Origin of the sequence: Amycolatopsis silviterrae, assembly GCF_042684085.1 — a bacterium.
Taxonomy (GTDB): Bacteria; Actinomycetota; Actinomycetes; order Mycobacteriales; family Pseudonocardiaceae; genus Amycolatopsis; species Amycolatopsis silviterrae.
Genome location: NZ_JBHUKS010000010.1, coordinates 68,366 through 126,036 on the forward strand (window position 1 = coordinate 68,366; position 57,671 = coordinate 126,036).

Sequence of the window (57,671 nt, forward strand, 5' to 3'; positions counted from 1 at the left end):
CGGCCGTGAAACCGGCGAGCGGCGGGCAGCTCGTCTACTGGTCCATGTGGACCGCGGACGAGCCGCAGGGCAAGGTGCTGCAACGAGCGCTGAAGTGCTTCCAGGACAAGACCGGCGTGAAGGTCGACGTGCAGTGGCTCGGCCGCAAGGCCTACACCCAGAACCTGGTACCGGCGCTCAACACCAGTACCGTGCCGGACCTGTTCGACCAGGACGTCAGCAAGGTCGGCGCGGCGATCATGACGCCGGGCGGCACGCAGAGCCTCGACGACGTGTTCGGCATGAAGATCGGCGAGGGCGACAAGACGGTCAAGGACGTCCTCTCCCCCACCTCGTACGACTTCCCGCAGAACAAAGACCGCGAGGGGCACAGCTTCCTCGTGCCGTACGAGATCCAGTCCAGCGCCTGGTGGTACGACAAAGCCGCCGGCGGCGCGCTCGGCCAGCCGAAGACCGTGGACGAGCTGGTCGGCCTATTCGACAAGGCGAAGGCGGACGGCAAGGCGGCGGTCAGCCAGGACGGCGACATCCCGTTCTACAACATGTACTACTTCACCCAGCTGGCCGAACGCTACGTCGGCGCGGGCGGGCTGGCGAAGGCGGCGCAGGACCCGACCGGACGCGCGTGGACCGACGTTCCCGGGTTCCGCGAGGCGGCCGCGCAGACCGCACGGATCTCGAAGTACTTCGTCGACGGCTGGGACGCGGCCAAGTTCCCGCAGATCCAGCAGCGCTGGGCGGACGGCGACGCCCGTTTCCTCTACGTCGGCACCTGGGCGCCGAGCGAAACCCGCGAATACCTGGACAAGCAGGGCGCGGGCACGAAGATCGACTACGGCTCCTTCCAGTTCCCGATGCCGCCCGGCGCCACGCACGACACCGTGGAGCAGATGTCGATCGGCTTCGCCGTGCCCAAGAAGGCCAAGAACGCCGACGCGGCCAAGGCGTTCATCGCCTACTTCCTCAACAAGGGCAACCTCGCCGGCATCCCCGCGGTGGCCGACAACCTGGTGCCCCGGACCGATCTCGCGGTGCCGGACGACCTCAAGCCGGTCAAGGCCGTCCTGGACGACCAGAAGAAGGAACACGTGCTGCAGTACGACGGCATCGACGCGATCGCCGGCGGCAAATGGCAGACCGACGTGTTCGACCCCGCCGACACCGCCCTGCTCAAGGGAGCACTGACCCCGGAGGCGTTCGTGGCGCAGCTCGCCGAGAAGTCCGCCGCCTTCTGGAAGAACCAGCACTGATGGCGACGGTCACGCAGGCGGCCCGGGCCGGGCGGCGGCCCGCGCTCGGGCCGCACCTGAGCCGCAAACGCAAGCTGTTCTGGCCCTTCGCCGCCCCCGCGCTGGCGCTCTATCTGGCGTTCCTGGTGCTGCCGACGGTCGCGACCGTGGTGCTCAGCTTCACCAGCTGGTCCGGCGCGGGCGACACGCCGCGGCCGCAGGGCGTCGGCAACTACGTGCGGATGTGGCAGAGCGACGCGTTCCGCTACGCCTTCGGCAACACGCTCGTCTACGTGTTCCTCGGCGGCGTCGGCACCTTCCTGCTCGCGTTCCTGTTCACCATGGTGCTGCGGGACATGCGCGGCGGGAAGGTCGTGCGGGCGATCCTGTTCTTCCCGAACATCGTCGCCCCGGTCGCGCTCGGCATGTTCCTCGGCTTCGTGTTCAAGTACCAGCCGGGCAAACAGGGGCTCGCCAACTACGTGCTGGAGCACCTCGGCGCGGACGCGGCGAAGTTCCTCGCGCCGGAGAACGTGACCGGGGTGGTGACCGCGTCGCTGATCTGGGCCAGTTCCGGCTTCTACATCACCATCCTGATGGCCGCGGTGGACCAGATCCCGCCGCACCTCTACGAGGACGCGGACCTCGGCGGCGCCTCGCCGTGGCAGAAGTTCCGCTCCATCACGCTGCCGCTCACCTGGGACGTGGTGGGCGTGGCCGGGGTGCTGTGGACGATCAACGCGCTCAAGATCTTCGAACTCGTCTTCGTGCTCGCCGGGCCCGGCACCTACGCCCCGCCGAACCGGGCGTGGACGCTCGGCATCTACGTGTTCGACCGGACCTTCGGCTCGAACGGCACGCCGGACTTCGGCGCGGCCTGCGCCTGCGCGGTCGCGATGATCGCGCTCGTGTCGATCCTCGTCGTGCTGCTGCGGCGGCTGATGCGCCGTGACGCCATCCAGTTCTGAAGGAGATCCCGTGACCGTCACGGAAGCGCCGCGCGCCGCCACACCGGGCAAACCCCGGCGCACCCCGCCGCGCCGGCCCCGCCCGGCTCCCGGCAGCCGCAGGCTCAGCCCGCTGCGGCTGCTCGGCTCAGCGATCGTGTGGTTGTTCACCGCGGGCAACCTGCTGGTGCTGTACTGGCTGATCACCGCGGCGTTCAAGACCCCGGTGGAGATCTTCACCAAGCCGTTCGCCCTGCCGTACCAGTGGTTCCACGTCGGCAAGCCGTTCCGGAACTTCGTCTACGCCTGGAACAACGCCGGATTCGGCGACGCCGTGCTGTCCACAGTGGTCCTGGTCGGGCTGGCGACGATCGCCACGGTCGCGGTCTCCGCGCCGTGCGCTTACGCGCTCACCCGGCTCGGCGTGCGCGGTTCGGGCGTGCTGACCAACGGCGTCGCGATCGGCATGGGCGTGCCGTTCCAGACCGTGATCATCCCGCTGTTCGTCGCGTTCAGCGAGATCCACCTCGACAACCAGTACGGGCTGTTCGTGCTCTACGTGGCGCTGTCCATCCCGTTCACGGTGTTCCTGTTGACCGGGTTCTTCCGCTCGCTGCCCGACGAGATCGAAGAGGCCGCGGCGCTCGACGGCGCCTCGCCGGTGCGGGTGTTCGTCTCGGTCGTCCTGCCGCTGGCCCGCGGCGGCGTGATCACCGCGCTGACGCTCAACGCGATCGGGCTGTGGAACGAAACCCTGCTGGCGATCGTGTTCCTCAAGGATCAGGCCCACTTCACGCTCTCGCGCGCGCTGTTCACCTTCTACGGCGCGGCCAGCTACCAGTCCGAGTACGGCGGGCTGATCGCCGGCGTGGCGATCGTCGTGCTCCCGATGCTGCTGCTCTACGTCGTGCTCGCCCGCCGGATCATCACCGGCCTGACCCTCGGCGCCGGAAAGTAGGACTCTGATGGCCACCGTGAGTTTCACCGACACCACCCGCTACTACGCCGGGGTCGAGCGCCCCGCGGTGGACGGGCTCGACCTGGAGGTCGCCGACGGCGAATTCCTGGTGCTGGTCGGCCCTTCCGGCTGCGGCAAATCGACCACCCTGCGGATGCTCGCCGGGCTGGAGGGCGTGGACGAGGGCTCGATCCGCATCGGCGAGAAGGACGTCACCGCGCTGCCGCCGAAGGAGCGGGACATCGCGATGGTGTTCCAGAACTACGCGCTCTACCCGCACATGACCGTCGCGGAGAACATCGGCTTCCACCTCAAGCTCGCGCGCATGCCGAAGGCCGAGCGGGAACGCCGGGTCCGCGAAGCCGCGGTCACGCTCGACCTGACCGAATACCTCGACCGGCGCCCGGCGAAGCTGTCGGGCGGGCAACGGCAGCGGGTGGCGATGGGCCGCGCGATCGTGCGCGAGCCGAGCGTGTTCCTGATGGACGAGCCGCTGTCCAATCTGGACGCCAAACTGCGGGTGCAGACCCGCACGCAGATCGCGTCGCTGCAGCGGCGGCTCGGCACCACCACGCTGTACGTCACGCACGACCAGATCGAAGCGATGACGATGGGCGACCGGGTGGCCGTGCTGCGCGACGGCGTGCTGCAGCAATGCGATTCCCCGGTCGGGCTCTTCGAGCGCCCGCGCAACGTGTTCGTCGCGGGCTTCATCGGCTCGCCCGCGATGAACCTCATCGAGACCACAGTGGACAGTTCCGGCGCGGCGGCGGGCGACGGCACGCTCCCGCTGACTCCGGCGCAGCGGTCCGCGCTGACCGGGCCGGGCATCGTCGTCGGCGTGCGGCCGGAAGGCTGGGACATCGGCGGCTCCGGATACCGCGCGGTCGTCGAAGTCGTCGAAGAACTCGGCAGCGATCAGTACCTCTACTGCCGGGCCGGGGACCGGGTGCTGACGGTTCGGACGCCGGGCATGGCGCCGTGGCGACGCGGCGAGGAGATCTCGCTGGCGCCGCGGACCGGCGCGGCGCACCTGTTCGACGCCGCGTCCGGCGAACGGCTGCCGGACGCATGACCACGATCACGAGCACCGGGCTCGTGCTTCCCGCGGCCGAACTGGGCCCGGAGAACCCGTTGCCGCCGCTGGTCCGGACCGAACAGGCCGCGTCGGTGGTCAATGCGGACGAGCTTCCCGCGGACCTCGCGGCGAACCTGTCCTACGGTCGGCTCGACACGGTGCTGCCGTACCGGATCCAGGACGGGTACGGCCGCGAGCGGACCGAGCAGCGGCTGCCCGCGCTGGTGCTGGAGAACGACCTGCTGCGCGCGACCGTCCTTCCCGGACTCGGCGGACGGCTGCATTCCTTGCTCGACAAGGAAACCGGCCGGGACCTGGTGTACCGCAACCCGGTGTTCCAGCCGGCGAACCTGGCGCTGCGCGACGCGTGGTTCGCCGGCGGCGTCGAGTGGAACCTCGGCAGCACCGGGCACACCACGCTCACCTGCGCGCCGATGTTCGCCGCCGAGGTGCCTGGGCCGGGCGGCGAACCGGTGCTGCGGCTGTGGGAATGGGAACGCACCCGCGATCTGCCGTACCAGCTGGATTTCTGGCTGCCCGAAGGATCGCGGCGGCTGTTCGTCGGAGTACGGATCCGCAATCCGCACGACAGCGACGTGCCGGTCTATTGGTGGTCCAACACCGCGGTGGCGCAAACAGCCGGGACTCGCGTGCTCGCCCCCGCCGACAAGGCCTGGCACTACGGCTATTCCGGGCGGCTGGACCTCGTCGACGTGACCGGCGACCTGACCTATCCCGCCCGAGCGACGGCGGCGGCCGACTATTTCTTCGAGGTCGGCGGTCCGCCGTGGATCGCCGCCGTGGACGCGGACGGGCACGGGCTCGGCCAGGCGTCCACGGCGCGGCTGCGCGGGCGGAAACTGTTCGTGTGGGGCGAATCCGCGGGCGGACGCCGGTGGCAAGACTGGCTCGCGCCCGGGATGGGCGGATACCTCGAAATCCAGGCCGGGCTTGCCCGGACGCAGCTCGAACACCTGCGGCTGCCCGCGGGTGCCTCGTGGGACTGGCTCGAAAGCTACGGTCCGGTCGCGGCCGACCCGGAGATCGCGCACGGGCCGGACTGGCCCGCCGCGCTCGCCTCGGTCGCCGCCGGGCTGCCCGCCGCCGGGGAGCTGGACCGGCGGTGGCGAGAATGGCGCGCGGCCGCCGACGCCGCGCCCGGGGAACTCCTCGCGGAGGGCTCCGGCTGGGGCGCGTTGGAAACCCGCCGGATGCTGGTGGAACTGCCCGGCACGCCGTTTCCCGGGAGCAGCCTCGGCGCCGCCCAGCAGCCGTGGCTGGACTTGCTCGACGGCGTGGCACCCCGGGCCGAACCCGCCGCAGAACCTCCGGACACGCTCGTCAACCGGCATTGGGCCGAGCTGCTGGAGGCCGTGCCCGACCAGGGCTGGCTCACCTGGTACCACCGGGGAATCGCCCGATGGGCGGCAGGCGACCGGGACGGCGCGGCGGCCGCGTGGCACCGGTCGGCCGAGTCGGAGCCGAACGGCTGGGCGTGGCGCAACCTAGCCGTCGCCCAAGACGATCCGGCGCGCGCCGCGGAGTACTACCGGCGGGCGCTGGACCTGCTGCCGAAACTGGCACCGCTGGCGCTGGAGGCCATCGCCGCGCAGCTCGCCGCCGGTGCTCCCGGGACCGCGCGGGAATTGCTCGAACCGTGGCCGGTCGAAGGCCGGTTCGCGTTGCTGCGGGCGCGGATCTCGCTCGCGCTCGGCGACCTCGACGGGGCGCGCGAGGTGTACGAACGAGGGTTCACCGTGCCCGGGATCCGCGAGGGCGAGACGTCGCTGAGCGATGTGTGGCACGCGATCTCCCCCGGCCCGCTGCCCGCCGAATACGACTTCCGGATGAAAACCGGCGGCGGGGCCGGATGAGCGCGATCGGCCGTCGGGGTGAACAATGACGCCGCGGCGGGAAAGCAGGCACGGGGACCGGCCCGAAGGGAGCACAAGCCGATGGCTCGGCACGAACGGTTGAGCACACTGTTGGACCTCTTGGCGAAGCGGGAGAAGCTCGACGTCGAAGAGGTGGCCGCGGAGCTGAACGTCTCCGCCGCCACGATCCGCCGCGACCTGGACCACCTCGCCGAACAGCAGCTGCTCACCCGCACCCACGGCGGCGCCGTCGCGAACGACCTTGCCTACGATCTGCCGCTGCGCTACAAAACCGCCCGCCACGCCCCGGAAAAACAGCGGATCAGCGCCGCGGCGGCGGCACTGGTGTCCAACGGGATGGTCATCGGCCTCAACGGCGGCACCACGACCGCGGGCGTCGCCAGGGCGCTGGCCATGCGCGCGGACCTGGCCGACGCCCCCGGCCTCACCATCGTGACCAACGCGCTCAACATCGCCCACGAGCTGGCCGTGCGGCCGAACATGAAGATCGTCGTCACCGGAGGGGTCGCCCGCCCGCAGTCGTTCGAGCTGAGCGGGCCGCTGGCCACCCTGGTGCTCAGCCAGCTCAGCCTTGACCTGCTGTTCCTCGGCGTGGACGCCTTGCACCCCACGGCGGGCGCGTTCGCCTGCCACGAGGGCGAGGCGGACATCAACCGGCTCATGGTGCACAACGCCGCCCGGGTAGTGGCCGTGACGGACAGTTCGAAACTCGGCCGCCGCGCCTTCGCCCGCATCTGCGACATCACCGACGTCCACGAGGTCGTGACGGACAGCGACGCCGACCCCGACGTCGCCGCCGCCCTCAAAGCCGCCGGAATCCCGGTGCAGATCGCCTGAACGCCCGGTCCCGCTCGCCGTCCGCCGCGTCTCCCGCGGACGGCGGCTGAAACACGTCTCCGTCCCTTCAGGACACCCCGCTTCGCGACGCATACCCGCCCTTGACAAGGCCGCCGCGTGACGTGCTTACTACTGCAGGTTCGAGCGTCACATTGAGCATATTCACGCAGAATGGGAGGCTCCAGTGCTTCCAGTGCCTCGACGACTCGCGTACGCGGCGGCCGGGCTCATCCTCACCGCTTCCGTCGCGGCTCCCGCCGCCGCGGAACCGCTCTCTTCGATCTCAGTGCCGCGCGGCCCCGATTCCCCCGGCTATCAACTGCGCATCGACACCGCCCGGCTGGGCATCAGCCTTTCGCGCGGCGGCGAACAACTGCTGCGCACCGCGTCAGACGCGTTCACCTTCGACGGCGGCGTCGCAACGCGCGTGCGATCGATCTCGCGAGAGGGCACGACCGTCGTCGCCCGCGCCGACAGCACCGCTGGGCGAACGGTGGCCCTGCGGATCACCCCGCGCCCGGACCGGTTCGAGCTGAAGTGGACGGTCGACGGGCTCGCCGCCGGACAGCGCGCGACCCACTTCGACCTGACGTCGTCCGGCCACTGGTACGGCGGCGGCGAAACCAGCGAAGGGAAAACCCAGCCATACCCGCTTTCCGCGGGCACGGTGGACGAACCGGAGTTCTCCCCCGCCAGCTACATGATGCAAGAACCCTACTTCTTCACCTCGAAGTCGGTCGGGCTCTTCGTCCGCACCGCACAGCCGATGAAGGTCACGCTCGCCGGCGGGCGCGGAGATCTGACCGTGACGAACTCCGCGGAATACTCAAGCACGGTGTTCGTGGAGTCGAGCCGCCGCGCGGTCTACGACGACTACGTCGGCGAAGTCGGCAAGCCCGCCAAGAGCGACGCGTCCGCGGCCGAGTACGCGAGTCCACTGTGGAATTCCTGGGCGCAGTACTACCGCGACATCGACCAGGACAAGGTGCTTTCGTGGGCGCGTGACCTGAAAGCGGCGGGCGTCGCCGGGCACACCGTGCAACTCGACGACAAATGGGAATCCAACTACGGCAACCTGACCTTCGACCAGAAGACGTTCCCGGACCCGAAGAAACTGGCCGCCGACATCCACGCGATGGGCCAGAAGTTCGGCCTGTGGACCACGTTCTGGATCAACCTGGACTCGGCGAACTACGCCTACGCCCGCGACCACGGCTATCTGGTGCGCGCCAAGGGAAACCCGGCCCAGCCGTGCACGGTGACCTGGTGGAACGGCACCGCGGGCATCATCGACCTCGGCAACCCGCAGGCCCGGGACTGGTACACCGGCAACCTGCGGAAACTGATGGCGGACTACGGCGTCGACGGCTTCAAGTTCGACACCCGCTTCTTCGACGACCGCTGCGCCGCCACCGGGAACCTGACCCCGCAGGACTACCAGAAGCTGGGCGCGGACATGACCGACGCGTTCGACCAGCAGGGCGCGGGCATCCGCACGCACTGGGGCAACCAGCGCTACGGGTTCGTCATCCGGGCAGTCGACGCGGACACGACGTGGGACGGCCTGCGCACGTCGCTGCGCCGCGCGTCGGCGATCTCGGCCAACGGCTACCCGTTCGTCGAGACGGACATGATCGGCGGTTCGAACAGCATGCCCCCGCCGTCGCGCGAGGTGCTGGTGCGCTGGGCGCAGGCCGCATCGCTGATGCCCCTGATGTACGCCTCGACCTCCCCGGTGACGACGGTCGACACCACGACCGGCAAGCCGGTCGCCTACCCTGCCGACACCGCGAAGCTGTACGCCGACGCGGTCCGCACCCACGCGAAGCTGGCGGGCTACCTGAAAACCCAGGTACAGCAAGCAGTCAAGGACGGCACGCCGATCATGCGGCCGGTGTACTTCGACTTCCCCGCCGACCACCGCTTCGACACCGTCGATGACGAGTGGCTGCTCGGCCCCGCCCTGCTGGCGGCCCCGATGATCACGGCGGGCAGTACGCGAGACATCGCGCTGCCGTCCGGGCTGTGGTTCGACCCGCACACCAAGCGGGTCGAACTGGGCGGCCGGACGCTGCACGACTACGCCGCTCCGTTGGACACGACGCCCATGTTCGTCCGGATCGGCGCTCCGGGATGGGCTGGTCTCGCCAGCACGCTGAGCCGCTGACCGCCGGGCCCGGTCCGGCCGACAGTCCGGACCGGGCCTGTGGTAAATCACTGAGGTGGCTGGTTTGGGCGACCTGGAAAGCCGGGTCATGGCGGCGCTGTGGGACTCCGACGTCCCGCAGACGGTCCGCGCTGTCCAATCGACGCTGCGGGTCGAGCGCGATCTCGCCTACACCACCGTGATGACCGTGCTCGACAACCTGCACACCAAAGGCTGGGTCGTCCGGGAACGCGACGGGCGCGCATGGTCCTACCGTCCCGCCCGCGCCCGAGAGGAGGCCGGCGCGCAGATGCTCCGCGATCTGCTCGCCTCGCTGGGAGATCCCCGCGGGGTCCTGATGAGCTTCGCCCGCGACATGAACACCGAGGAGTCGGAGTTCCTGCGCCAGGCCCTCGACCAGTCCCGCCCTGGCGACGAGCCCCGGAAACCGGGCCGCTCGTGACGCTCGCGGTCGCCTTGCTGCTCGCCTCGGTCGTCATCGCCGCCGGGGCGCCCCGCTACCTGCGGCCCGGCAGCACGCCGCGGGTCCATCCCTCTCTGTCGCTCTGCGCCTGGCTGGTCGCCGCGCTCTCGATGGTCGCGACCGCCTTCTCGGCAGCCGTGATCCTGCTGAGCCCGGACCCAGCCGTCCCGGACGGGGCGTTCGGGCTCGCGACCGCGTGCTGGCGGGCGATCGGCCGCTCCGCGTTCCCGTGGCTTCTGCTCACCCGCCTCGTCATCGGCCTCACGGTGCTGGTTCTCCTCCTCCGGATCGGCAGCGTGCTGACCGCGGATCTGATCGACGGCAGCCGGCGCCGCCGCGACCACGCGAGAACCCTGCGCGCGGTCGCCCGCGAAGCCGACGGTGTCTGGTGGGTGCCCGGCGAAACGCCGTTGGCCTTCTCCATCGGCCGATTCCGCCGCGGGGTCGTCGTCGCCTCGACCGCAGTGGAACACCTAGACGACGACGTCGCCGAAGCTGTCCTCGCGCATGAACGAGCGCATCTGCGCGGCCGGCACCACCTCGCGGTCACGCTCGCGCACTCGATGGCGCGCGCACTGCCGCGGGTGCCGCTGTGCCGAGCCGCCCCGGCCGCGATCTCCGTGCTCTGCGAACTGTCCGCAGACGCCGCAGCGGTCAACGCCTGCGGTCTTCCCGCCGTCACCGGCGCCCTGCACTCGATGGCGCCCAGCGCCGCCCCGCCCAGCGTCGTCGGTTTCGGCGCGCACCTGCAAGCCAGGGTTTCGTGGCTGAGCAGGCCCCGTTCGCCGATGCTGCAACGCTCCGGCGCGATCTCCCGAGGCCTCGCCGGAACCACGGCGCTCCTGCCGCCGCTGGCGTCCGCCGCGATGGCGGCCGCGTCGCTCACGATGCTCTGCCTGAGCCGTACCAGCTGACCTGTCCCGGCACCCGGCCGACCGTTGCCCGCCGCTGTCTACTACGTTCTTAGTAGTTAACTACTATCGACTTAGTAGAGGAGTCGGCGGCATGTCCCGGCGAACCGGCAGAGTTCCCACCCTCGTCCTCGCGCTGGCGCTGGCGGTCGCCGTGCTGGGACTCGTCGTCTTCGCGGTCGTCTCCTCGAAAACGGACACGAACGCCTCTCCCGCCTCCGTGGCCCCGTCGGCCAAGCCGTCCCTCGGCCCGCTCGGCGAACTCGCCCATCGCAAGCCCGGCGACCCGCTCGCCCTCGGCAGGCCGGACGCACCCGTGACCATGGTGATCTTCTCCGACTACCGGTGCCCCTTCTGCGCGAAGTTCAGCAAGGACACCGAACGCGCGCTGGCCAAGCAGTACGTCGACGCCGGCAAACTGCGGATCGAATGGCGCGACTTCCCCATTTTCGGCGACCAGTCGATGCAGGCGGCCATAGCCGGACGCGCGGCCGCGCTCCAGGGGAAATTCTGGGAGTTCAACCACGCGGTCTACGACGCGGCGCCCGACAAGGGACACCCCGACCTTCCGCCGGATCGGCTCCTGCAGTTCGCGCGCAGCGCAGGCGTTCCCGACCTGGCCCGGTTCCAGCAAGACACCAAGTCCCCGCAGCTGGCCCAGGAGGTGCGCACGGACCTCGCGGAGGCGTCCGCACTCGGGGTGTCCAGCACGCCGGCCTTCTCCGTGAACGGCTATCCGGTCCTCGGCGCCCAGCCGACGGAACTGTTCAAGCAGCAGATCGAGCGGGCACTGGCCGGTGCGTCGTGACCGGCGTCAGCCTGCTCACCGCGTTTCTCGGCGGCCTCCTTTCTCTGGTCAGCCCATGCGCGGCGCTGCTGCTGCCGTCGTTCTTCGCCTACGCGTTCGGGACAGTCGGTGCGCTGCTTTCCCGCACTGCGGCGTTTCTCGCCGGTCTTATGGTCGTGCTCGTGCCGCTGGGCGCCGGGGTGGCGGCGATCGGCGAACTGCTCACCCGCTACCGCGGCATCGCCACCACCGTCGGCGGAGCGCTGCTGATCCTGCTCGGCTTGATGACCATCGCGGGCCTGGGATTCGGCAGCACGGCGGCCGGACGATTCGCCGGACGACGGCGAATCTCCAGCCTGGCCTCGGTTTTCGCGCTCGGCGCCGTGTACGGCCTCGCCGGATTCTGCTCCGGCCCGCTGCTGGGCGGGATCCTCACCGTCGCCGCGCTCGGCGCACACCCCGTCTACGGCGCGCTGCTGATGGCCGTCTACGCGGCCGGAATGGCGGTGCCGCTGTTCGCGCTGGCCCTGCTCTGGGACCGCCTGCACCTGTCGTCGCGACGCTGGCTGCGCGGCCGCGAACTGCGCATCGGCCCGCTGCGAACCCAGTCGACGTCGCTGATCTCCGGCCTGCTGTTCATCGCCATCGGAGTCCTGTTCCTCGCGACCGACGGCACCGCGGCCGTCGGCGCCGCGGTCGGGGTGGACCAGCAATTCGAGGCACAGGAGACGGTTCAGCGAGTTTTCGGCGCCGTCCCGGATGTCGTCGTGGCGCTGGCCCTGGTCATCATCGTGCTCACGACGATGCTGCTGCGCCGATCCCTGCGGCAGAAGCGCAACGAACCCGACACGGCCGACGAAGCCTGACCGTCCCGCCGCCCGCCGAAGCTCTTCCTTACGCTCGCCTGAACTCAGAGTCCGCAGTGCGACCCAGCCGGATCGCCGAGACCAGGAAGAAGATGCCGCCCAGCACGGCGTAACCGGCCACGTTCGCCAGCGACGGCTCCGGCGCGGCGGCCCCGACGATGAAGCTCGCACCGGCCAGCACGGAGATCCCGCCGCTGAGGATCATCGGCCACTGGCCGCCCATCCGGCGACGGCCGACCGCCACGACCAGCTGGACCAGCCCCGCGACGACGGCCCACGCGCCCCACACCCGCAGCACCGCCGGGATGCCGGACGCGCTGGCGATCGCCAGGCCGACTCCGGCCAGCAGGCTGATCGCGATGTTCACGTACAGCCCGGCGGCGCGGGTCGAGCGCGCGTCCACGACCGCGGCGGCGACGTCGAACAGCGGGTACGCGACGACCAGCACCGCCCCGATCGGGCCGAGGTGCGATTTGGCGGTGAGGAACAGCAGCGCCGCCCAGACGACGGCGAAGGCGAACCGCACGAAATACAACCGGCGCAACGCCACGGCACTTCCGGCGGGCGAGTCAACGATGGTCACGAGAATCCTTCCAGGACTACTAGGGAGATAGAACGTTCGTTCTCCCTAGTAGCCTGTCGGCCCGCCCGGGCAGCGTCAAGATGCCCCGTTCTTTCGGAAGTGTTACGGGGCCGCGGAGTCGAGGCGGAACCGCAGGATGCCCTCGATGCCCTGGAGGAACGTCTCGCCGACCTCGGCCGCGTTCGTGAGGCAGCCAGAGGCCATCGCACCGTCGCGCAGCATGACGAAATGCCGCGCCGCGGGCTCCGGCGCGGTCTCGCCGACCTGCGCGAGCAAGTCTGTGACCATGCGCAGGAACCATTCGCGGTGCGTCAGGACCGCTTGGTGCACGGGGTGTTTGGGGTCCGGGTATTCCGCGGCCGCGTTGAGGAACGCGCAGCCGCGGAAGTGCGCGGACTGGATGCTCTCCGCGATGAATCCGGCGACGGCACGCAGGGCATCAGCCGCCGGCGGATTGCCGGCGAGGATCTTGCCGACCCCGTCGCGCTCCATCTCGGACACGCCCTGCAGATACGCGACGACGAGGTCTTCCTTGCCCGGGAAATGCCGGTACAGCGTGGCCCGGGTGACCTTCGCCTCCGCCACGATCCGGTCGATCCCCACTGAATGGAGACCCTCGGCGTAGAAGATCCGGGTGGCCGTCGCGAGCAGCCTAGACCGCGCTTCGGACACCTGGGCTTTCTGCACCACGAAGGCAACGCTAGCAGGTCACGGCTTCATCCCGCGTCGTCGATCGTCGTCCACCGCTGGGAAAGCCGACGGCAGGCGTCGACGAGTTCGCGCGGCCGGACGTCGGTCATCTCGGTATCGAAAGTGGCCAGGATGCCCGCGATCCCGGCCCACGACCAAGCGCCGAGGGTGAGCCGCGCATGCTCGGCGTCGAGGTGTTCCACCACCGATCCGCCCGGCGCCCAGCGGGCCACGACGTGCGCGGGCAGACCGAGGCGGGCGGAGCCGGTGCACGGCCACTCCGCCGGGGTGTCGCCGCGGTCGTGCGTGCTCATCACGAACTGGGCCAGGTCGTCGGCGGGAAGCTCGCGAGCGCGGAAGTTCTGGGTGGTCGGCCGGGGACGCAGCCGGTCGACCCGGTGCACCCGCCATTGGCTGTCGGTGCGGTCGTAGGCGACCAGGTACCACCTCGCCGCCCAGACGACCAGGTGGTGCGGCTCGATCCGGTGCGCGGGCCGGAAATCTGCGTCGGCGGGGTCCGGGCGGGTGCCGTCCGGGCGCAGGAACTCGGCGACCAGCAGCCGGCGGCGCCGCACCGCAGTCCCCACCGCGGTGAGCGCCGCCGAGTCGATCGGCGGTCCGGGGAATTCCCAGTAGTTCCGCAATCGGGTCAGGCGCAGGGATTCCATCGACGCCCGCAGCTCGGGAGGCATGACCTGGTGCAGGGTCGCCAGTGCGCGCGAAGCGTCGTCGCCGAGGCCGAACATCGTGCTGGGCGCGGTTTGCAGCGCGACCGCGACCGCGAGGGCCTGGTCGTGGTCGAACAGCAACGGCGGCAACGTGTTTCCGGCGCCGAGGCGGTAGCCGCCGTCGGGACCGTGGACGGTCTCGATCGAGTACTCGAGCCCGCGCAGGGTTTCGATGTCGCGGCGGACGGTGCGTTCGCTGGTCTCCAGCCGGGCGGCGAGTTCGCGCAGCGGCCACACCCGTCCGGAGCCGAGGAGGGACAGCAGCCGGAGAGCCCGGTGCGAGGTGTTCGCCATCTCCCTATTTTGTACTGGCCACTCGGTGTCCACTACTCGGGGCAAGGTGGGTTCCGTTCCGGAAAGAGCGGAAGGACAGGCAAGCATGCGGGTGGTTGTAGTCGGCGGCGGAATTGGCGGGCTCGCGCTAGGCGCGGGATTGCGCGGCCGGGGGTTCGACGTGGCGGTGTACGACCGCGACACCGATGTGGCGGCGACGGGCGGCTACCACATCACTTTGGACGACCGGGCGCAGTCGGCGCTGGCGGAATTGGTGGAACCGAAGATCATGCAACGGCTGCTGGCCTCGGGTTCGGCGCTGCGGCTCCGCGAGCGCGACGCGTTCTGGGACCGCCGCGGCCGGCTTCTCGGACAGGGCCCGGACTTGAGCGGCAGCGGCAGCGTGGACGTCGACCGAATCACCCTGCGCACCCTGCTGGCCGAGGCGGTCGGCGACGACCTGTACCTGGAACGCGCCGTCTCCGGTGTCAGCAATGACGGCCCCCAGGTCCTCTTCTCCGACGGCGCGCCGGTCTCGGCGGACCTCGTGGTCGGCGCGGACGGGGCCCACTCGGTGGTCGCCCGGCACCTGGCGGGCGGTCCGACCAACCGGCCGGCGGGCATCATCGGGTTCTCCGGCCGCACCCGCCGGCCCGACCTGAGCACGGCCGAGCAGCAGCGGCTGCGATCCCGTTCCGGCACCGCGATCGCCCCGCACGGTGCGGCGCTGTACGTCGGTTTCCTCGACCCGGTCGGCAATGCCGCGCTCGACGCTCCCGAACTGCGGATGTCGGTCACCACCGGACCCACCTACATCTGGGGCGCCATGTTCCCCGAATCCGCCGCGACCGACGCCCTCCGCACCCTGCACGGCCGCGAACTGCAAGCCGCGCTGCTCGACCGGTTCCGCAAGCAGCGCTGGGCCGAGCGCACCCTCGAAGTCATCGCCAAGGCCGACCCGGACAGCGTCGCCGCGTTCCGGTTCAACGCCGCCTCCACCCGCGCGGCCGACCTCGCCCCGTGGCCCGCGGGCCGGATCACCGCACTCGGCGACGCCGTCCACGCCACACCGCCGACCGCGGGAATGGGTGCGGGCGCAGCGATTCGTGACGCCGCGAGCTTGGTGCGGCACCTGTCCGAAGACGACAGCACTGCTGCCGTCGGACGATTCGAGGCCGAGATGCGCCAGCGTGGCAGCGAGGTTCTGAGGTTGGCGATGAAGACCGTTCGGTGGATCCTCGCCACCGACACCGCTCTGGGAGCCGCCGCCACCGCCGCAGCCACGCCGGTCCTGGCAGCGGCGGCCCGGCTGCGTCGCTGACTTGACGGGCAGAGCCGGTCGCGTGCTCTGCCCGATCAAGACCGCCGGAACGGCGCACCGCGATAACTCCTCCGCCGGCTCAAGTTCCGCGGCGGGTCAGCCCTGAGCCTCGCGAAGCATCCGCACCGCCTTCGGACCGACGCCGTGCAGCGCGAGGAGTTCCGCGTCGGTCCGCCCGGCGGTGTGCGCGAGGGTCGTGATCCCCGCCGCGTGGAGGGCGCGCGTGGCCGGGCTCCCGATCGCCCTGGGCAGGTCGCCGACTTCACCCGCTACCGCCGTGCCCGCCGCGGCTACCGGGGCCGCCAGCCGTTTCGGCGCGCGGGCCAGCCACGCCCGTCGGACCCAGTGGTTCAACTGCTGCCCGTCGAGGTCCCCGATCGGCAGCCGCACCCCGGCGCGGGCGACCCGGCGCGCGGTCGGGTGTTCCGCGCGCAGTTCGTCCGCGTCGGGCCCGGTCATCCGGAGCACGACCTGCCGATCCGGGCGCAGGGCGGCGAATTCCTTGCCCCGCACAGCGAACGCGACCGTGCCGTCGACGGTCAGTTCGGCCGTTTCGGGGTAGGACAGGGCGGTTCTGCGGAGCTGGGCCAAGGTCGTCACCAGCACAGGCTGGCACGGACGCGGCCGTTTCGCCGGTCAGGCCACGTCCGGCACGCCGAGGAAGTCGAGCACTGCCTCGCGCAGTTCCACTCCGACGAGCGCGCCGCGGTGATCGCCCGCGACGTGGCGCATCCGCGCGCCCGGCACCCGCGCGGCCAGCTCCTCGATGCCGTGCGCGATCAGGTCTTCCCGCCCGGCGAGAAACAGCGTCGGGACGGCCGGGACGCCCGCGCTCGGATCGAACGGCTCAGCCGCCAGGCCCTCGACGACGTTCAGCAGCGACTCCGCGTCCCCCGCGCTCGCCATGGCGGTGATCGCGCCGGTGAGCGGATCAGCGGGCGACGGTCCTCCTTGGACAGCCGTCCGCGCGGCGGCGAGATCGACCGCGGCGAACGGTTCCCGCGGGCTCAGCCCGCCGAGAACGAGGCGGCGCACCGGCGTGCGCGGATGCCTGGCGAGATCCCAGGCGAGCCGCGCGCCGAGCGAGTAGCCGACGACATCGACCTCCTCCGTGCCCGCGCATTCGGCCAGCGCGTCGACGACCCGGGCGGCGGTGACCTCCCCGGCCTCGGCGACTTTCGGACCGCCGGGGTGACCGGGCAGGTGCACCGCGATCGTCTCCCGTCCGGCGGACGCCAGCGGATCGGCCCAGCACTCGGCGGGCCAGTCCGCCGCGGCCGAGGACGCGAAACCGTGGATCAGCACGACCGGGGGCCCGGCCGCGGGACGGGCGGACAGCGTGCGGGTGACCGGGAACGCGGTTGTCATTCTCCAAGCGTAGACAAAACCTGCCGTCCGGTCCAGGCCGGTGCCGAACGGCCGGGAAACGATCGCGCACCGGCTGGGCCGTCGAGATGCGTCCTGCTGATCCCGGCCGGAATGCGCCTCCGAGGTCCGGCGTATTCCGGCCGGGATCACCGCTCCGGCGAACCCGCGAGGACGACGTCCTGTCTTCTCGCCCGCCTAATCAAGCCGCGGGCGCTTGGCGGGCCGCCCGTCGGGAGCGGGCGGGTCCGGCAGCTTCGGCGCGGTGGGCGTGGTCGGCGCGTCGGGCGTCCACTCGCCTTCCTTGTAGGAAGGCCACGGCCCGCCCTGCTCCTTGAACCTCGGGTGGTCCCGGTTCCAGTACTCGGGCAGCGCGTGGTTGTTCGGTCCGGGGGCTTCGTACCGGTCCTCTTTCGACCCGCTGCCGGACGAACGGCCCGCGGACTCGATGCCGTGGTAGGTGTCGGTCTGGTTGTTGTGGTCGAGGTTGTCCTGACGCGGCCGCTTCATCCCGTTCTTGTTCCAGTCGGTGCCCGCCGCGGTGTCGTGCCCGAGCACGCCGCCCTGCCGTTCGGGGTCGTTCTTGAACGCGGGGTTCTTGCTCTTGCTGTGCCCCTTGATCTCGTTGCCCGGCTGGCCGGTGTAGGACTCGCCGGGCTGTTTCGTGTCGAACCGCCGGTCCGGATGGCTCAGCCAGTTCTTCAGCTTCGTCTGTTCGGGCCGGCTCAGTTGGCCGAGATTGTCCTTGTCCAGGTGCTTCAGTTCGGGAGGCAGCGGCGATTTCGCCGCCTTCGCCCAGAGCGGGATCATGTTGCCGTGCATGTGGTCGGGGTTGACGTAGCCCGCCGCGGTGCGGTTGCTGTACTTGGGCACCATCTTGCCCGTTTTCTTGTCCAGCTTCTTGGCCCCGTACTTGCCCGCGGGCGACATCTTGTCGTACCAGGCGGGCCCGTGATTGGGCACGTCGGTGTTGATCCGGAGATCCGGCCGGCCTCGCGTGGTGGTGCCCGAGGGCCCGGCACCCGAGGGCGTGGTCCCGGTGCACGACTGCGGGGCGAGCCCGTGCGGGTCGGTGTACGCGTGCGGGTTGCCCGCGAAGGTGTACTGGTGGGAGCCGCCCTCGAGGCCGATCGGGTCCGGGCTGAGGTAGCGGGCCAGCGCCGGGTCGTAGTAACGCGCGAGGTTGTAGTGCAGCCCGGTTTCGGCGTCGTGGTACTGGCCTTGGAACCGCAGCGGCGTGCTGGCGCCGGCCGCGTTCTCCCGCACGGCCGTGCCCCACAGACCGGTGCGCGCGTACCAGGTCACGCGGCCGTCCGGGGCCACCAGTTCCGCCGGGGCTCCCGAGAGGTCCGCCACGATCAGGCTGAACTGCTCGTCGACCTGCTCCTGCGGGCCGCGCGGCGCCAGTTCCCGTTGCAGCAGCGGGCGGAAGCTGTCCGGCTCGTAGTCCCACGCGGTGACCCGGCCGCGCGCGGCCTGTTCCACCAGGACGCGGTCGTCCCAGGTGAAATCGATCCGCTCGAGCAGCGAGACGCCGTCCGCGGCGAAGTGCTCTTTCGCGATCCGGCGGCCGAACGGGTCGTAGGTGTAGTGCCAGCGGGTGCCGTCCGGGGTCAGCACGTCGGCGAGCTGATCGCCGGGGTTCCACGAGAACTGCCAGACCGCGCCGGGAGCCTCCCGCCTGACCATGCGCCCGCGTTCGTCGTGGACGTAACGGACCGCGCCCGCGCCGTCGACGACGTTGCCGCGGAACATCCGTCCGCCGACCGCGTGCCGCTCGGTTTCGGTCGGCCAGTACGCGTTGACGAGGTTGCCCGCGGGGTCGTAGCCGTAGCGCTCGGTCCACTGCGGCGAACGCACCGCCGTGACGCGGCCGGCGGCGTCGAGGGTGAACTCGCGCGGTCCGGTGAGCCGGTCGCGGAGCGCGCCGAGGTGTCCGTCCGGGCGGTACTGGTACGCGCGTTCCTGCACCGGTTGCCCGGCGCCGGTGCTGATCGTCTGCGCGAGCAGTTGCGCCGCGGGCGACCAGGCGGACTCGACCGTGACGCCGCCGTCCAGCGTCCGCCGGACCTCCCGGCCAACCGGGTCCCGGTCGAAGCGCAGCGTGCGCCCGCCCGCGTGCAGCGCGGCCAGTTCGCCGCCTTCGTACTCCCACGTGCTTTCCGCGCCGGACGGCGTCCGCCGCCAGATCCGGCGTCCGGCCGCGTCGTAGGCCGACCGGGTCGTGCGGCCGTTCACCGTCTCGGCGACGACGCGTCCGGCGGCGTCGCGTTCCAGCGTGACCTTGGTGCGCCCGTCGTCCGCGCCGGTGATCCGGCCGTCGGGGTCGTAGCTGAAGCGCGTAGTCACGTCGCCGACGGTCTGCTCGACGACGTTCCCGGCCAGGTCGTAGCGGTACGTCGAGGTGCCGGCCGGGTCGGTCCGCTCCGCCAGCTGTCCGGCCGCGTCGTAGCGGTACCGCACGGTCACGCCGCCGAAATCGGTCTCCCGCACCAGATATCCGGCGGCGTCGTACTCGTGGCTCCAGACGAGGCCCTGCTCGTTGGTGACCGAGATGAGCCTGCGCTCGGTGTCGTAGCCGAACGAGACCCGGCTGCCGTCCGCGCGGTTCTCCGCGGCTAGCAGGTCGAAGTGGGTGTACTCGCCAGTGCTGACCCCCGCCCCGGCGTCGGTGTGGGTGCGGGCGTTCCCCTCGCCGTCGTAGGTCCACCTCTCGAGCGCGCCGTCGGCGTCCCGGTGCCAGACGAGCCGACCGTCCACTGTGTAGCCGAACCGGTCCTGCGCCCCGGCCGGGGTGGTGATCGAGACGATCCGGCCGAAGCGGTCCCGGTCGTAGCGGGTCGTGCCCCCGCGCGCGTCGGTGACCGCGACCGGGAGCCCGCTCTCGTCGGACTCGATCCGAGTGGTCGCCCCGAGCGCGTCGGTCACCGACGTCAGGACCCCGCGGTCGTCGTACGTGCTGGTGACGGTCGCGCCGTCCGGTTCGGTCTCCCGCAGCAGGTTGCCGGACTCGTCGTACTCCCACCGCTTGATCTGGCCGGACGGTCCGGTCATCGACACCGGCAAGCCGGATTCGTTGCGCTCGTAGGCGGTGCGGGTGCCGTCCGGGGCGGTGACCGACAGCAGCTCGCCGAGGCCGTCGTAGGTGTAGGAGGTGGTGCGGCCCAGCGGATCGGTCTCGCTGAGGAGCCGGTCGCGGACGTCCCATTCGTAGCGGGTCGTCCGGCCGAGCGGGTCGGTCTCGGCGATCACCTGACCGGCCTCGTTGAACCGGAACTCCGTGGTGTGGCCCAGTGAATCGACCGACCGGGTGATCCGGTCGCCCGGGTCGTACTCCATGGTGCCGGTGAGGAATCCGCCCGAGCCCTCGGTGCGCACGACGCGGCCGTCGGCGTCGTAGTGGTAGCGGTACCACTCGCCGTTGCGGTCGGTCCACGACACGATCCGGCCCGCGTCGTCGTACTCGTAGCGCATGGCCGCGCCGGACGGGTTGACCACCTCGGTGAGCTGGCCGTCGCTGTAGCCGAACCGGGCGAGTTCGACGTCCGGACCGGCGCCGACCGAATGGTAGGCGGTGACGCGGCCGCCGGACGTGGTCACGCGCACGCGGTACCCGGCGCTGTGCCGCAGCTCCACCGGGATTCCGTCGGCATCGCGCAGGAAGTCGACGCGGCGGCCGTGGCGGTCGCTGAGCGAGAGCAGCGCGCCGGTGTCCCCGTCGAACCGCATCGCGCGGGCCGTCACCTGGTCTTCCACCAGGTACCCGCCGTCGTCCAGCCGGGTCAGCGGGCGCAGCGGGCCCTGTTCGGCGACGATCCACTCGCCGACCCGCGGATGCGGGTAGTGGGCCACGGTGCCGTCCGCGACGGCGAGGCTGACGCCCGCGTCGTGCACCTCCAGCCGCTGGTCCACAGTGGACATCCAGCTCGCGCCGAACAGCCCGCCGGTGCGGAAACCGGAGAAATGCGTGCGTTCCAGCCGCAGCGGCAGCGTGCCGAGGAACTCGGCGTCGACCTCGGCGAGGATCATCTGCCCGGTCGAGACGTCGATCGGGTCCTTCTCGCAGCGCACGTTCTCCGGCGAGCGCGGGTTGGGGCCCTGGTCCTTCAGCGGCGGCGGCGATTTCGGTTCCGCGGCCGGGGGTTTCTTCGGCGCCGGCGGCGGGGACTGCATCCCGCGGGAAGCGGGCGGCGGGACCGGGCCGCCGCCGTGGCCGCCGCCCGGCGAGGAGTCGCCCTTGGGCGGAGGAGGCGGCGGGTCGCTCCGGTGCGGCGGGGGCGGAGCCGCCGACGACGCGGTGGTGGACTCGTCGGCCTTGCCGCCGCCCTTCCCTCCCGGGGAGCCCTTCGGCGTCGAGATGTCCTTGGGCTTCGGCGCGGCGGGCGGTTTGGCGCCCTTGATGCCCTTCAAGGACTTGGCGGCGTCGCCGAACAGCGTCCCGGCCTTCTTCAGCAGCGGCATCAACGCCTTGAGCGCCTGCACCAGGCGGGTCGTGAGTTTCGCGATCTGCGCCGCGGTCTTGGCGACCGCGGCGGCCACCTGCGGCACGACCCACGCCAGGCCGATGCCGGCCGTCAGCAGGACCTGCAGCGCCCAGCTGATCATGTGCCCGACCAGTTGCGCGATGATGTCGCGGACCAGCATCCGCACCGCGGCGACCACCTCGCCCGCGGTCTTCACGCCGGACGCCGCGCCCTCGGTGCCCTTCTGCGCCGCGCCCAGCAGGTTCGCGACGTCCTTCGTCCGCTCCCGGTAGGCGTCGGCCGCCTCGCCGGTCCAGGACTGCAGGTCCCGTTCGACCTGCTCCGTGAGGTCGGCGCCGATCGACTCGAGTTCCTTCGCGACGTTCGTCCAGGTCTCGGCTTGGGCCTTGATCTGGTCCGCGTCGCCGGTGAGCGCGTTGAGCGCTTCCTTCAGCGGACCCACGTGCTCCATCAGCCAGGCGACCCCGGCCGCGAGGATCGCGCCAAACGGGTCGAGCGCCATCGAGAGCGCGTCCAGCGCGACCCCGACCGCCCCCATCGCGACCGAAGCCCACGACCCGCCTTCGATCGCCTCTTTCAGGCCCGCGGCGCCCTCGAGAAGGCTGATCCCGGAATACGCCGTCGTCGAATCCTTCGTCGGCGCAATCAGCGGATTGCTCAAGAAGCCCCCTCGGCTCGTCCCTCGCCCGGGCGAGCATCGCCCGCTGGCATCCGACGTTAGCAGTGCCTTCCCGGGCGCGGGTTCAGAGAGCGACCCTGGCCATCAGCCCGTCGATGTAGGCGCGATACCGCCCGGCGATCTTCCCCACCGGATGCATCAGGCTGGTCACGTTGGCCCCGATGGACACCGCGACGATTTCGTCCGCCAGTACCGTGATCGCGGGCCCGCCGGGCTCCTCCCCTTTCCCCCGGGCAGCCGCGATCCGCGTGGTCAGCTCGGCCCGCCAGCTGGTCAGCAGATCCCGGTACTGCCGGGCGAGATCCGGGTTCGCGACCGAATGCTCCCACAGCACGAGCAGCACCCGCGCCGACGCGATCTGGTGCTCGTCGAACGGAATCGCCGCCTCGACGAACCCGCGCAGCGACTCCATCGGCCCGAGCGAAGGGTCCAGTTCGGACATCCGCTGCGACGTCTCCTGCAGCACGCTCTCGAACGTCGCCGCGATGATGCTGTCCTTGCTGGGGAAGTAGTGCTTGAGGGCACCGTTCGCGAACCCGGCCGCGGTGACGATGCTGCGCATCGTGGCGGCTTCGAACCCGCCTTCGATGATCAGCTTCTTGGCGACCTCGACGATCTCCCGTCGTCGCTGATCGTGATCGATGACCTTAGGCATGGTTACAGACTCTAACTCGTATTCTCGCGCTGCGGAGGTGACCCTGCGGGTGCCGATTCGGGGCGGCGGGCCCCGGAATCGTCACCCGAGCCCGAGCCGGGCCGCCCGTCTCTCCGCCTGCCGGGCCGGATCCGCCACCGGCGCGGCGAGCAGCAGCCGCTGCGTGTAGGGATGTTCCGGCGCGCGCGTGACCGTCGCCGTGGGACCGGATTCGACGATCTCTCCCTGGTACAGCACCGAAACCCGGTGGCAGATCCGATGCACGACGCCCAGGTCGTGCGACACGAACAGGTACGAAACCCCGGTCTCCCGCTGCAGTTCCAGGAACAGGTCGAGGATCGTCGCCTGCGTGGTCAGGTCGAGCGCGCTCACCGGCTCGTCGCACACGATCAGCCGCGGCCGCCGGACGAGCGCCCGCGCGATCGCGATCCGCTGCCGCTGCCCGCCGGAGAACTCGCCCGGGTACCGGTGCACCGCGTCGGCGGGCAGCCGCACCCGGTCCAGCATGTCCGCCACCACCGACCGGGCCTCCGCACGCGAGGTTCCGGCCACCACCAACGGTTCCGCCAGGACTTCCCCGACGGTCATGGTCGGGTCCAGCGAGCCGTACGGATCCTGGAACACCACCTGGATGTCACTGGCCAGCCGCCGCCGGACCGCACCCCGGGCGTGCGTGATGTCCTCGCCGTCGAAGGTGATCCGGCCGGACACCGGCGCGGCGAGGCCGAGCACGGCTTTGCCCAAAGTGGACTTCCCCGACCCGCTCTCGCCGACCAGCCCGACGCATTCGCCGGGCCCGACGTCGAGCGAAATCCCTTTCAGCGCCCGGAACCGGACCCGCCGGCTGAGCCGGTAGTCGACCACGAGGTCCTCGATCGTGAGAAGCGGAGCCGTCATCGTCCGGTCTCCTCTCCGGCCGCGTGGGCGAGGCCGCGCCGTTCCCAGGCCTGGTCCAATGCGTCCCGTCCTTCGGTGTCGTCGAGCGACGCGCTGATCAGCTCGGCGGTGTAGGGGTCCTCCGGCGCGCGGAAGATCTGGTCCACCGGGCCGGTTTCCACGATCCGGCCGTCCTTCATCACCACGACGCGGTCGCAGATGTCCGCGACGACGCCGAAGTTGTGCGTCACGATCACCAGCGCCATCCCGTACTCGGCCTGCAGTTCGCGCAGCAGCTCCAGCACCTCGGCCTGCACCGTCACGTCGAGCGCGGTCGTCGGCTCGTCGGCGACCAGCAGCGACGGCCGCCCGGCCACCGCGCCGGCGATCAGCACGCGCTGCGCCATGCCGCCGGAGATCTGGTGCGGGTAGCTGGCCATGACGCGGTCCGGGTCGGTGAGGCCGACGCGCACCAGCACCTCGCGCGCCCGCTTCTTCGCCGCCGCCTTGTCCAGCCCGTGCACCCGGCGCAGCGGTTCGACGAGCTGATGCCCGATCGGGTAGCACGGGTCGAGGTTGGTCATCGGTTCCTGCGGCACGTACCCGATCTCGCGGCCGAGCAGTTTCGCCCGCTCCGCCGCCTTCCCGACCTCGCGCCCGCCGACCCAGATCCCGTCCGCGACCGCGGTCCCGCCCGACGGCAGGAGGTCGAGCACCGAGAACACCGTCTGCGTCTTGCCGGACCCGGATTCGCCGACGATCCCGAGCACCTCGCCGGGCGCCGCGTCCAGCGACACCCCGCGCACGACCTCCTTGACGCCCTTGTCGGTGGCGTACCCGACGCGCAGGTTCTCGATCCGCAGCGCGCAATCCGCCGCCGCGTGCTCGTGCGCACCCGACGCGCCGCCGTTGCCCAGTGCATCCGGTGCGGGAGCCGCGAGCGCTTCCCGCACCCGAGCCCGTCCGCGCCGCGTCGGCTGTTCGGCGCGGACGCTGACCAGGTCGGCGAGCGTCGAGCCGATGAACGCCAGCGCCGCGATGGTCACGCCCAGCGCGATCGACGGCCACAGCAGGATCAGCGGGTAGGTCAGCATGTTCAGGAAGCCGTCGTTCATCGTCTGGCCCCAGCTGGGCGTCGACGCCGAGCCGATGCCGAGGAACTGCAGACCGGCCTGCATGCCGATGGCGAGCCCGGCGGTGAGCGCGGTCTGCACGATGATCGGCGCGTACACCGCGCGCAGCAGGTGCGTGCGCAGGATCCGCACGGTGCCGACGCCGGCCACGCGCGCGGCGTCGATGTAGGGCTCCCGGCGCACGGTCAGCGCGCGGGCGCGGGTGATCCGGTAGTAGCCGGGCGAGAGGAACACGCCGAGCGCGATCATCAGCACGGTGAAGTCCTGGCCGGTGCCCGCCGCGACGACCAGCAGCACGATCATCCCGGGGACCGACTGCAGCGCGTCGCTGATCCACGAGCAGACCCGGTCGGTCGCGCCGCCGAAGTACCCGGCGACCACGCCGGTCGGGACGCCGAGCACGACGCCGGTGACGCAGGTGATCACGCCGCCGTACAGCGTGGTGCGGGCACCGTAGAGCAGCCGGCTGAAGATGTCGCGCCCGGCGGAGTCGCCGCCGAGCAGGTGCCCGTTGCCGGGTTCGGCGTGGGTGAGCGCGAAGTCGACGTGGTTCGGGTCGTACGGGGCCAGCCACGGCGCGAACACCGCGGCCAGCACGACGACCGCGAACACGACCAGCGCGACGACGCCGACCGGACGGCGGAAGTACCGGCGCAGCAGGGAAATCCGCTTCACCGGGGCGAGCGTGGCGGGGAACGGGGCAGCGGTCATCGGTCGCGCACCTTCGGGTTGACCCACCCGAGCACGAGGTCGAGCAGGAAGTTGACGATCACGACGAACACGACGGTCACCGCGGTCAGCCCGAGCAGCACCGGGATGTCACCGATCTGCGACGCCGACTGCGTCAGGCTGCCGATCCCCGGCAGGTTGAAGACGATCTCCACGACCACCGCGCCGCCGAGCAGGCCGACGAACATCAGCGCCAGCACGGTCAGCGCGGACGGCGAAGCGTTGCGCAGCACGTGCGTCGTGACCCGGCGCGAGGACAGGCCGCGCGCCCGCAGCGTGCGGACGAAGTCCTGGTTCGCGACTTGAAGGAAGCCGTTGCGAAGCTGTTCGGCGATCATCACGATCGCGCCGAGCGACAGCGAGATCGACGGCAGCGCGATCGAGCGCAGCCAGCCGGAGAACGACTGGTCCGGCGACACGTAGCCGACCGCGGGGAACCACTGCAGCTGGATCGCGAACCAGGTGACCAGCACGAGGCTGACCCAGAACCCGGGCAGCGCGAACAGCACCACCGACGCGAGCTTCAGCACGCGGTCGACGACGCCGCCGGGACGCAGGCCGCAGATGACCCCGACGAGCACGCCGAGGATCGCGGCGAGCAGTGTCGCGGCGATGACGACCGACAGCGTCACCGGCACGCGCAGCGCGATCTGTTCGCCGACCGGCTGGAAATTCCGCCACGAGGTCCCGAAATCGCCCGTCGCCGCGTGCGACAGCCAGTCCCAGAACTGGACGAGCAGCGGCCGGTCGTACCCGATCTGGGCGCGCAACGCCGCCTGCTGCGCGGGGGTCGCGCTGTTGCCGAGCAGCCCGGCGGTCGGGTCCCCCACCGCCGTGTGCGCCAGGAAGAACGTGCCGCTGGTGACGAGCACGAGCAGCAGGATCCCGGACACCAGGCGTTTGACGATGAATGTGAGCATGTTCCGGCTCCTTCCCGGGGCCCGTCCCTCCACTGTGGAGTCTTCGGACGGACCCCGGGACGACGGGCGCGTCAGCCGCGCTGGATGAACCGCAGCGTCGGGAACATCATGCCGGTGATCGGCGTGACGGTGATGCCCTTGACGCTGAAGTAGAGGTTGTCGGCCTGGTACCAGACGTTCCACCAGGCGAGGTCCACGAGCTTCGTGTTCAGCTCCTTGAGCGCGGCGGTCTGGGCCGGGCCGGGCTGCGCCTGTTCCGCCTTCTGCACGAGCGCCTTCACCTCCGGGAAGGCGTCCACCGACGGCTTCGGGTTGTACCACTGCGACGAGGTGACCTGGTCGGTCAGCGTGGCCATGTCGTTGCCGTCCATCGCGATCACCGCGAGGAACATCGGGAACGTCGGCGCGTTCTTCTGGTAGTCCGGCATCGACATGTTCTGCCAGTCGACCTTGATGCCCAGCTGCCCGAACGTCTGCTCGGCGGCGGGCTGCCACGCCTGGAAGATCGTGGACATCGGCATCTTCAGGCTGAAGCCGTTCGGATAGCCGGCCTCGGCGAGCAGCTGCTTGGCCTTGGCGAGGTCCGTCTTGTACTTGCCGTTGCCCGCCGGGTCGTACACCTGGCTGCCGCTCGGCCACAGCTGGTCGGTGACCGTGCCGGCGTCATTGCCGACCGCCTTGAGGATCCCGGCCGCGTCGAAGGCGTACGAAATCGCCTGCCGCACGCGCTGGTCGCCGAGCGCCTTCACCTGGCTGCCGGTGCGGTCGGCGAACTGCACGCCGACCCACGACGCCGGCTTCTTCGCGACGTTCCAGCCGTTCTGCTGTGCCTTCGGCAGGTTCGCCGCGTTGGCGAACTGGACGTTCAGCTGACCGGACAGCATCGCGTTGAAGCTGGCCGCCTGGTCGGTGATCGGGAACAGCCGGACGGTCGGGAACGGATACGTCGCGCTGTCCCAGTGCTTCGCCCGCTTCTTGAACACGTACTGCGACTGCGGCTGCGAGGACGCCTTGTCGAAGGTGTACGGACCGGAGCCGTCCGGGCCGTTGGCGAGCGACTTGGCCTTGATCGCCTTGGGCGAGGCCATCCAGCTGCGGCCGAGACCCATGAAGTACAGCAGCGCGTCGTCGCGTTCGGACAGATGGAGCACGACCGTCGAGGGGTCCTTCGCCTCGACGCTCTTCACGTCGATGTAGGCCTGCCCGGACCGGGTGCCCGCCTTGAGGTGATTGAGGTTCTCGACCGCTGCGGCGGAGTCGAACTTCTGGCCGTCGTCGAACGTGACGTCGTCGCGCAGGTGCATCGTGAGACTCAGCCGGTCGGCCGACCAGTCCCACGACTTCGCGAGCGCGGGGACCGGTTTCGCGTCCTTGTCCAAGGCGACCAGCGGGTCGTAGACCGCCGACAGGTACGGGCCGTCGAAGCCGATGTCGGCGTTGGCCGGATCCCACGACGTCACGTCGAGGAACACGCCCGCCTTCAGCTCGTCGGTGCCCGCGCCCGCCCCGGCGGCGCCCGAGCCGGTGCATCCGGCGATCGCGAGCAGCGCCGCGGCGGCCGCCGCGAACAACGCCGCTGTCCTTGTCCTCGTCATTGAGTCCCTCTCTCAGGGTGGTGGACCGCCGGCGGGGTCGCTCGGCGCCCCGCCGGGAACGGCGTGCCTTCGAGTGCGGCCCGGCTCGCCGTGGTGCGGGATAGTCTACGATTGTCGGCTAAAAAATCAACGGGCCGACCGCGTTTGTTACCTGTCGACCCGCGGGCCGTTTTCAGACGGCGTCGGCGACCAGAACACGCGGGCTTCCGGGCAGCGAGAGCACATCGCATACGCGCCATCCTGCACCGTCGAGCCATTCGCGGACTTCCGCCTCCGGATAAACGACGGTTCCGTCGATCACGAAGTACTCCCCCGCGTGCAGCGCGTCGATCGGGCGCTGCCGTTCGCCGTCGTCGAGGAAGAAGTCCAGCAGCAGCAACGTCGCTCCGTCCGAAGCCGCCGCACGGGCGCTGGCCAGGATTTTCCGGTTCTGCTCGGCGGTGAACCGGTGCACGACGTGGTTCACCATCACCAGATCGTGCGCCCCGCCGGGTTCCGCGGATTCGGTCGGCGCGGGGTCGACGGTCGTGCGATCCGCGCAGCCGGCCGCATTCACCGCGTCGGTGATCCCTTGCGTGGACTCGGGTCCGAAAACGAAACGAGCGGTCAGTGCGGGATTCGCCCGCAGCGCGCCGATCGCGAATTCCGGCGACAATCCGCCCAGATCGAGCATCGACCGGTAGGGCGAGAAATCGAATGCGCGCGCGAGCATCGACGCGTGCAGCGCGTTGTAGCGCATCACTCCGGCCATGAACGTCGCCCAGCGGCCCTCGTCCATCTGGAGGTCGCCCGGCTTGCCACTGTCCACAGTGGTGTCGAACTGGAGCCAGTGGCCGTAGCTGATTTCGTTGAGGAAGGTCAGGAACGGCGCCAGATCCGTGGCGCCGTTCCCGCCCAGGTACTCCTGCGCGTCCTCGGCCAGCGAGTAGCGGCCGCCGGTGCGCTCCAGCAGGCCGCGCGCGTTCATCGCGTCGGCCAGGATCCGGGTCAGCTGCTCGCCCTTGCCGGTGGCGGCGGCGAGTTCCGGCGCCGTGCGCGGACCGTCGGCGAGCGCGCGGAACAAGCCGATCCGCGAGGCGGCGAACAACTGCTTCGCGCCCATGTACCCGATGGCGATGTCGACGATGCGGTCCGGCGCTGGTTTCGTCATGTGGCGGCTCCTCACGGCGTCGGGGGTGCCTCTCCGGGCACCCCGGGGAGCTTTAGTCTACGCACGTCGACAAAAAACACCAGCCCCTTCACCAGGTTCCGTCGGCGGCCACTTCGCGGTCGGTCCACAGCCCGTTCGTCAGCTCGCGGATCCGGTTCGCGCCGACGCGTTCCAGCAAGGCCAGCGCGCCCGCATTGTCCTCCAGCTGCGCCTGCCGCGATACGCCCACCAGGACGTTCGCGGTCGCGGGATTGGCCAGGCAGAAGGCAATTCCCAGCTGCGCGGGCGACGCGTCCAGCTCAGCGGCGATCTTCTGCACGACCGGCCAGGCCCCGGCGATTTTCTCCCGGATGCCGCCGACGTCCGCGCCGATCTTCCGGTTCGGCTTCAGATTCCCGACGAGCAGCCCGCCTTCGAAAATGTCCGACGCCTGCAGCGTGAGCTGCCCGGAAGCGAACAGCGGCGCGTAAAACTCGCCCTCGGCCATCGACCGGCGCGCCAGTCCGTACTTCAGCTGAGCGAACACCGGCGGCGGCAGATCACGTTTGCGCGCAATGGCGAAAGCCGTGCACAGATCGTCAATCCGCCAATTGTTCACGCCCCACGCGCGGAACCGGCCAGCTTCGATCTGTTCGGCGACGTCCGCGACGACTCGTTCGAGATCGACTTCGCCGAAGTAGTCGCCGACCACGACCAAGTCGGCCGACTCGACGCCGACGCGTTCCAGCGAGGTGTTCATCTGCTGCGCGAAGCCGACGTTCGGGTAGTCCCAGAGCCAGAGTTTCCCGCAGTAGAGCCAATCTTCGCGGGCCAGCCCGGCTTCGCGCACCGCGCGGCCGAAGATCCGGTCGGTCTCCGAACCCTCGGCGTGCGGGCCCATGTCGTAGTGCGCGACGTCGAAGAAGGCGTGCCCGAGTTCGGCCGCGCGGGCGATCAGCGCCACCGCGTCGCCGAACTCCATCCGGTCCCAGATGTTCCACGAGCCGAGCGACAACGCCGGCACGCGCGGGAACGCCGGGCCCAGTCCAGGTCGATCCGTCGCCACGATTCCTCCTGCGGTTCAAGGGATTTATTTTCTACGCTTGTATACTATAAGCCCGCGTACCCCGCTCCCGGCGAAAGGAAACGACGATGCCCGCTGCCCGTACCGTGCTGATCACCGGAGGTGCCGGCGGCATCGGCCGCGCGATCGGCGCCGCCTTCGCCCAGGCCGGCGATTCCGTGGTGCTCGCCGACCTCGACGGCGCCGAAGAAACCGCCAAACCGCTTGGCGGGCACGGAATCCGCCTCGACATCACCGACGAGGCCGCGATTTCGGCGGCGCTCGACGAGGTCGGCCCGGTCGACGTCCTGGTCAACAACGCCGGCCTGCTGAGCATCCACGGCCGGCTGCTGGAGCTGCCCGGCGCGGACCTGCTGCGCATTCTCTCGACCAACGTGCACGGCACGTTCCTGATGACGCAGCTGGTCGCCCGCCGGATGGTCGAACGCCGGACGGCTGGACACAGTGCGCCGGGGGTCGTGGTGAACCTGTCGTCGATCGGCGGACGGCAGCCGACGCCGGGCATGGGCGGCTACGAAAGCAGCAAGGCGGCGGTGGACGCGCTGACCCGCTGGGCCGCGATCGAACTGGCCGAGCACCAGATCCGGGTCAACGCCGTCGCCCCCGGCCCGGTCGCGACGCCGATGCTCGCCGCCGCCATGCCGCCCGGCTCGCCCGCGCACGACGCGTGGGTGGCGCGCATCCCGGACGGCCGGATGGCCGCGGTCGAGGACGTCGCCGCCGCGGTGGTGTTCCTGGCGAGCCCGGCCGCCGCCCACATCACCGGAACGAGCCTCCCGGTGGACGGCGGCCAGCTGCTCACCTGACCAGGTCCGTGAGGGGAACCCTGAGGGAATCAGAGTCCGTGAGGGTTCCCCTCACGGACAACCGACCCCGCGCCAGCGCCGCCTTAAGTGCCTGCCGAGCGCTCGAACACGATCTGTCCACCCAGGACAGTCAGGTCGACCTCGACCTCGGGCAACTCGGCGGGGGTCACCGCGAACGGATCCGCGGACAGCACGCACAGATCAGCCGCCATCCCCGGCGCGAGCGTGCCCTTCCACGACGCGGCACCGTCCTGCTGCGCCGGGTGCACGGTGTAGCAACGGAGCAGGGTCTCCATCCGCTGCCGTACGTCCTCCGCCGGGCCCATCCACTGGTCCGCGGCGGCGATTTCCTTGCGCCAGTCCGGCGGAAGCACCGGGGCGTCGGACGTCAAGCACAGCGGGATCCCGGCGTCCAGGGCCTCCTGAAGCGGCCACGCGGCGTCCGAACTGCCCGGGCCCATCGCCGCGTCGACCACTCCGGCAGTCCGCACCGCGATCCCGGCCTGTGCGGACAGTCCGACCCCCAGCCGGGCCATCCGCTTCAGCTGCGCCGCATTGACCAGGTCGCCGTGGATGACGTAGTGGCCGAGGTCGACGTCGCGTTCACCCCTGGCCCGCTCGACGGCGTCCAGCATCAGCTCGATCGCCCGGTCTCCGGTCGCGTGCACGCCGACCTGCAGCCCGGCTTCGTGTGCGGTCAGGACCATCCGGGTGAAGTTTGCCTCGCGCTCCGGGTCGTCCGTGCCGTCGACGAGCAGGTGGGCGTGGCTGCCGTCGGCGTAGCAATGGTGCGTGTAGGCCGAGCGCATCGGCGGAATGCCGTCGGCGAAGATCTTCACCCCGCGGAAGTTGAGCCGCCGGGGGTCGGGGCCCGGTCCGTCCACTGTGGCCAGTCCGGTGCGGAAGCTGTCGAACGTGCTCGGGCCGTCGAGTTCGCCGTACAACCAGAGTGCGGTCACCCGCGCGCGCAGCAGCCCTTCGGCGGCCAGCTGCCGGTACTGCTCCACCACGGACATGCCGAACGCACCGATGCGCCCGTCGTCCTCCCCCGGCCCGAGACCCGGTTCGGTGTAGCTCGTAATGCCCAGCGCGGCAAGGATTTCGCCCGCGCGGAGAATGGCCGCCCGGCGTTCGGCCGCGGTGCGCAACGGCTTTTCCGGACCGGGGCCGGGCGCGCCGTCGTCGGCGAAGAGGGTGTCCGGCCACAGCGCGCCGAGCCAGGCGCCGTGCAGGTGCGCGTCGTTGATGCCGGGCACGATCGCGCGGTCGCCGAGGTCGAGCACCTTCGTGGCCGGGCCGGTCAGCTCCCGCATCTCGGCGTCGGTTCCGGCGCGCAGCACGCGTCCGTCCCGCACGGCCAGCGCGGTCGCGGGCGCGGCGCCGGCCATGGTGTGCACCGCCGCTGCCCGCAAGACGAGATCCGCAACTGAGGTCGGCACAGGCGCTCCTGGAGGGATTCGGGGACTCGACATTTTTGTCGACGTCCGTAGACTAACCCATCACGCGGCCCGCCCGGGCCCGCCAGTCCCCGGAAAGGTTTCCCATGACCGTCCCGACTTCCACCCGCGCCGCGGTGCTGACCGAGCACGGCGCGCCGCTGGAGCTGACCGAACTCCCGCTGCCCGCCGAGCTGGAAGCCGGTGCGGCGCTGGTCCGCGTCTCGTGCGCGACGCTGTGCGGCACGGACGTGGAGATCTGGTCCGGGAAGATGAGTTTCCCCGGCATGCTGCCGATGGTGCTCGGCCACGAGATGGTCGGCGAAGTGGTGGCGGCCGGGCCGGACACGCGCGACGCGCTCGGCCGGGCGGTCCCGGTCGGATCCCGGATCGGCTGGTCGGAATCCACCTGCGGCGAGTGCTACGGCTGCACCGTGCTGCGCGAACCGGTCGCGTGTTCCCGGCGCGGATACGGATTCCTCCAGCGCTCGAACGTCGCGCCGTTCGCGACCGCCGGGCTGTGCGAGTACGCCTACGTCGTCCCCGGCGCGGCGAAGCTCCTGCTGCCCGCCGAGGTGCCCGACACCTGGGCCGCGATGGCCGGATGCGCGGCGAAGACCGTGCTGCGCGCGTTCGACCGAGTCGGCGGCGTCCGGCCCGGCTCTCGCGTGGTGGTACAGGGTTCCGGCGCGCTGGGCCTGTTCGCGACCGCCGTCGCGCACCTCAGCGGGGCGGGCCAGGTCATCACCGTGGGCGCGCCCGCGTCGCGGCTGGAGCTGGCGAAGGAGTTCGGCGCGGACGAGGTCGTCGAGGTCGCCGGTGGTTCGGACGCGATCATCGAACGTGTCACGGAACTGACCAGCGGACACGGCGGCGACCTCGTGCTGGACTTCGCGGGCGCCCCGTCGATCGGCCGCGAGGCGGTGGCGATGGCGGCGCAGCGCGGCCGGGTCGTGATCGTCGGCAGCACCGGCCCGGAGCCGACGCCGGTCCCGCTCGGCACGGTGATGGGCAAGGAACTGACTGTCGTCGGCTCGCTCAACGGCGACATCGCCGATTACCACCACGCGATCGAATTCTTCGGTTCGTTCGCCTCCCGGATGCCGTGGGACCGGCTGTTCGGCAGCCCGGTCGGACTGTCCGGCGCGAGCGAACGGATCGAGGCCATGCACCGGCTGGACGAGACGAAAGCCGTCGTCGACCCCCGTCTCCCCTGATCCCTGATCCCCGATTCCCTTACGAGCCAAGGAGGTCTCGTGTCCGCATCCTCGCCCCTGCCCCGCCGCAAGGTCGGCACGTCCGGTTTGGACGTTTCGCTGCTGTCGCTCGGTTCGTGGCACACCTACGACCGGATGGATTTCGCCGACGCGGTCGCGATGGTCCGCGCCGCGGTCGAGGCCGGCGTGAACCTGTTCGACGTCGGCGTCTACGGCATGCCCGGCCACCCGCCGGTGTTCACCGACGTCCTGTGGAGCGCGATCGTCCGCGCCGCCCGCATCCCGCGCGAGGACTACCTGGTCTCGGCGAAGCTGTGGATCGAAGGCTTCGGCGACCAGGGTTTCCGGCCACAGCTGGAAAACGCGTTCCTGCGCGGCGGTTTCGACGTCGCGGACCTGGTGATCCTCGGCGACCTGCGCCGTGACGACGTCGCGCTGGAGGACCTGGTCGAAGACCTAGCCGGGCTCACCCGGTCCGGACTGATCCGGGCGTGGGGCGTGAACAACTGGTCGGCCGGGAACATCGCGCGGCTGCGCGAAATCGCCGAGGCCCTGCAGGTGCCCGGGCCGCAGATCGCGCAGCTGAAATACAGCATCGGCCGACGGTCCATTCCGGACGGCGACCCGTTCGCCCGCCTCTTCGCCGACGGTTTCGTCATGCAGGCCTCCGACGTCCTCGAAGGCGGCATCCTCGCCGGCCGCACCAACCTGACCCGCGAGATCGGCCGCGACCCCGGCGACGTCCGCAAGCGCATCGTCCGCGACGCGCCCAAGGTGGTCAAGGCGGCGGAAGAACTCGGCACCACCGCTGCCCGGCTCGCGGTGGCGTTCACGCTGACGCACCCGGCGAACGTCACGACGCTTTTCGGCGCGACCCGGATGGAACAGCTGGAGGACAACCTCGCCGCGGTCGAACTGGTGGAGAAGGCCGGCGCGGAGGAGATCCGCGCGCTGGTCGAGCCGTTCTGGGCCGACCGCGACGCCGTCGACCCCGAAGGCCCCTGACCGCCGCCCCAGCTTCACGTCCGTGAAGGGAACCCTGAGGGAATCAGAGTCCCTCAGGGTTCCCCTCACGGACCGCATCCCCACCCCTGCCCGCCCCAGGAGGCTGCCTTGACCCATCCCCCCGTCCCGTTCGATCCGGAGATCGAGCCCGCGCTCGCCGAGATCCTCCCCGCCGATGCCCCGCCGTTCACCCCGGAGACGATCCCCGGCCTGCGCCGCGCGATGGCCGAGATGTTCCCGCCCGCCGCCGAAGTCGTCGGCGACGCGCCGGTCACCGTCGTCGAGCAGACTATCCCCGGCCCGGCCGGCGCCCCGGACCTCGAAATCACCATCCTGTCCCCGCACGCCAGCAACGGTGCGCTGCCGGTGCTCTACAACATCCACGGCGGCGGCATGATGGTCGGCCACCGCAACATGGATGTTGGTCGCCTGCTCGCGCTGGTGCTGGAGCTGAACGTCGTGGCGGTGAACGTCGAATACCGGCTCGCCCCTGAACATCCACATCCCGCACCGGTCGAGGACTGCTACGCCGGTCTGGTGTGGACAGTCGAGCACGCCGACGAACTCGGCATCGACCCGTCGCGAGTGGTCGTCATGGGCGGCAGCGCGGGCGGCGGGCTCGCGGCGGCGGTCTCCCTGCTGGCCCGCGACCGCAACGGCCCCGCCATCGCGGGCCAGCTGCTGCTGTGCCCGATGATCGACGACCGCAACACGACCATCGCCAGCCAGCAGTACCCCGGCCTGGGCACCTGGACCCGGGAGTCGAACCTGGCGGGCTGGCAGTCCCTGCTCGGCGACGCAGTCGGCACCGACGACGTCTCCCCCTATGCCGCCCCGGCGCGCGCGACCGACCTGTCCGGACTGCCGCCCGCGTTCATCGAGGTAGGCAGCGCCGAACCGTTCCGCGACGAGGACACCGAGTACGCGCTGCGGATCTGGGCGACCGGCGGACAAGCCGAACTGCACGTGTGGGCCGGCGCCTTCCACGGCTTCGACATGTACGTGCCGGACTGGCCGATCAGCAAGGCCGCGCTGGAAACCCGGAACTCGTGGCTGCGCCGGATCTTCGGGAAGGCAGGGAAATGAGCGTCCCGCCGGTGCCGTACGACCCGGAACTGGAACCGGGGCTCGCCGCGTTCCTCGACCTGGTCGAGCGGATCCCGCTGCGCGCGGACACCATCCTGGCCAACCGCGCGCATTTCGCGACGATCATCCCGCCGGTCGAGCAGATGGTCGGCGACCGCCCGGTCGACCTGACCGAACACACCGTCCCCGGCCCCGACGGAGCCCCGGACATCATCCTCACCGTCGTCCGGCCCCGGTCAGGAGCCGCCGGCGCCCCCGCGCTCTACAGCATCCACGGCGGCGGCATGGTGCTGGGCAACCGGTTCTTCGGACTGGACGGCCTGATCGACGACGTGCTGCGGTTCGACGCCGTCGGCATCTCCGTGGAATACCGGCTGGCCCCCGAAAACCCGGCCCCGGCCGCCGTCGAGGACTGCTACGCCGGTCTCTTGTGGACCGTCGAACACGCTGACGAACTCGGCATAGACCCGTCGCGGATCGTCGTCACCGGTGCCAGCGCGGGCGGCGGCCTGGCGGCAGGCGTAGCGCTGCTGGCCCGGGACCGCAACGGCCCGGCCATCGCCGGACAGCTGCTGGCTTGCCCGATGCTCGATGACCGCAACGAGTCAGTGTCGACCCGCCAGTACGACGGGATCGGCGCCTGGGACCGCAACAACAACGACACCGGCTGGAACGCCCTGCTCGGCCCGGCGCGGGGCACCGACGCGGCCTCGCCGTACGCGGTCCCGGCGCGGATGGCCGACCTGTCCGGCCTGCCGCCCGCGTACCTGGACGTCGGTGCCGCGGAGATCTTCCGCGACGAGACGACCGAGTACGCATTGCGGATCTGGGCGACCGGCGGACAAGCGGAACTGCACGTCTGGGCAGGCGGTTACCACGGTTTCGCCGGTTTCTCCCCCGACGCGGAAGTGTCCCGCTCCGCCGTCGCGGCCCGGCTTTCGTGGCTGCGCCGGATCCTGCGCACCGGATGAAGCCACTGCAAGCTGAAGCACCGCCGAAGAAGCGCCCCAGCGCGTTCCGCATGGCGGTGGTGCTGGGCCTGCTGGAGGTCTTCGGCCCGATCTCGATGGACCTCTACCTGCCCGCCCTCCCCCAGCTAGCCGACGACCTTCGCGCCGGCGAGAGCCTTGCCCAGGCGACCATGTCGGTGTGCATGCTCGGCCTTGCCTTCGGGCAACTGGTCGTCGGCCCGCTGAGCGACCGGCTCGGCAGGCGGCGTCCGTTGCTGGCCGGGATCGGGCTGTTCACCGTCCTGTCGGTGGTGTGCGCGTTCGCGCCGTCGATCGAGGTGCTGCTCGCGGCGAGGTTCCTCCAGGGACTGTGCGGTTCGGCTGGAATCGTGCTCTCGCTGGCCGTCGCGCGCGATCTCGCCGAGGGCGTCGAACTGGTACGGCTGCTGGCCTTGCTGACCACCGTCGGAGCGCTGGCACCGATCGTCGCTCCGGTGGTAGGCGGACAGCTGGCGGCCGTCATCGGGTGGCGCGGGATCTTCGGCGTCCTGGCCGGCATCGGCGCGGCGCTGCTGGTCGTCGCCGCGACCGCGCTGCCGGAGAGCCTGCCGCCTGAAGAACGACATCCGCGGCGCGGCCGTGGCGAGTTCCGGGTGCTGCTGAAAGACCGGCTGTTCCTGGGCTTCCTGCTCGTGAGCACGTGCGGCGGAGCGGCGTTCTTCACCTACCTGGCGTCGATCAGTTTCGTGCTGCAGGACGGATTTTCGCTGTCGCCGCAACTGTTCAGCGCGTGTTTCGCGGCGAACGCGGTGATGTCGGTGCTCGGAGCCCAGGCAAACCGCGCAGCGGTGCGACGAGCCGGTCCGGTCCGGATGTACGTGCTAGGCACGACCTTCACCGCCGCAGCGGCACTGACAATGCTGGGCGCGGTGTTGTTCGGTGCCGGCCTGGCCGCGCTGCTGATTCCGTTGGCACTGCTGATGTTCGCGGGCGGGACCACACAGGCGAACGGCAACGCGCTGGCCCTGGCCAACCACGGCCGCCGAGCCGGAACCGCGGCGGCGCTGCTCGGCACGTCGTCGTTCGCGATCGGGCCGATCGTGGCACCGCTGGTGTCTCTGGGCGGGACGACGCCGCTGTCGATGAGCCTGACCATGACCGTGGCGTACGGAATCGCGACCGTGTTGCTGTGGGTGGCGGTGCTGCCCCGGCTCCGCCGGTCACGGACGGACTGACTCGAACACGAGCTGGCCGTCTTCCTCCCCGACCTCCTGGAAGCCCGCTTTCGAGAGCACCCGGCGACTGGCCGCGTTGCCGGGCAGCACATACGCCCGCAGTTCGGGCGCGAGAGCGGGCTCCGGATGGTTCTCGTGCCACCGCCGGAGCGCCTGCGTCAGCTCCGTAGCCAGCCCCGCTCCCCACGCCGCGCGCGCCAACAGATAGCCGACTTCCCGGTGCCCGCTCCGATGGGTAAGCCCGAACCCGGCACGCCCGAGAAACCCCGACGCACCTTCGACCCGCCACTTCGACCAGCCCCACCGCTGCTGCTCGGCCATGAACGTCTCCAGCCGCTCCCGGGTAGCCGCGCGAGTCTGCGGCCCGCTCGTCATGTGTTGCATGACCTCCGGGTCCGCGTGCAGGGCAGCGAGATCGTCCAGGTCCGAAGGCAGCCAGGTGGTCAGCCGCAGCCGTGGAGTGCGGAGGACTTCTTCACGGCCGCCGGTCACCAGCCGGGGTGGTACGGCATCGGCGGGGTCTTGGGCAGCAGCCACGCACCGGTCCTCCGGTGCGCCGCCAGCACGATCGCCGCCACCGGGACGATAAGCCACAGGAAGCCGCTCGGGAACGTCATCTGCAGCGTCGGCGGCGCGCTCTTGCGGACGAAGCTGGAGTCGAGGCTGACGATCATCAGCACGACGATGTCCAGCACCGCCAGCCCGCTGCCGGCCAGCACGCAGATCCGCCCGGCCGGGGACCGTTTGAACAGCCCGATCGCCCCGGCGATCGCCAGCGCCGCGATCGCCAGGTCCACCGCGCCGACGACGCTGCTGGACAGCATCCTCGCCGAGGTCGGGTGCGTGGTGATCCGGAAGAAGGCAACGACGAAGCCGATCGTGGCCACCAGGCCGATGACCGACGCCAGGGTCGCCGCGACGATGGCGGTCGCGCCGAAGTACGCCGATGCCGGGGGCGGCTGCGCGGCGAACTGCCCGCTGTAGGGGGGAGCCTGCCCACCGTAAGCGGGCGGCAGCGGAGGGTACGGCTCCGCGCCGGGATAGGGCGGTTGCGTCACGACGGCGGTTCCTCCGAGGTCAAGAAGTCATTCGCGGCTCATCCTGCCAGGTCAGCCGCGTTGTCCCGGGCGGATTGCCCGAACGGACGACACGCGGTTCGCCGGCGCCTCTCGCGATACGGCCAGATAGGTGTTACCTTAGGTAACAGTGAATCGCGGTAATACCTAATCAATGTCGCTCAGGGAGGACCGAATGACCAGCGCAGACGTGCGGCGAGCACCGGAAGCAGCCCCGTCCGGCCGGCACGAGACCGCGCAGCGGCTGCTCGACTCCTCCGCGACCCTGTCCTACGACCCGGCCACCGAGGTCGACTGGGAAACCCCGCTGGACAAGGACTTCCACGGGGCCAGCCCGGAGTGGAGCACGCTCTACGGCACGAGCTACTGGGCCGAGATGACCCCGGAGCAGCAGAAGGAGCTGACCCGCCAGGAGGCGGCGTCGGTCGCGAGCACCGGGATCTGGTTCGAGATGATCCTGCAGCAGATGGTGCTGCGCGATTTCTACGCCAAGGACCCGACCGACCCGGCGTTCCAGTGGGCGCTCACCGAGATCGCCGACGAATGCCGCCACTCGATCATGTTCGCGCGCGGTGCGCAGAAGCTCGGCGCTCCCCCGTACCGGCCGCGCAAGCTCGCCGTCGAACTGGGCCGCGTCTTCAAGGCGGTCGCGGGCGGCGAAGCGGCGTACGCGGCGATCCTGGTCGCCGAAGAGGTCCTCGACGTGATGCAGCGCGACTGGATGCGCGACGAGCGCGTGGTCCCGTTCGTGCGCACCATCAACAACATCCACGTCGTCGAAGAGTCGCGGCACATGAAGTTCGCCCGCGAGGAGACGCGCGAGCAGCTGGAGGGCGCGGGAGCCGTGCGCCGCCAGTTCAACGCGCTGGTCATCGCGATCGCGTCGTACTTCATCGTCAGCAGCATGGTCAACCGCGACGTGTACAAGAACGCCGGGCTGGACGCCGAGCGCGCGCTGCGCGAGGCGAAGAACAACGAGCACCACAAGTCGATGATGCGGTCGAGCTGTGCCGGGCTGATGGAGTTCCTCGGCTCGTGCGGCCTGCTCACGAAGCCGGCGATGGTGTTCTACAAGCGGGCGAATCTGATCTGACATGGCTTTCGCGATCACCCAGACCTGCTGCAACGACGCGACGTGCGTGTCGGTCTGCCCGGTCAACTGCATCCACCCGACGCCGGACGAGCCGGACTTCGGCACCACCGAGATGCTCTACGTCGACCCGGCCTCGTGCATCGACTGCGGGGCCTGCGCCGACGCGTGCCCGGTCGACGCGATCTTCCCGGTGGACCTGCTCACCGACTCGATGAAGGTGTACGAGGGGATCAACGCGGACTTCTTCGCCGACCGCCCGCCGGCCGCCGCGAACCCGGCGCCGAACTTCCACCGCTGGGGCCCGCCGACGTTCGACCGGGAGATCCCGAGCGACCTCGAGCCCGCGGACGTCGCCGTCGTCGGCACCGGCCCGGCCGGGATGTACGCCGTGGAAGACCTGTTGCTGCACACCAACGCGCGCGTCACGCTGATCGACCGGCTGCCGGTCGCGGGCGGGCTGGTGCGCTACGGCGTCGCGCCGGATCACCCGGACACGAAGCGGATCGGAGAGACGTTCTCCCGGTTCCACCATCACCCGCGGCTGAAGCTGAAGCTCGGCGTCGAGGTCGGGCGGCACGTCACGGTGGACGAACTGGCCGAGCGGCACGACGCGGTGATCTACGCGGTCGGCGCTTCTTCCGCACGAAGCCTCGGCCTCGCCGGCGAGGACCTGACCGGCAGCCTCGCCGCGACGACGGTGGTCGCCTGGTACAACGGCCACCCGGACGTCCCCGCGCACGCGGTCGACCTCTCCGCGGAGCGGGTCGTGCTGATCGGCACCGGCAACGTCGCCCTCGACGTCGCCCGCATCCTCACCGCCGACCCGGACGACCTGGCCGGCACGACGATCGCCCCGCACGCACTGGAACGGTTGCGCTCCAGCAAGGTCCGCGAGGTGGTCCTGCTCGCCCGGCGCGGCCCGGAAGACGCCGCCTACACCTCCCCCGAACTGATCGCGCTGGCCCAGCGCGCGAACGTGCCGCTCGTGGTCGACACCGAAGACCCGCGCACCGCCGAGGCGATCGACGCGGGCACCGGAAAAGCCGCGCTGCTGCGGGGTTTGGCCCGGGAGACGGTCGACTGGACCGCCCCGCCGTCCGACGGCCCGCGCCGGATCGTGCTGCGCTTCCACTCGGCCCCCGCCGAGATCACCGGCGACCGCCAGGTGCGCGGACTGCGCGCCGAAGGCCCGTCCGGACCGGTCGAGATCGCGGCCGGGCAGGTCGTGCGGGCGGTCGGCTACCGCGGCCGTCCGGTGCCGGGCCTGCCGTTCGACGAAGCCGCCGGAACCATCCCGAACACGGCGGGCCGGGTCGACGGGCGGACCGGCGCGTACGTGGTGGGCTGGATCAAGCGCGGCCCGTCCGGCGGGATCGGCGCGAACCGGACCTGCGCGAGCGAAACGGTGGCGACGCTGCTGGACGACATCACGTCGGGCCAGGTCCCGCTGCGCGGACGCCGTTCGCCGATCGCGGCGCTGGCCGCGCGCTTCCGGGGTCGCTGAACCCATTCTGTCGTCGACCCCCGGCTGCGATTCCCTTCGCGGCCGGGGGTCGACTTCATTCTTGGTTGCCAGATTGTCGGACAATCTGGCAATCTTAGGCCCTGATGACCCCGACGAACCCGATCCCCGGCCTCGGCGCGAACATCCAGCGGCAGAGCACCGCCGAGCAGGCCGCCGAAGCCGTGCGGCAGGCCATCTTGTCCGGACGGCTGCCGCCCGGCACTCCGCTGCGCGAAGCCGCCGTCGCCGCCGAACTCGGCGTCTCCCGCGGCACCGTCCGCGAGGCCGCGCGGACCCTCGAAAGCGAAGGCCTGGTCCGCTACCAGATGAACCGCGGCATCGTCGTCGCGGACGTCACCGGACCGGACGTCGCCGACCTCTACGCCGCCCGCGCTTCCGTCGAACTGACCGCCGCCGACGCTCTCACCGAGCACCGCGATCCGGCGATCTACCATCAGCTCGCCGACCTGGTGGACCAGATCGAGCACGCCTTCGACCACGGCGACACCGCCGCGGCACTCGACGGCGACCGGCTCTTCCACGCCACCCTGGTCGCCGCCACCCGCAGCCCCCGCCTGCGCCGCTTCCACGCGCAGCTCCAGCAAGAACAACGCCTCGCCCTCGCACTGGCCGAGCGTTCCCGCCGCGAACTCGGCCGCACCGCCGACGACCACCGCCAACTGCTGGACGCGTTGCACGGCACCCCGGAACAGGCCAGGGCGGAACTCACCGCCCACCTGCGAGCCGGTGCCGCCGAACTCCGCGGACTGCTCGACCTCCTCGCCCACCGAAACGAAAGCGAGACACCTCGTGGCTGACGACGCCTGGGATCTGATCACCACGCCCTGGCACCTCGACGAGCACCTCCCGAACTTCCCGATCCCCGCCACCGCGACTCAAGTCGTCCCGCCGGCCCTCCCCTCCGGTCCGGTCCCCGCCCGGATGAGCCTGCTGCACCGAGCCACCACCGACGCGGTCTCGCAGGTCGCGAAACCCCTGGTCCTCTCCGGCGACTGCCCCACCAGCCGCGCCGTAGTCGCCGCGCTGCAACGCCGTCATGAAGACCTGGCCGTGCTGTGGCTGGACGCCCACGGCGACTTCAACACCCCCGCAATCTCGACCAGCGGCTATCTCGGCGGCATGGCGCTGGCCATGCTGACCGGCCGCACACCCGGCTTGTTCGACGACACGCTCGGCCTCCGCCCGATCCCCGACACCCGGGTCGTGCTCGCCGACAGCCGCGACGTCGACCCGGCCGAGCACGACGCCCTCGCCGCCAGCCACGTCCGCCGCGTACCCGCCGACCCCGCCGCGATCACCGCCGCCCTCGACCAGCTCGGCTCCGTCCCGGTCTACCTTCACCTCGACATCGACGTCATCGACAGCGCCCAACTGCCCGGCGCGCGCTTTCCTTCCGGCCCCGGCCCTTCCCTCGCCCAGATCGAGGAATGCCTGGCCGCCGCCCGCGCCACCGCCGATCTCGCCGGGGCTTACCTCGCCTGCGCCTGGCTCCCCGAGCACGCCGGCGACGAGACCAGCCGCCAGACCGTCAGCCGCCTCACCGCAGCGCTCGGCGCCGACTTCGCCTGGCGCGAACCCGTCCGCAGCTGATCCGGCGCTGGTCTACCGGATCACTCGGGTTTCCGGACCGCCGCCAGCGTCTCCTCCACGTCCGGCACCCAGAAGCTGAGCTCCAGCGTCTTCACGCTCGCCCAATGCGACAGCAGCCGGCTCTGCGCGATCAACGCGGGACACGCGGCGGCGAACAGCACCACGCCGCACGCCGCGAACACCAGGTGGCCCCCAACGATCAGCTCCACCACCGACGCCACGAACCCGAACGCCATGACCGGGCTGGAATTGCGCAGCATCAGCCCGGCCGTGCGCAGCCGGGTCGCCTCCATCGCCGCGTCGGCGTCGTGCAGCTGCAGCGCCGACAGCAGCAGAAACGGGTCCGCCTCAACAAACGCGCGCCCGCGTGCGGCGGGGTTGCGGCGCAGGAACTCCTCCCGCGCGTTCCGCTTCCGCCGCCTCGGCAGCCAGCGCGACAGCCGCGCGCCCATCGGATATGCCAGATAGCCAAGCAGGTAGCTCGCGACCGCGATCCCGATCACCAGCACCACTCCCGGCCCGCGCGAGACGGCGGCGAGGTCGAGCCAGTGCAGCCGTCCGGCGACGTAGGTCAGGAACGCCAGGTGCAGGGCGCCCGGGATGGCGTAGGTGAAGAGGTCGAAGAGCCCGATCGCGAAAGTCACCCGGTGATCCAACTACGCCGGGGCCCGTCCGGTAAGGCTTTTCCGGCGATCACGCCGAAGAAGCGGCTCCCCTGGCGAGCGCCTGCACGCGGTTCATCGGCCCGTTGTAGTAGTTCTGGTCGCCGGGCAGGCTGCCGGTGCGCGCGAACTGCCAGATGCTCTGTTTGTCCCAGCCCGCCGGGAGTTCGCCGATCTGCGGGGCGTACCGGGCGAGCCACAGCGGGTTGGTGTCGCCGAAGCCGCCCGCGTTGCCGGTGCAGAGCTTCCACCACGACGTCGAGGTGTAGATGATCGCGCTGCGGCGCTGTTTCGCCAGGTACCGGTGGGTGAAGTCGGCGATCCAGGCGGTCATGTCGGCCTGGCTTTTGCCGTAGCAGGCGTCGCCGTACGGGTTGTACTCGATGTCCAGCGCGCCCGGCAGCGTCTTGCCGTCGCCGCGCCACGCGCCGCCGTTGGCGATGAAGTAGTCGGCTTGCTGCGCGCCGGTGGAGATGTCCGGCCGGGCGAAGTGGTACGCGCCGCGGATCAGGCCCGCGTCGTGCGCGCCGTTGTACTGCTGGCCGAACTGCGGGCTCACGAACCCGGTGCCCTCGGTCGCCTTGACGTAGGCGAACCGGGCGCCCGCGCCGGCCGCCCGGCCCCAGTCGACCGGGCCCTGGTGCCCGCTCACGTCGTGGCCGAGGGTCTGCCCGGCCGCCCGGTCGAGCCGCGGGCTCCCGCTTTGCACACCCTCGTGCCGCAGAATTTGTGAACCGGCAACATTCTCGCCGGCCTTCGAGTAGTCGGCGGCGGAAGCCGGTCCGGCGGTCGCGACGCCGCACGCCATCGCCAGGGCCGACACGGCGGCGGCGAAGCCGATCCGCCAGGGTTTGTCCGTAGCTGTCCGGGGCACCGGGACTCCGATCTTCACGGCGGCAGGTCCAGGGGCCATCGTGCGGCACAACGCGGCGCGAGGCTGGCTGCGTCACCCGGACGTGAACAAGTTTCCGATAGCCGGAATCGCGCCAGTGGTCCAGACAACCGTGACCGAGTTGTGACCGGCGGCGCCGAGCTGGGCGTTTAATTTGTTGTGGCCGACCACAAACTGGTGGGTAAATCCCCTACCGCCGGAGGTGTCCTCAAGTGAACCGGACCTATCGCCCGCCCGGGCGGCCGTCCCGATCCCGCGGACCGGCGCTGTTCGCGCTGGCCCTGCTCGCCGCGGCCGGGCTGGCCGTCCCCGCCGCCGCGGCCCCAGCGTCCGCGCGGGCGGGCTGCACCGGCCAGTCCGATCAGCCGGATTTCGGGCCGAACGTGCACATTTTCGACCCGGGAATGCCCTCCGCCACGATCCAGGCCCAGCTGGACAAGGACTTCGAGGCGCAGAAGGACACCCAGACCGCGCAGTTCGGCTCGGGCCGCGTCGCGCACCTGTTCAAGCCCGGCGCCTACTCGGTGCACGACAACGTCGGCTTCTACACCTCCGTCGCCGGCCTCGGCCAGAATCCGGGCGACGTCCAGATCAACGGCGACATCACCGTGGACGCCTTCAACGAGTCCGACCAGGGCTCCGCGCTGCAGAACTTCTGGCGGTCGGCGGAGAACATGGCCGTCACGCCGTCAAGCGGCAGCGACCGCTGGGCGGTGTCGCAGGCCGCGCCGTTCCGCCGGATGGACATCAAGGGCGGGCTGCAGCTGTTCCCGGCCAGCTACGGGTACGCGAGCGGCGGCTACGTCGCCGACACCCGGGTGTCCGGTCAGGCCGCTTCGGTTTCGCAGCAGCAGTGGTACACGCGGGATTCGGCGCTGGGCAGCTGGGACGGCGGCGTGTGGAACATGGTCTTCTCCGGGACCACGGGCGCGCCGGCCAACTCGTTCCCGAACCCGCCGGAAACGACACTCGACACCACCCCCGTGTCGCGCGACGTGCCCTACCTGTACGTGGACGGCGGCGGCAACTACCGCGTCTTCCTGCCCTCGCTGCGCACGAACGCGTCCGGACCGAGCTGGGCGAACGGCGGCACGCCCGGTGATTCCGTTCCGATGAGCCAATTCCGCGTCGTCAAGCCGGGAGACACCGCCGAGAGCATCAACAGCTCCCTCGACTCCGGCTGCAACCTGTTCTTCACCCCCGGCGCCTACCACCTCGACCAGACGCTGAACGTCACCCGCCCCGGCACGACCGTGCTAGGCATCGGCTACCCGACGCTGATCCCGGACAACGGAGTCGACGCCATGCATGTGTCCGATGTGGACGGTGTGCGGGTGAAGGGCCTGCTCTTCGACGCGGGCACGAAGAACTCGGAGTCCCTGCTGACCGTCGGCAACGCCGGGAAGCACACGAGCCACGCGGCGAACCCGACGTCGCTGCAGGACGTGTTCTTCCGCGTCGGCGGCGATCTGGCGGGCAAGGCCACCACCAGCCTGGTCGTGAACAGCGACGACACGATCGTCGACCACGTCTGGGCCTGGCGCGCCGACCACGGCAAGAGCGGGACCGTCGGCTGGACCACGAACACCGCGGATACCGGGGTGCAGGTCAACGGCGACAACGTGACCGCGACCGGGCTGTTCGTGGAGCATTACCAGAAGTTCCAGGTCGTGTGGAACGGCCAGAACGGGAAGACGGTCTTCTTCCAGAACGAGATGCCCTACGATGTCCCGGACCAGGCTTCGTGGAACTCCGCGCCGGGCACCGCCGGGTACGCCGCGTACAAGGTCGGCCCGGACGTGAAGTCGCACGAGGCGTGGGGCTTGGGCAGCTACTGCTTCTTCGACACCAATCCGGCGGTTTCGAGCTACCACGCGTTCGAGGTGCCGCAGAACGACGGGGTGAAGCTGCACAGCCTGCTGACGGTGTCGCTGAACCACCGGGGCACGATCACCCACGTCGTGAACGACACCGGCGACGTGACCCCGGACGGCACCAAACCGGTCAACGTCCCGAATTACCCGTAACCCTGTCGTCAGGTCCGTGAGGGGAACCCTGAGGGACTCTGATTCCCTCAGGGTTCCCCTCACGGACAACAACTCTGCGGTCACACGTCCAGCGCGGTGGCCCGGCTGACCGTCTCCCAGGAGTCGAGATCCTGGTTCAGCGCCTCGATTTTGCCCCGGATCGCGTCCACCGCGTCGCCGCCGAGCGCGAGCCGCAGCGGCGCGTCGGGCGCGTCCACCGCCCGGAGGATCGCCGCCGCCGCTTTCGCCGGGTCGCCGGGCTGGGTGCCGTCCATCCCCTCGATCGCGGCGCGAGTGGCCTCGGTCGATTCGGCATAGGCGTCGATCCGCTGAGAGCGGTGCATCGCCGTGCCGCCGAACGACGTGCGGAACGCGCCCGGCTCCACGATCAGCACCTTGACCCCGAGCGGCGCGACCTCCGCCGCGAGCGCCTCGGACAGTCCTTCCAGAGCGTATTTCGCCGCGCAGTAGGCCCCGAACGCGGGCGGCGCGAGCAGTCCGCCCATCGAACTCATCTGCACGATCGTGCCGCTCCCCTGTTCGCGCAGCAGCGGGACGACGGCCTTCGTCATCGCGACCGCGCCGAAGAACATCACCTCCAGCACCGCGCGCAAGTCGGGCAGCGTCAGTTCCTCGACCGCGCCGACGGACCCGTGCCCGGCGTTGTTGACCAGTACGTCGATCCGGCCGAACTCGTCCAGCGCGGTGCGCACGACGGCGTCGATCTGCTCCGGGTCGGTGACGTCCAGCGCGGCCGTGCGCACCCGTTCCCCGCCCGTCGCGGCGAGATCGGCGAGCGCCTCCGGTTTGCGGGCGGTCGCGAGGACCCGGTCCCCCGCGGCGAGCGCGGCCTGGGCGAGTTCGCGGCCGAAGCCGCTGGAGCACCCGGTGATCAGCCACACGCGGCCGGCGGTTTCCTCGGTCATTTGAGCAGTCCCTCCAGTGGTTTCTTCCGCCTCCGATCGTGGCGCGCCGATGCCGGGGACCGCCAACACCGGTTTCCTGGCGGGCTACAGTCTCAGCCTGTGCCCCCTGAGCTTCGCCAGCTGCGCTACTTCGCCGCCGTCGCCGAAACCACGAGCTTCACCCGCGCGGCAGCGGCTCTCCACATCGCGCAGCAGTCCTTGTCGCAGCAGATCACCGTCCTGGAGCGGCAACTAGGCGCGAAGCTCTTCGACCGCGACGCCCGCGGCACCCGGCTCACTCCGATCGGCGAACTGTTCCTGCCGGAAGCACGAGCAGTGCTGGCCCGAGCCGACGAGGCGGTAGCGACCGTCGCGCGCGCCGTCCGCGGCGAAATCGGCACCCTGCGGCTGGCTTTCCTTGCCAGCACCGCGAATTACTTGCTACCGCCAGTCGTGCGCGCGGTGCGGCAGCAGCTTCCGGAACTGACCGTCACCACCGCCGAAGTCTCGATCGCGGAACTCGCCGACGGCGTGCTCAGCAGCCGCTTCGACGCCGGTTTCACCCGCCCGCCGCTGGTCGACGGCCTGGAGACGCACACCCTGCTGACCGAGGAGGTCTGCGCGGTCCTGCCGTCGGGCCACCGCTTGGCTGACCGTCCTTCGCTGCGCCTGTCGGACCTCGCGACCGAGCCGTGGGTCCTGACGCCGCGCACGTCGTGGGATCCGTGGCACCGCAAGTACGATGCCGACTTCGCCGCCGCCGGGTTCACGCCGGACGTCGTGCAGCGCACCGCGACCGTGCAGGGACTGCTGGGTTTGGTCGCGGCCGGGGTCGGCGTGACACGGCTGGCGCGGTCCGCCCACAGCCTGCGGCGGACGGGAGTGGTGTTCGTGCCGCTGGAGGGCGAATCCGCGCGGACAGTGGTGGTGTGGCGCGCGGACGGACCGCGCCCGGCCGCCCTGCTGGACGTGGCGACCCGGCTGGCGGAGACGACAGACCTTTCCGGCGCGGGCTGAGAACGTCGTGAGTGTTTGTCCCGGTTAGAACCGGGACAAACACTCACGACCCCTACTTGCTGACCTTCACCGAAAACGCGTCCACGCTCATCCCCGCCCCCGGAGTAATGTCCGCCCCCGGGCTCGTGCACCCGCACACCTTGTTCGGATAAGACCCGCCGATAGCCACGTCGAAGATCGCGAAGAACCCATGGTCCACCGCCGCCTTCCACGTCGCGTCGGACACCTGGTTCTGCTTCACCACGAAGGTCTCCTTGCCGTCCAAGGAAAACCGCAGCGACTCGGCGGCCGCGTCCCGCCGGTCCACCACCACCGCATACGTGTGGAACCCGGTCTTGCAGCCGCCGCAGTCCTGCAGGTCGCTGCTGATCCCGTCCGGGTCGTGGCATTCCCCCGCCCACTGTCCACAGTGGAACGTGCTGGAGTGCTTGTCCAGCGCGTTCACGTTCTCCATGATGTCCAGTTCGCCGATGCTCGGCCAGTTCGTCGCGCCGACCGGACGGGCGTCCGCGCCCATCGCCCAGAACGCGGGCCAGTAGCCGAGGCCGTGCGCGGGGTCCGGCTGCTGGATCGTCGCGCTCATCTCCATCTGCCCGCCCTCGGGCGCGCCGAAGTCGGTGCGCTGGGTTTCGATCCGCCCTGACGTCCACGCGCCGTTCGCGTCGCGCAGCGGCTTGATGACCAGGTGCCCGGAGCCGTCGTGGTAGACGTTGTCCGTCGAGTCGGTCGCGGTTTCGATCTCGCCGGTGCCCCAGTTCGCGGCACCGCCGGGATAGCCGGTTCCCTTGTCGTAGAGCCAGTTCTGCGGGTCGAGACCGGTGCCGGCGGGGCCGTCGAAGGTGTCCTCGAACACCGTGGTCCAGGTTTCCGCGGCCTGCGCGGGCGCGGCGATCATCGACAGGGCGGCCACGGCGGCCAGGGCGAGCGGGAGTCGGCGCATGGTTCGCCTTCCGGTGGAGGGGGTGGTCCCAGCAGGGTCGGCCAGCGCCGTTGACCAGTCAAAACAGTCTGCCTGCCGGTTCCGCGGCGGCGGTGCGCGCGGGCAGAACGGGCCGGCAAAGGTTTGAACCACTGTGCGGCGGGGTACCGCGAGGGTGGGAGAACCACACCCCCTTTGCGTCCCCCACAGCCGCCGTCGCCGACCTAGCCTGGTCCCATGAGCGACAGCAACCTCCTCGGCGAATTCCTGCGGGCCCGGCGCGGCACCACCGCCCCGGCCGACGAGCTCGCCGACACCCGGCGGCGCGTCACCGGCCTGCGCCGGGAGGAGGTCGCGCAGCTGGCCGGGGTGAGCACCGACTACTACGTGCGGCTGGAGCAGGGCCGGGAGCGCACGCCGTCGGCGCAGGTCGTCGACGCGCTCGGCCGGGCGCTGCAGCTGGACGAAGAGGCGCTCGCGCACCTGCACTCGCTCGCCCGGCCGAAGCGGGCCCGGCGCCGTCCCGCGAAGGAACGGGTCAGTCCGCGGCTGGTGCAGCTGATGGACGCGTGGCCGCAGACGCCCGCGGTGGTGCTCGGCCGGTGCATGACCGTGCTCGCGTCGAATCTGCTCGGCGAAGCGCTGTTCGGCGGGCACGAGCACAGCGGCGACCTGCTGCGGCTGGCCTTCCTCGACCCGGACGCGCGGGAGTTCTATCCGGACTGGGAGCAGGTCGCGGTCAACACCGTCGGCGGGCTGCGGTCGGCGGCGGGCACCGATCTGGACGATCCGCTGCTGATCGAGGCGGTCGGCGAGCTGTCGCTCAAAAGCGCCGATTTCCGCCGGTTGTGGGCGCGCCACGATCTCCGGCAGAAAACGCACGAGACTAAACGGTTCCGGCACCCGCTCGTCGGCATGCTCACTTTGCACTACGAATCGATGACCGTGAACAGCGCGCCCGGCCAGCAACTCGTGGTGTACCAAGCGGATCCGGGCAGTCCGTCGGAGGCCGCGCTGGGACTGCTCGGCAGTCTCGCCGCCGGCGACCGTCCGCATCGCTGACGCTTTTTACGCAATTCCGAATTCCTTCAGGGGTAGATCCATGTCTGAAAACAACGCGCCGGTGTGGTTTATCACCGGCTGTTCCACCGGTCTCGGCCGCGCTCTCGCGACCGCAGTCCTCGAACGCGGCCTGCGCGCCGTGGTGACGGCCCGCGATCCCGGACGCGTCGCGGACCTCGTTGCCGCACACCCCGGCCGCGCGGTCGCCATCGCACTCGACGTGACCGACCAGCAGCAGATCACCAGTGCGGTCGCCGAGGCACACAACGTCTTCGGTCAGATCGACGTGCTCGTCAACAACGCCGGCTACGGCTATCTCGCCGCCGTCGAAGAAGGCGAAGACACCGAAATCCGCGCTTTGTTCGAGGCCAACGTTTTCGGCCTGATGGCGCTGACCCGCGCGGTCCTGCCGGGAATGCGGGCGCGGCGCAGCGGCCACGTCGTCTCGGTCTCGTCGCTCGGCGGGCTGGCCGCGTTCGGCGCGACGGGGTACTACCACGCCACCAAGTTCGCCGTCGAAGGCTTCACCGAGTCGCTGGCCGCCGAGGCCGGACCGCTCGGCATCGGCGTCACGATCGTGGAACCGGCCGCGTTCCGCACCAACTGGTCGGGCCCGTCCATGCGGGAGTCCGCGATCCGCATCGACGACTACGCCGGCACCGCGGGCGCGCGCCGCACCTCGACGCTCGCCACCTACGGCAAGCAGCCCGGCGACCCGGACCGCGCCGCCACCGCGGTCATCGACGCCGTCACCTCCGCCGAACCGCCGCTGCGCCTGCTGCTCGGCCAGGCCGCCTACGACATCGCCACCGCCCGGCTCGACACCCTCCGCACAACGTTCGACGACTGGCGCGACGTCACCCTGTCCGCCGACTTCCCGAAGGAATCCGCATGAGCAAGACCGCCCTGATCACCGGTGCCAGCAGCGGCATCGGCGCCGCCACCGCCCGCCGCCTCGCCGCCGGCGGCTGGCACGTGATCGCCGGAGCGCGCCGCGAGGACCGGCTGTCCGAACTCGCCGAAAGCGCGGAAGGCATCGAAGTCCACCGCCTCGACGTCACCGACCGCGCCGATGTCACGGACTTCGTCGACCGCGCGGTGCGCGACCACGGCGAGATCGACGCGTTCATCGCGAACGCGGGCGTGATGCCGCTGTCCCGTTTGGACGCCGGGCTGGTCGAGGAGTGGGACCGGATGATCGACGTCAACATCCGGGGCCTCCTGCACGGCATCTCCGCCGCGTTGCCGCACTTCACCCGCCAGCGCCGCGGCCACTTCGTGACCGTCGCGTCGGTCGGCGCGCACCAGGTCACGCCGACCGCGGCGGTGTATTGCGGCACGAAGTACGCGGCGTGGGCGATCACCGAGGGCCTGCGGCTGGAATGCGACCCGTCGATCCGCGTCACCACGGTCTCCCCCGGCGTCGTGACCTCCGAGCTGGCGGACACGATCAGCGACCCGGAAACCCAGGAGTTCATGCGGATCTACCGCAAGGACGCCATCGAACCGAAGGCCATCGGCGACGCCATCGCCTACGCTCTCGACCAGCCGGCCGACGTCGACGTCAGCGAGATGATCGTGCGCCCGGCCCGGCAGCGCTGAACGAAGGAGGGCGACCGTGCCGCAGTACCTGCTCGGGATCCACCAGCCCGACGGCGGGCCCCCGGAGCCCGAGGTGCTGGCGGACATCGCCGCGCGCCTCGAAGCGGTGACCGACGAGATGAAGGCCGCCGGCGCCTGGGTCTTCTCGGGCGGGCTGCGCCCGGCGGCCGCAGCAAAGGTGGTCCGGGTGTCCGGCGACGACGTCCTGTACACCGACGGGCCGTTCGCCGAGGGCAAGGAACACCTGGGCGGCTTCACCGTCGTCACCGCGCCGGATCCCGCCGCGGCGGCCGAGTGGGCGCGGCGGATCTCGGAGATCACCACGTTGCCGGTGGAAGTCCGGGAGTTCCAGTGATCTCGACGGCCGTGCTCGAGCGGGTCTTCCGCGCCGAGCACGGCCGCGCGGTCGCGGTGCTGGCCGGGGTCTTCGGCGACCTCGATCTCGCCGAGGAAGCGGTCCAGGAGGCCTGCGCGATCGCCACCGTGAAGTGGCGCGCCGGAGGACTCCCGCCGAGCCCGGCCGGCTGGCTCATCACCACCGCCCGCAACCGCGGGATCGACCGCCTCCGCCGCGAAGCGAACCGCGCCGACCGGCACGCGCAAGCCGCGCTCCTGCACGCGAACGAGCCGTTCGACGAAGGCGCGGTGCCCGACGACCGGCTCCGGCTGATCTTCACCTGCTGCCACCCCGCACTGAGCACCGCCGCCCGCGTCGCGCTCACGCTGCGGCTGCTGGGCGGGCTCACCACCGCCGAGATCGCGCACGCGTTCCTCGTGCCGGAACCGACGCTGGCGCAACGGCTAGTGCGCGCGAAAGCCAAAATCCGCGATGCCCGGATCCCCTACCGCGTACCCGAAAAGACCGACCTTCCGGAACGGCTCAACGCCGTCCTCGCCGTGCTGTACTTGATCTTCACCGAAGGCCACACCGCCAGCACCGGCCCGGATCTCACGCGCCCGGACCTGGCGGCGGAAGCGATCCGCCTGACCCGCGTCCTGGCCGCCCTGCTGCCGGACGAACCCGAAGCGCTGGGCTTGCTCGCCCTGGAACTGCTGACCGAGTCACGCCGCGCCGCCCGGCTCGACGCCGACGGAATCCCGGTGCTGCTGCCTGACCAGGACCGCGCCCGCTGGGACCAGACGCTGATCGCCGAGGGCCAGGACCTCGTCCGGCAATGCCTGCGGATCGACCGCCCAGGCCCGTACCAGCTCCAGGCCGCGATCAACGCCGTGCACAGCGACGGCACCGACTGGCCCCAGATCCTCGCCCTCTACGACCAGCTGCTCGCACTCGCCCCAACGCCGATCGTCGCCCTCAACCGCGCGGTCGCCGTCGCCGAGGTCGAGGGACCGGCTGTCGCACTGACCATTGTGGACAGTCTGAACCTCAACAACCGGCACCTGTTCCACGCCGTCCGCGCCGATCTGCTCGCCCGCCTAGGCCGGACCGCGGAAGCCGCCGAGTCCTACGACGAAGCACTCCGGCTGGTCGCCAACGAAGCCGAACGCCTTCTCCTGCAACGAAAACGCGCCGCCCTCAGCCCCGGCTGACCACACCCTCGACGATCTTCGTCAGATGCGCGCCGACGTTCTCGACGCCGCCGTTCTGCACCGCGATCTGCGCCCCCTCCATCGCGAACGTCAGCTCCGCCGCACCCAGCTCCGGATCGGCCAGGCCGAGACCCTCGCACATCGCGCGGAGCCGGCCGAACTGCCGGGTCTTGTGCTCGCTGATCAGCCGCCGCGCCGGATGGTCCGGATCGGGCAGTTCGGCGACCGAGTTCGTGAACGGGCAGCCCCGATGGGAGAACTCGGGCAGCCCGTCGACGATGAACCGCCCGACCGCGCGGATCTGCTCCGCGAAATCGCCCGGATGCGCCTGTTCGGCCGCGTCGAACGCCGCGGAGTAGTCGTGCACGACGATCCGCAGCCACTCGGCGATGAGCGCGTCCTTGGTGCCGAAGTGCCGGTAGATCGCCATCTTCGTGGTTCCGGCGCGGTCCGCGATCGCCTGGACCCCGACCCGGACCACGCCCTCGTTGAGGAACAGCTCCTCGGCCGCGTCGAGGATGCGCTCGCGGGGCGGCAGGGTCGCGACCCTCGTCGGCCGCCGGGCGGAGGTGCTGGTCATCGGTTCTTCCTCGCGCTTCGAGAGGGGGGCTGGCACTGCGCTGCTTCACCGGCTACGGTACACAACCGCCCCCCGTGATACCGCTCGGTATCATGCAAGACGGATAAGTCTCCCGAAAGGTGTGCAGTGAAAATCTCCGAGTACTCCAGCCACGACGCGGTCGGCCTGGCCGAGCTGGTGGCGCGCGGCGAGGTGACGCCGGCCGAGGTCGCCGACGCGGCCGCCCGAGCGGTCGAAGCCGTCAATCCGCAGCTCAACGCGGTAGTCGAGACCTGGCCGGCCGAGGACCACCCCGCCCCCGGTTCCGCCCCGCTGGCCGGCGTGCCGTTCCTGCTCAAGGACATCGGCGTCACGATGGCCGGCAAACGCAGCGAACTGGGCAGCCGCCTCGCCGCCGGTTCGGTCGCGCCCGAAGACTCGTTCCTGATGCGCCGGTTCCGCCGCGCCGGCCTGGTGACGATCGGCCGGACCGCGTCGCCGGAACTTGCCTACAGCACCACCACCGAACCGGAGTTCTACGGCCCGACCCGCAACCCGTGGTCGCCGGACCGCAGCGCAGGGGGCTCCAGCGGCGGCTCCGGTGCAGCAGTCGCCGCCGGCATCGTCCCGATCGCGCACGCCACCGACGCCGCGGGTTCCATCCGCGTTCCGGCCTCCTGCAACGGATTGTTCGGCCTGAAGCCGACCCGGGGCCGGGTTTCGCACGGCCCGGGCGCGGACGAGGTCTTCAGCGGTCTCGCCGTGCAGGGCAGCCTGAGCCGGACCGTGCGCGACAGCGCCGTGCTGCTGGACCTGATCGAAGGCCCCGAGCCCGGCGACCCGTACTTCGCCCCGCGCCCCGACCGCCCCTACGCCGCCGAGGCCAAGACGGACCCGGGCGAACTCCGGATCGCGGTCCTGCGACAGCCGTGGGGCGGCCGCCACCCGACCGAACCAGTCTCCGCGGCCGTCTCCGAAACCGCGCACCTGCTGGAGTCCCTAGGCCACAACGTCGACGAGGTCCAACTCGGCCTAGGCGTCTCGTGGGAGGAATTCGTCCTCGGCAACGCACGAATGTGGACCGCGAACCTCGCCCCGTGGATCGACAGCATCGCCGCCGCAACAGGCCGCCCCGTCGACCAGACCACCCTCGAACCGGTCGTACTGGCCAGCTACCGGTACGGCCACCAGGTCACCGCCGACGAGTTCGTCCGAGCCCTCGCGATGCGCAACACCGTGTCCCGCACCCTCGCGGCGCACTTCGAGCACTACGACCTGCTCCTCTCCCCGACTCTCCCGGAACCGCCCGTCCCGCTCGGCACCTACGGCGAAGGCGCAGACCACCTAGACGGCCACGGCTGGCTGAACCGCCTCCTGGACCGCTCCCCCTACACCGCCGCCGCGAACGTTTCAGGGGTTCCGTCCATGTCAGTCCCGCTGGCTACCGCCTCCGAGCTGCCGATCGGCATGCAGTTCACCGCCGCCTTCGCCCGCGAAGACCTGCTGTTCCGCCTGGCCGGACAGCTGGAACAAGCCGCACCGTGGACCCACCGCAAGCCGCCGACGTGGGCGGCCGAGTAACCCTTCCGTCCACAATGGACAGCCACTGAAGGTGACCCGCGTCCCAGCCACCCCAGACTCTGCCGTGCCCGCTCCGGTTCTCGCTAGACTTGGCAAGCGATGCGACGATTCCGGTGGTGGTGGGGGGCGCTGGTCCTGGCCTGCGTGGCTGTCCTCGTGGGCTTCTTCGTTTTCTTCGGCACCGAAAGCCGCCCCGGCCAGCCCTTCCCGCGCCAGGGCCCGCCCGGCCGGGGCCCGCTGACGGTGGTCGCGATCGGCGACAGCACCGTCTCCGGCGAGGGCGCCGGCGCCTACAGCCCCGACACCGACGGCAAGAACGGCGACTGGTGCCACCGCTCGTCGGCCGCGTTCGTGCAGAAGGTCCGCCTCCCGGGCATCACCGCCCGAGTCAACCTGGCTTGCTCCGGTGCCCCCGCCGCACAGGTAGCACTGGGCGACGCGAAACAATGGGGCGAACGCTCCCAAGCCGCCCAACTGGCCGACGTGGTCAAGAACCACCGCGTCGCTGCGGTGGTGATCGCGGTCGGCGCGAACGACGACCCGAAGTTCTCCGCACAGGTCAGCGAGTGCTTCAAAGCCTGGTTCTCCTCGGGCGGCCCGTCCTGCAACGTAGCCTTGAAGGAAACCTGGAAGTCCAAAGTGGACGCCATGATCCCGAAGGTGGCGAACGCAGTCGGCGACGTGAAAAAGGTACTGGCCGACGCCGGCTACGTCCCCGCCGACTACCAACTGGTCCTGCAGTCCTACGCGACCCCGGTCGGCCCGGACATCCCGCCGGACCTGCAAAGCCTGAACGGCTGCCCCTTCCGCACCGACGACCTGCAGTGGATTTCCACCGCAGGAATCAGCACCCTCTCCGCAGGCATCAAACAAGCAGCCACCCAGTCCGGCGCACGTTTCCTGGATTTGGCAAGAGCAGGCGAAAACCACGAAGCCTGCTCCGGCGGCCCCAACCCGGCCTCGGAATGGTTCACCCGCCTGACCCTGCACCTGAGCGACCTGACCCAGGTCGACCGCGCGACGCACGCCCTGCAGGAATCCTTCCACCCCAACGCCGCCGGCCATGCCGCGATCGCCGACTGCCTCACCGACTTCCTCACCACGCAACAAGGCAACGCCGCCTGCCTGGCCGGCCCAGACGGCAAACTCCACGCAGTCCCCGAACCCATCAGCTGACCCCGCGCTCCCGACGGTCCGTGAGGGGAACCCTCACAGCCCCAGATTCCCCCAGGGTTCCCCTCACGACCCTTCGGTGACCCCAGCCGGTCCGCGAGGGGCCCCTTCACGACCCCAGATTCCCTCAAGGAGTCCTTCACGGACCTCCGCCCCCGCCGGGATGCGCCCCAATGTGGCGTTCGGTGCATGTAACGCAACCAACGCCACATTGGGTGCGTCAGACGCACCCAATGCCACATTGGGGCGCTAGCCCCACCCCACCCAACCGCCACCGATGCACCCCAACCCGCCAAGGCGCCCACACCCCCCGCACCCCG

The 57,671-nt window shown here is 70.6% G+C and carries 52 protein-coding genes; 31 read left to right on the top strand and 21 right to left on the bottom strand.

Annotated elements, in window-relative coordinates:
* The 11 genes from ACFSVL_RS15020 to ACFSVL_RS15070 form a co-directional block, all read left to right on the top strand.
* The coding region (locus ACFSVL_RS15020) for an ABC transporter substrate-binding protein (RefSeq protein WP_378304496.1) at positions 1-1,250 on the top strand (1,250 nt) is incomplete at its 5' end.
* Positions 1,250-2,197 carry a carbohydrate ABC transporter permease gene (locus tag ACFSVL_RS15025; RefSeq protein ID WP_378304498.1) on the top strand — a complete coding sequence of 316 codons (948 nt, stop codon included), beginning with the start codon at positions 1,250-1,252 and terminating at the stop codon, positions 2,195-2,197. The genes ACFSVL_RS15020 and ACFSVL_RS15025, both read left to right, overlap by 1 nt.
* A gap of 10 nt (positions 2,198-2,207) precedes the next feature.
* A complete protein-coding gene (locus ACFSVL_RS15030; protein ID WP_378304499.1) occupies positions 2,208-3,134 on the top strand; it encodes a carbohydrate ABC transporter permease in 927 nt (308 codons plus the stop codon).
* Positions 3,135-3,141: 7 nt separating this feature from the next.
* Entirely contained in the window at positions 3,142-4,209 is a 1,068-nt protein-coding gene (locus ACFSVL_RS15035; protein ID WP_378304501.1) for an ABC transporter ATP-binding protein, read from the top strand.
* Complete coding sequence (locus ACFSVL_RS15040; RefSeq protein ID WP_378304502.1) at positions 4,206-6,086, top strand: DUF5107 domain-containing protein; 1,881 nt, start codon at positions 4,206-4,208, stop codon at positions 6,084-6,086. Before ACFSVL_RS15035 ends, ACFSVL_RS15040 begins: the two co-directional genes overlap by 4 nt.
* An 81-nt stretch (positions 6,087-6,167) precedes the next feature.
* On the top strand, positions 6,168-6,944 hold the full coding sequence (locus tag ACFSVL_RS15045) for a DeoR/GlpR family DNA-binding transcription regulator (protein ID WP_378304504.1): 777 nt from the start codon (positions 6,168-6,170) through the stop codon (positions 6,942-6,944).
* Between the two features lie 193 nt (positions 6,945-7,137).
* Positions 7,138-9,111 carry a glycoside hydrolase family 31 protein gene (locus ACFSVL_RS15050; RefSeq protein ID WP_378304506.1) on the top strand — a complete coding sequence of 658 codons (1,974 nt, stop codon included), beginning with the start codon at positions 7,138-7,140 and terminating at the stop codon, positions 9,109-9,111.
* A gap of 55 nt (positions 9,112-9,166) precedes the next feature.
* Positions 9,167-9,553: a BlaI/MecI/CopY family transcriptional regulator gene (locus ACFSVL_RS15055; RefSeq protein WP_378304508.1), complete on the top strand. Its 387-nt coding sequence runs from the start codon at positions 9,167-9,169 to the stop codon at positions 9,551-9,553.
* Positions 9,550-10,488, top strand: coding sequence for a M56 family metallopeptidase (locus ACFSVL_RS15060; RefSeq protein ID WP_378304510.1), 939 nt, complete (start codon positions 9,550-9,552; stop codon positions 10,486-10,488). Before ACFSVL_RS15055 ends, ACFSVL_RS15060 begins: the two co-directional genes overlap by 4 nt.
* Positions 10,489-10,579: 91 nt before the next feature.
* Positions 10,580-11,293: a DsbA family protein gene (locus ACFSVL_RS15065; protein WP_378304511.1), complete on the top strand. Its 714-nt coding sequence runs from the start codon at positions 10,580-10,582 to the stop codon at positions 11,291-11,293.
* Complete coding sequence (locus ACFSVL_RS15070) at positions 11,290-12,138, top strand: cytochrome c biogenesis CcdA family protein (protein WP_378304513.1); 849 nt, start codon at positions 11,290-11,292, stop codon at positions 12,136-12,138. The genes ACFSVL_RS15065 and ACFSVL_RS15070 overlap by 4 nt, the downstream gene beginning before the upstream one ends.
* Before the next feature lie 28 nt (positions 12,139-12,166).
* On the opposite strand, the gene ACFSVL_RS15075 is transcribed toward ACFSVL_RS15070, so the two are convergent.
* From ACFSVL_RS15075 to ACFSVL_RS15085, 3 genes are all read right to left on the bottom strand, one after another.
* Positions 12,167-12,721: a hypothetical protein gene (locus ACFSVL_RS15075; protein ID WP_378304515.1), complete on the bottom strand. Its 555-nt coding sequence runs from the start codon at positions 12,719-12,721 to the stop codon at positions 12,167-12,169.
* A gap of 102 nt (positions 12,722-12,823) precedes the next feature.
* Positions 12,824-13,393, bottom strand: coding sequence for a TetR/AcrR family transcriptional regulator (locus tag ACFSVL_RS15080; RefSeq protein ID WP_378304687.1), 570 nt, complete (start codon positions 13,391-13,393; stop codon positions 12,824-12,826).
* 44 nt (positions 13,394-13,437) lie between these two features.
* Positions 13,438-14,433 carry a helix-turn-helix transcriptional regulator gene (locus ACFSVL_RS15085; RefSeq protein WP_378304517.1) on the bottom strand — a complete coding sequence of 332 codons (996 nt, stop codon included), beginning with the start codon at positions 14,431-14,433 and terminating at the stop codon, positions 13,438-13,440.
* Between the two features lie 85 nt (positions 14,434-14,518).
* Here ACFSVL_RS15085 and ACFSVL_RS15090 point away from each other — a divergent pair, with 85 nt between their 5' ends.
* Complete coding sequence (locus ACFSVL_RS15090; RefSeq protein WP_378304518.1) at positions 14,519-15,733, top strand: FAD-dependent oxidoreductase; 1,215 nt, start codon at positions 14,519-14,521, stop codon at positions 15,731-15,733.
* Between the two features lie 96 nt (positions 15,734-15,829).
* Here ACFSVL_RS15090 and ACFSVL_RS15095 read toward each other — a convergent pair whose 3' ends face one another.
* The 10 genes from ACFSVL_RS15095 to ACFSVL_RS15140 form a co-directional block, all read right to left on the bottom strand.
* Positions 15,830-16,333, bottom strand: a complete 504-nt coding sequence (locus ACFSVL_RS15095) for a hypothetical protein (RefSeq protein WP_378304520.1) — start codon at positions 16,331-16,333, stop codon at positions 15,830-15,832.
* 36 nt (positions 16,334-16,369) lie between these two features.
* Positions 16,370-17,101 carry an alpha/beta fold hydrolase gene (locus ACFSVL_RS15100; RefSeq protein WP_378304522.1) on the bottom strand — a complete coding sequence of 244 codons (732 nt, stop codon included), beginning with the start codon at positions 17,099-17,101 and terminating at the stop codon, positions 16,370-16,372.
* A 195-nt stretch (positions 17,102-17,296) separates the two neighbouring features.
* The gene (locus ACFSVL_RS15105) at positions 17,297-22,243 is read right to left on the bottom strand and encodes an RHS repeat-associated core domain-containing protein (RefSeq protein ID WP_378304524.1); all 4,947 of its coding nucleotides are present in this window, start codon (positions 22,241-22,243) and stop codon (positions 17,297-17,299) included.
* A gap of 82 nt (positions 22,244-22,325) precedes the next feature.
* The gene (locus tag ACFSVL_RS15110) at positions 22,326-22,916 is read right to left on the bottom strand and encodes a TetR/AcrR family transcriptional regulator (RefSeq protein ID WP_378304526.1); all 591 of its coding nucleotides are present in this window, start codon (positions 22,914-22,916) and stop codon (positions 22,326-22,328) included.
* A gap of 81 nt (positions 22,917-22,997) precedes the next feature.
* On the bottom strand, positions 22,998-23,813 hold the full coding sequence (locus ACFSVL_RS15115) for an ABC transporter ATP-binding protein (protein ID WP_378304528.1): 816 nt from the start codon (positions 23,811-23,813) through the stop codon (positions 22,998-23,000).
* A complete protein-coding gene (locus tag ACFSVL_RS15120) occupies positions 23,810-25,636 on the bottom strand; it encodes a dipeptide/oligopeptide/nickel ABC transporter permease/ATP-binding protein (protein ID WP_378304530.1) in 1,827 nt (608 codons plus the stop codon). The genes ACFSVL_RS15115 and ACFSVL_RS15120 overlap by 4 nt, the downstream gene beginning before the upstream one ends.
* On the bottom strand, positions 25,633-26,574 hold the full coding sequence (locus tag ACFSVL_RS15125; protein ID WP_378304531.1) for an ABC transporter permease: 942 nt from the start codon (positions 26,572-26,574) through the stop codon (positions 25,633-25,635). Before ACFSVL_RS15125 ends, ACFSVL_RS15120 begins: the two co-directional genes overlap by 4 nt.
* Positions 26,575-26,645: 71 nt before the next feature.
* Positions 26,646-28,169 carry an ABC transporter substrate-binding protein gene (locus ACFSVL_RS15130; RefSeq protein ID WP_378304533.1) on the bottom strand — a complete coding sequence of 508 codons (1,524 nt, stop codon included), beginning with the start codon at positions 28,167-28,169 and terminating at the stop codon, positions 26,646-26,648.
* A gap of 172 nt (positions 28,170-28,341) precedes the next feature.
* The gene (locus ACFSVL_RS15135; protein WP_378304535.1) at positions 28,342-29,319 is read right to left on the bottom strand and encodes a methyltransferase family protein; all 978 of its coding nucleotides are present in this window, start codon (positions 29,317-29,319) and stop codon (positions 28,342-28,344) included.
* A gap of 88 nt (positions 29,320-29,407) precedes the next feature.
* Entirely contained in the window at positions 29,408-30,364 is a 957-nt protein-coding gene (locus ACFSVL_RS15140; RefSeq protein ID WP_378304537.1) for an aldo/keto reductase, read from the bottom strand.
* 86 nt (positions 30,365-30,450) lie between these two features.
* Between ACFSVL_RS15140 and ACFSVL_RS15145 the strand changes: the two genes are divergently transcribed.
* A complete protein-coding gene (locus ACFSVL_RS15145; RefSeq protein ID WP_378304538.1) occupies positions 30,451-31,188 on the top strand; it encodes an SDR family NAD(P)-dependent oxidoreductase in 738 nt (245 codons plus the stop codon).
* A gap of 83 nt (positions 31,189-31,271) precedes the next feature.
* Here ACFSVL_RS15145 and ACFSVL_RS15150 read toward each other — a convergent pair whose 3' ends face one another.
* Positions 31,272-32,627: an amidohydrolase gene (locus ACFSVL_RS15150; protein WP_378304540.1), complete on the bottom strand. Its 1,356-nt coding sequence runs from the start codon at positions 32,625-32,627 to the stop codon at positions 31,272-31,274.
* Positions 32,628-32,731: 104 nt separating this feature from the next.
* On the opposite strand from ACFSVL_RS15150, the gene ACFSVL_RS15155 reads away from it, so the two are divergent.
* The 5 genes from ACFSVL_RS15155 (at position 32,732) to ACFSVL_RS15175 (ending at position 38,117) form a co-directional block, all read left to right on the top strand.
* Positions 32,732-33,841, top strand: coding sequence for a zinc-binding dehydrogenase (locus ACFSVL_RS15155; RefSeq protein WP_378304542.1), 1,110 nt, complete (start codon positions 32,732-32,734; stop codon positions 33,839-33,841).
* Positions 33,842-33,880: 39 nt separating this feature from the next.
* Positions 33,881-34,846, top strand: a complete 966-nt coding sequence (locus tag ACFSVL_RS15160) for an aldo/keto reductase (protein WP_378304544.1) — start codon at positions 33,881-33,883, stop codon at positions 34,844-34,846.
* A 108-nt stretch (positions 34,847-34,954) separates the two neighbouring features.
* Entirely contained in the window at positions 34,955-35,932 is a 978-nt protein-coding gene (locus tag ACFSVL_RS15165; RefSeq protein ID WP_378304546.1) for an alpha/beta hydrolase, read from the top strand.
* Positions 35,929-36,903, top strand: a complete 975-nt coding sequence (locus ACFSVL_RS15170) for an alpha/beta hydrolase (RefSeq protein WP_378304548.1) — start codon at positions 35,929-35,931, stop codon at positions 36,901-36,903. Before ACFSVL_RS15165 ends, ACFSVL_RS15170 begins: the two co-directional genes overlap by 4 nt.
* Positions 36,900-38,117: a multidrug effflux MFS transporter gene (locus ACFSVL_RS15175; protein WP_378304549.1), complete on the top strand. Its 1,218-nt coding sequence runs from the start codon at positions 36,900-36,902 to the stop codon at positions 38,115-38,117. Before ACFSVL_RS15170 ends, ACFSVL_RS15175 begins: the two co-directional genes overlap by 4 nt.
* Here the strand turns inward: ACFSVL_RS15175 and ACFSVL_RS15180 are convergent.
* Together ACFSVL_RS15180 and ACFSVL_RS15185 are read right to left on the bottom strand one after the other, a co-directional pair.
* Positions 38,103-38,654 (bottom strand): GNAT family N-acetyltransferase, encoded by a 552-nt coding sequence (locus ACFSVL_RS15180; protein ID WP_378304551.1) that lies wholly within the window; start codon positions 38,652-38,654, stop codon positions 38,103-38,105. The two genes, ACFSVL_RS15175 and ACFSVL_RS15180, sit on opposite strands and share 15 nt — an antisense overlap.
* Positions 38,606-39,175, bottom strand: coding sequence for a hypothetical protein (locus ACFSVL_RS15185; protein ID WP_378304553.1), 570 nt, complete (start codon positions 39,173-39,175; stop codon positions 38,606-38,608). Before ACFSVL_RS15185 ends, ACFSVL_RS15180 begins: the two co-directional genes overlap by 49 nt.
* A gap of 193 nt (positions 39,176-39,368) precedes the next feature.
* Here ACFSVL_RS15185 and ACFSVL_RS15190 point away from each other — a divergent pair, with 193 nt between their 5' ends.
* The 4 genes from ACFSVL_RS15190 (at position 39,369) to ACFSVL_RS15205 (ending at position 43,401) form a co-directional block, all read left to right on the top strand.
* Positions 39,369-40,286, top strand: coding sequence for an AurF N-oxygenase family protein (locus tag ACFSVL_RS15190; protein ID WP_378304555.1), 918 nt, complete (start codon positions 39,369-39,371; stop codon positions 40,284-40,286).
* 1 nt (position 40,287) lies between these two features.
* Positions 40,288-41,790 (top strand): FAD-dependent oxidoreductase, encoded by a 1,503-nt coding sequence (locus tag ACFSVL_RS15195; protein ID WP_378304557.1) that lies wholly within the window; start codon positions 40,288-40,290, stop codon positions 41,788-41,790.
* A gap of 104 nt (positions 41,791-41,894) precedes the next feature.
* Positions 41,895-42,608: a GntR family transcriptional regulator gene (locus tag ACFSVL_RS15200; RefSeq protein ID WP_378304559.1), complete on the top strand. Its 714-nt coding sequence runs from the start codon at positions 41,895-41,897 to the stop codon at positions 42,606-42,608.
* Positions 42,601-43,401, top strand: coding sequence for an arginase family protein (locus tag ACFSVL_RS15205; protein ID WP_378304561.1), 801 nt, complete (start codon positions 42,601-42,603; stop codon positions 43,399-43,401). Before ACFSVL_RS15200 ends, ACFSVL_RS15205 begins: the two co-directional genes overlap by 8 nt.
* A 20-nt stretch (positions 43,402-43,421) precedes the next feature.
* Here the strand turns inward: ACFSVL_RS15205 and ACFSVL_RS15210 are convergent, their stop codons facing one another.
* Both ACFSVL_RS15210 and ACFSVL_RS15215 read right to left on the bottom strand, forming a co-directional pair.
* Positions 43,422-44,045: a hypothetical protein gene (locus tag ACFSVL_RS15210; protein ID WP_378304563.1), complete on the bottom strand. Its 624-nt coding sequence runs from the start codon at positions 44,043-44,045 to the stop codon at positions 43,422-43,424.
* 49 nt (positions 44,046-44,094) lie between these two features.
* Entirely contained in the window at positions 44,095-44,871 is a 777-nt protein-coding gene (locus ACFSVL_RS15215) for a GH25 family lysozyme (protein ID WP_378304689.1), read from the bottom strand.
* Positions 44,872-45,167: 296 nt separating this feature from the next.
* Between ACFSVL_RS15215 and ACFSVL_RS15220 the strand changes: the two genes are divergently transcribed.
* Positions 45,168-46,982 (top strand): hypothetical protein, encoded by a 1,815-nt coding sequence (locus ACFSVL_RS15220; protein ID WP_378304565.1) that lies wholly within the window; start codon positions 45,168-45,170, stop codon positions 46,980-46,982.
* A gap of 80 nt (positions 46,983-47,062) precedes the next feature.
* Here the strand turns inward: ACFSVL_RS15220 and ACFSVL_RS15225 are convergent, their stop codons facing one another.
* Positions 47,063-47,908: an oxidoreductase gene (locus tag ACFSVL_RS15225; RefSeq protein ID WP_378304567.1), complete on the bottom strand. Its 846-nt coding sequence runs from the start codon at positions 47,906-47,908 to the stop codon at positions 47,063-47,065.
* 99 nt (positions 47,909-48,007) lie between these two features.
* Here ACFSVL_RS15225 and ACFSVL_RS15230 point away from each other — a divergent pair, with 99 nt between their 5' ends.
* A complete protein-coding gene (locus ACFSVL_RS15230; protein WP_378304569.1) occupies positions 48,008-48,904 on the top strand; it encodes a LysR family transcriptional regulator in 897 nt (298 codons plus the stop codon).
* A gap of 52 nt (positions 48,905-48,956) precedes the next feature.
* Here the strand turns inward: ACFSVL_RS15230 and ACFSVL_RS15235 are convergent, their stop codons facing one another.
* Positions 48,957-49,844 (bottom strand): glycoside hydrolase family 16 protein, encoded by an 888-nt coding sequence (locus tag ACFSVL_RS15235; RefSeq protein WP_378304570.1) that lies wholly within the window; start codon positions 49,842-49,844, stop codon positions 48,957-48,959.
* Positions 49,845-50,060: 216 nt separating this feature from the next.
* Here ACFSVL_RS15235 and ACFSVL_RS15240 point away from each other — a divergent pair, with 216 nt between their 5' ends.
* The 5 genes from ACFSVL_RS15240 to ACFSVL_RS15260 are packed head-to-tail and all read left to right on the top strand — an operon-like array spanning position 50,061 to position 54,038.
* Positions 50,061-50,885, top strand: a complete 825-nt coding sequence (locus tag ACFSVL_RS15240; RefSeq protein ID WP_378304572.1) for a helix-turn-helix transcriptional regulator — start codon at positions 50,061-50,063, stop codon at positions 50,883-50,885.
* A gap of 40 nt (positions 50,886-50,925) precedes the next feature.
* On the top strand, positions 50,926-51,780 hold the full coding sequence (locus ACFSVL_RS15245) for an oxidoreductase (RefSeq protein ID WP_378304574.1): 855 nt from the start codon (positions 50,926-50,928) through the stop codon (positions 51,778-51,780).
* Complete coding sequence (locus tag ACFSVL_RS15250) at positions 51,777-52,487, top strand: SDR family oxidoreductase (protein WP_378304576.1); 711 nt, start codon at positions 51,777-51,779, stop codon at positions 52,485-52,487. Before ACFSVL_RS15245 ends, ACFSVL_RS15250 begins: the two co-directional genes overlap by 4 nt.
* A gap of 16 nt (positions 52,488-52,503) precedes the next feature.
* On the top strand, positions 52,504-52,842 hold the full coding sequence (locus tag ACFSVL_RS15255) for a YciI family protein (protein ID WP_378304577.1): 339 nt from the start codon (positions 52,504-52,506) through the stop codon (positions 52,840-52,842).
* On the top strand, positions 52,839-54,038 hold the full coding sequence (locus tag ACFSVL_RS15260) for an RNA polymerase sigma factor (protein ID WP_378304579.1): 1,200 nt from the start codon (positions 52,839-52,841) through the stop codon (positions 54,036-54,038). The genes ACFSVL_RS15255 and ACFSVL_RS15260 overlap by 4 nt, the downstream gene beginning before the upstream one ends.
* On the opposite strand, the gene ACFSVL_RS15265 is transcribed toward ACFSVL_RS15260, so the two are convergent.
* Positions 54,025-54,618, bottom strand: coding sequence for a TetR/AcrR family transcriptional regulator (locus tag ACFSVL_RS15265; RefSeq protein ID WP_378304581.1), 594 nt, complete (start codon positions 54,616-54,618; stop codon positions 54,025-54,027). The genes ACFSVL_RS15260 and ACFSVL_RS15265 overlap by 14 nt on opposite strands.
* 126 nt (positions 54,619-54,744) lie before the next feature.
* Here ACFSVL_RS15265 and ACFSVL_RS15270 point away from each other — a divergent pair, with 126 nt between their 5' ends.
* Together ACFSVL_RS15270 and ACFSVL_RS15275 are read left to right on the top strand one after the other, a co-directional pair.
* On the top strand, positions 54,745-56,178 hold the full coding sequence (locus ACFSVL_RS15270) for an amidase (protein WP_378304583.1): 1,434 nt from the start codon (positions 54,745-54,747) through the stop codon (positions 56,176-56,178).
* A gap of 99 nt (positions 56,179-56,277) precedes the next feature.
* Positions 56,278-57,354, top strand: coding sequence for a GDSL-type esterase/lipase family protein (locus ACFSVL_RS15275; RefSeq protein ID WP_378304585.1), 1,077 nt, complete (start codon positions 56,278-56,280; stop codon positions 57,352-57,354).
* Positions 57,355-57,671 lie beyond the last annotated feature (317 nt).

Bases quoted from the DNA above. Each gene is read 5' to 3' on its own strand.
- ACFSVL_RS15025 (WP_378304498.1), top strand. From the start codon at position 1,250: ATGGCGACGGTCACGCAGGCGGCCCGGGCCGGGCGGCGGCCCGCGCTC.
- ACFSVL_RS15035 (WP_378304501.1), top strand. From the start codon at position 3,142: ATGGCCACCGTGAGTTTCACCGACACCACCCGCTACTACGCCGGGGTC.
- ACFSVL_RS15040 (WP_378304502.1), top strand. From the start codon at position 4,206: ATGACCACGATCACGAGCACCGGGCTCGTGCTTCCCGCGGCCGAACTG.
- ACFSVL_RS15045 (WP_378304504.1), top strand. From the start codon at position 6,168: ATGGCTCGGCACGAACGGTTGAGCACACTGTTGGACCTCTTGGCGAAG.
- ACFSVL_RS15065 (WP_378304511.1), top strand. From the start codon at position 10,580: ATGTCCCGGCGAACCGGCAGAGTTCCCACCCTCGTCCTCGCGCTGGCG.
- ACFSVL_RS15085 (WP_378304517.1), bottom strand. From the start codon at position 14,433: ATGGCGAACACCTCGCACCGGGCTCTCCGGCTGCTGTCCCTCCTCGGC.
- ACFSVL_RS15090 (WP_378304518.1), top strand. From the start codon at position 14,519: ATGCGGGTGGTTGTAGTCGGCGGCGGAATTGGCGGGCTCGCGCTAGGC.
- ACFSVL_RS15100 (WP_378304522.1), bottom strand. From the start codon at position 17,101: ATGACAACCGCGTTCCCGGTCACCCGCACGCTGTCCGCCCGTCCCGCG.
- ACFSVL_RS15110 (WP_378304526.1), bottom strand. From the start codon at position 22,916: ATGCCTAAGGTCATCGATCACGATCAGCGACGACGGGAGATCGTCGAG.
- ACFSVL_RS15115 (WP_378304528.1), bottom strand. From the start codon at position 23,813: ATGACGGCTCCGCTTCTCACGATCGAGGACCTCGTGGTCGACTACCGG.
- ACFSVL_RS15120 (WP_378304530.1), bottom strand. From the start codon at position 25,636: ATGACCGCTGCCCCGTTCCCCGCCACGCTCGCCCCGGTGAAGCGGATT.
- ACFSVL_RS15125 (WP_378304531.1), bottom strand. From the start codon at position 26,574: ATGCTCACATTCATCGTCAAACGCCTGGTGTCCGGGATCCTGCTGCTC.
- ACFSVL_RS15130 (WP_378304533.1), bottom strand. From the start codon at position 28,169: ATGACGAGGACAAGGACAGCGGCGTTGTTCGCGGCGGCCGCCGCGGCG.
- ACFSVL_RS15135 (WP_378304535.1), bottom strand. From the start codon at position 29,319: ATGACGAAACCAGCGCCGGACCGCATCGTCGACATCGCCATCGGGTAC.
- ACFSVL_RS15145 (WP_378304538.1), top strand. From the start codon at position 30,451: ATGCCCGCTGCCCGTACCGTGCTGATCACCGGAGGTGCCGGCGGCATC.
- ACFSVL_RS15155 (WP_378304542.1), top strand. From the start codon at position 32,732: ATGACCGTCCCGACTTCCACCCGCGCCGCGGTGCTGACCGAGCACGGC.
- ACFSVL_RS15170 (WP_378304548.1), top strand. From the start codon at position 35,929: ATGAGCGTCCCGCCGGTGCCGTACGACCCGGAACTGGAACCGGGGCTC.
- ACFSVL_RS15175 (WP_378304549.1), top strand. From the start codon at position 36,900: ATGAAGCCACTGCAAGCTGAAGCACCGCCGAAGAAGCGCCCCAGCGCG.
- ACFSVL_RS15190 (WP_378304555.1), top strand. From the start codon at position 39,369: ATGACCAGCGCAGACGTGCGGCGAGCACCGGAAGCAGCCCCGTCCGGC.
- ACFSVL_RS15195 (WP_378304557.1), top strand. From the start codon at position 40,288: ATGGCTTTCGCGATCACCCAGACCTGCTGCAACGACGCGACGTGCGTG.
- ACFSVL_RS15200 (WP_378304559.1), top strand. From the start codon at position 41,895: ATGACCCCGACGAACCCGATCCCCGGCCTCGGCGCGAACATCCAGCGG.
- ACFSVL_RS15215 (WP_378304689.1), bottom strand. From the start codon at position 44,871: ATGGCGTGCGGCGTCGCGACCGCCGGACCGGCTTCCGCCGCCGACTAC.
- ACFSVL_RS15225 (WP_378304567.1), bottom strand. From the start codon at position 47,908: ATGACCGAGGAAACCGCCGGCCGCGTGTGGCTGATCACCGGGTGCTCC.
- ACFSVL_RS15235 (WP_378304570.1), bottom strand. From the start codon at position 49,844: ATGCGCCGACTCCCGCTCGCCCTGGCCGCCGTGGCCGCCCTGTCGATG.
- ACFSVL_RS15240 (WP_378304572.1), top strand. From the start codon at position 50,061: ATGAGCGACAGCAACCTCCTCGGCGAATTCCTGCGGGCCCGGCGCGGC.
- ACFSVL_RS15245 (WP_378304574.1), top strand. From the start codon at position 50,926: ATGTCTGAAAACAACGCGCCGGTGTGGTTTATCACCGGCTGTTCCACC.
- ACFSVL_RS15250 (WP_378304576.1), top strand. From the start codon at position 51,777: ATGAGCAAGACCGCCCTGATCACCGGTGCCAGCAGCGGCATCGGCGCC.
- ACFSVL_RS15265 (WP_378304581.1), bottom strand. From the start codon at position 54,618: ATGACCAGCACCTCCGCCCGGCGGCCGACGAGGGTCGCGACCCTGCCG.
- ACFSVL_RS15275 (WP_378304585.1), top strand. From the start codon at position 56,278: ATGCGACGATTCCGGTGGTGGTGGGGGGCGCTGGTCCTGGCCTGCGTG.